This window comes from Lysinibacillus mangiferihumi (assembly GCF_003049665.1).
GTDB lineage: Bacteria > Bacillota > Bacilli > Bacillales_A > Planococcaceae > Lysinibacillus > Lysinibacillus mangiferihumi.
In genome coordinates this window covers 115,343-166,141 of sequence record NZ_PYWM01000009.1, presented here as the reverse complement: position 1 = coordinate 166,141, position 50,799 = coordinate 115,343, and the positions used below count along the sequence as shown (strand labels likewise).

Sequence of the window (50,799 nt, the reverse complement as noted above, 5' to 3'; positions counted from 1 at the left end):
TTTTTTCCCCTTTCAAGCAATCATAAGCACACCAATTTCATATATAACAAATTCAACATTAAGTATTTTTATACCGATAATTATCCAAATTTTCTGGATAACTGTATTTTTTCTAATAAATATTATCGCTTCTAGATTAATATCCAAAAATAGTTTGTTTTTTGGAGGATAACACTTATATGAAAATTTTTAATTTATACGGAGCGTATATATGGTTGTCATTAAAATCGCTTTGGGTATACAGAACTGATTTTATAGTTGGTTCAATTGGCTTTTTATTATCAAACAGTGCTCTATTTTTTTCTATTTTAATCATCTTTACCTTTATTAAAGAACTTGGAGGATGGTCTTTGAATGAAGTTATTCTATTGTATTCATTTGTAACACTAAGTAGAGCACTATGGAACACATTTATGTTTAATATTATGAGCCTTGGAGAAAAAATAAAAACAGGGAATCTTGATGTATTATTATTACGACCTGTTAATCCATTGTTCCAAATCTTTACCGAAAAATTTGATCCAGATACAATTGGAGAGATTTTTTTCTCATTAGTTATTTTTAATTATTCACTAATTGTTTTAGAGTTGGTTAATTTTTGTAATATTTTAAAAATTGCATTTCTATTAATTTCTAGTATATTAACTTTTGCGGCGATTCATTTAGTTGTACACTCGTTATGTTTTTGGTTTATTAATAATGATGGATTGAGTACAATAATATGGCAATTAGATGATTTAACAACTTATCCAATGAGCGTTTTTCCTAAATGGTTAAAAACTATAGTTATTATTGTGCCTTTTGCATTTGTAGGATATTATCCAATGGCATTTTTATTAGATAAAAGTAGTAATAATTTTATGTTGAATATTCTTTCTTTAATTGGAGGACCTATTTTCTTTTTCTTATCTTATCGTTTTTGGTTGTTGGGATTGTCGAAGTATCAAAGCACGGGGTCTTAATGTTCTTAACTTCGAGGATAAATTCTTAAGGGGACTTAAAAATGGAAAATTTATATGAAACATTTAATCATTTTATTGTAAGAGCGCCAGTATATAAGATTCAAGATTTTAAAGGATTTCATCTTAAAAATAAAAACGAGAATAATATTATGGGAATTATGGAAGAATTTAAGAAAGATAGTATCTTTATGGAATCATTGCTAGTTGCTAACTCAGCTCTATACTATATGTTAATTGACTTAGATAACTTAGATAAGAAACGTTTAGAAAAACTTTTTAAATCTACTAGTAGGTATTATTGTAGAATGTGTAGTAGATCTACTCCCTTTGGGCTTTTTGCTGGTATTACAACTGGGAAATACGTTGAAAATAAAAATAATGTTATAAAATTTAATGAACCTAAATCTCACACCAAGAGAGCACGAGTTGATATGGAGTGGCTAACCAAAATTGTAATATATATAGAAAATAATTTAGAAAGTATATTTAATCTTAAGGTATATAGAAATCCTTTATTATTTAATGAAGGTAACAAATTAACATTAATTAATTCAATAAGAAAGTATAAAGAAAATAATACAAATCCTTTGTTGATTAATGTCACAAAACCAATCAAGATTGTTTTAAACTACTTATATGAAAATAAATTGGTAGAAGGTAAAAGGTTGATAGAGGAATTAAAAATATACTATCCTGAAGAGTCTAATTATTCATTATCTCAATTTTTACACATTCTTTTAAAAGAAGAAATTTTATTAAGTACCTTAAGACCTCCTTTATTAGATGTTGATCCACTTGATTATGTAATAGAAAGCCTGTCCAATTTAACCGAATATTCAAATCTAAGAGGAGATTTGTTGGACATAAAAAAATGTATAGAAGTATATAATAATACGGATTTAGGAAAAGGGATTGAAGAATTTGAAAAAATTGTTAATAAAATGGAAAAATTATCTCGTTCATCTCATTATTTACAGGTGGATTTATACTTGAATTTTAAAAAGTTAGAATTAAGTAGCAAGTTAAAGAAAGATCTAACTATTGCTTCAAGATTATTATTGTCTTTATCACCTAATAATACAACACCGAGCTTGTGGAAAGACTTTATAGAAGAATTCGAGGATAATTATGGCACAGATGCAGAAGTTCCAATTATGCAACTTAATGATGTTTTTCACAAATTGGAGGCGAATAAAGGTTATTCCTCAATTAAAAAAAAATCTACTTTAGCTAGTTTTGGATACGATAGACACAGAAGAAACCTATTTATAAGTTATTTTATAGCAGCTTTAAAAAATAATTCAGAAGAAATTGTATTTGATGAAGAATTTATTCAAGAATTTGAATATTATATTCAAGAAAATGAATTGCCAGATACTTTCGAAATTCATGCTTCTTTAATGAATGGCTCTAAAAATGATTATAAGCTTGTTTTAGGCTCAATGGCAGGTTATGCAACAGCAGGACAAAATATTGGTAGATTTTTAGATGGAATAGACAGAAGCGTTGTTGAAGAATTGACAGAAACGTTTAAATTACAATCAGAAAATTCAGATACAATTTTTGCGGAAACAGTCTATTTTCCTTCAGACAGTAGATTGTCAAACATCTCAATTACTAAAAATTTAAGATCTCATGAGATTAATTTAGGTACTTCAACCGTAAATTACCAAAACACTATTGAATTAAATGATTTAGTAGTGGGTGTTTGCGATGATAAAATATATTTAAGATCTTTATCAATGAATAAAGAAATAATACCTACAAAAAATCATTTACTGAATATTGCAGAAAATATACCGAATATAACTAAGTTTTTATATCAAATTTATTACCAAAACACTAAAATTGCAGCTGGTTTTAATGTAATGGAAATCATTGAAAGCCCGTATATACCTAGAATTAGATATAAAAATATCATTCTTTCACCCGCAAGATGGAAAATTGAAAATAAATCAAATAATTTCTCTATTTCAATGTCATTCAATAATTGGATGAAGTCTTTAAAAATTTTAAGGATGGAGTATCATATTCCCAGATATATATATAAGTATGATATTGAAAATGACGGGAATCGTCAGCTGTTTGATTTAGATTGCTTGGATTTATTAAAAGAGCTATTTTTTGAATTTAAAAAATTTGGTTTTTTATTTTTTGAAGAGGCAATAGGGATTGCAGAGAACATGGAGCATAATGTCGATTTTATTTTTCCAATGAAAAAAACTTCCTTTAAAGAAAAGCACAATATAGATAAAAAAAGGATAAATTGTTTAAATAATAATAAAATCTTCTTCCCTGGTAGTGAGTGGCTTTATTTTAAATTTTATATAAACCCAACTCGATATGATGAAATATTAGGTATAAAACTTAGAGATTTATCTGAATATTTATCAAAGAAAAATTTGATAAACAAAAGCTTCTTTATAAGATATCAAGATCCGAAAGATCATATACGATATAGAGTGAAAATTACAAGTATGAGTAACTTAGGTATAATTATAAAGTATGTAAAGTTGTGGGCAGAAGTTTTAAGAGAAGAAGGTCTTTTAAATACGTTTCATATTGCTCCATATAAACCTGAAATTGCAAGATTTGGTGGTCCTAACATTTTTCAACATGTGGAAGATGTTTTTACTGTAGATAGTATAGCCTTAAGTAAACTTATTCAAATGAAGTACAATAATGAATTACAGTTTACTGAAGAAATATTAGGAGTTATTTTAATAATTTATACGCTTGAAGCATTCTCAATACCTACAGACGAACAAATTACTATATTAAAGTCAGTTAAAGTTAAGCAAAATCATAATAATAGATTTAGATTGCTAAGAGCTAAGATAGAAACATTAATTCAACCACTCAATTGGAGTAATCTTAATACTACAGAAAAAGGAAAGAAGGTACTTGAAACCCTTAATGAGCGAAATGAAGCAGTTTACCAATTAAGTGAAAAACTAAATCTTAGTGATAATGAGCAAAATTATACGAACATAGTTCATAGTATTATTCATTTAAGTATAAACAGATTATTTGGTATTGATAAAGAGTTTGAAAATACTATATTAGCTATTAGCTATCTTACTTTAAATAATTTTAAGTATAAGAACTCTAAATGATAATTAAAAATTAAATCGGCCAAGGTACGATGATGAGGACATCGAATTTATTCTATGATTGTTTACTGAAAAATTAGAAACGTAGTTGTCAACTGTTAAATAATCTGAATGAAAAATATGAACGTAAACCACTTGATCGAGTGAATGGTCTGAAAGCATTCTTGAATGATGGACGTATTGAAATCGATAATAATCTAGCTGAAAATGCCATTCGTCCAAACGTCATAGGGAGAAAAAATTGGCTTTTCTCTGTCAGTGAAGCAGGGGCAAAAGCTAACGCCATCTGCTTGAGCATCGCAAAACCTGCCAAAGCAAATGGTTTGGACTTCTATCAATACCTGATGAAGTTAATGACGGATCTGCAGAATCTGGATATCCACCGAAACTTAGAAATTTTTAAGCAGTACATGCCTTGTCAAAAAACATCCAACTACTATTAGTCTTTTTTGCCGAGATGACTACATATTTTTTATATCTTCTGCAATCTGTGCAGGTGAATACTTAATTCCAAATATTTAACCAAAATAGCAGCAACTCGTGCGTAATACTTCTTCTTAAATAATAGGCCCATTCAAATATCCAATGCTATAAAGTCTTCAATTGTAATTGGAACGACTTTGTGTTGAAAGTAAGACATTTATAAATTTCCTTCTTGATACATCGTTAAAATTTCTTTAGCCTGTTTCCGCATATGTTGGATTAATTCTTCTGGCTCAATAATTTTTGCATGTAATCCTAGTCTATAAAATAGAGGAGCGATAAAGTGAAGCTCACCTTCATCAATCACCGCATCGATAGTACCAGTCCCATGTTCGTTGATGGTCACGAAACCTTGGAAATTTGGCTCACTTAGACATTGGCGTACGCCTTCTTTAGACAGTTCAACTAGCAATCTAATAGGGGTTGTTACTTCATATGAATCAAACCATTCTTCTAAGTTTGTAAAATTGCTGTCGTCTTTTATGCTTGAAATAATGGCATGGATACGATCCACTCGAAACAATAAAACTTTATCTTTATGAAAGTCGTATGCAGGCATATACCATAGCCCATTATGAGCATATACACCGATAGGACGAATATGCTTTGTTGTTATCGCTTTTTTTGAGTGGTATTGAATATGGAGCTGACTTCCTTCAATTGACGCATCTAAAACATTTTTTAATAAAGGGGTATCGATTGTTCTCTTAGGATTCCAAAAGGCAATATAAGAGCGAAGTTTATCTACTTTTGCTTGGGCATCTTTTGGAAGTGAACGATATAATTTATGCGTGACGGAGCGGATTTCAGCATCAAAAGGTAAATCACGATAATAATTGAGCGCTTGAAATGCAAAGAAAATGGATACAACCTCTTCTTCTGTAAATAACATAGGTGGAAGTAGACGTGTTGTAATAACGGTATGTCCTCCATTCCTCCCTTGTTCTGCATATATGGGTAAACCCATATCGCTTAAATCCAATAAATCACGATGCACGGTTCGGACGGATATTTTAAATTCATCGGCTAGTTCTTGCGCTGTAAATTTTCTTTTCGCATTTACAAATAGTAGAATATCTAATAAACGTTTTGCTTTAGACATATTCTCACCTTTTCTTTTAATCATGCCATTACTTGTCATGTTTACTGTTTAGTATAGTTTGTGCTAATGATTTAATCAAAAGCAAAACGCTTATGAGAAAAGGAGACCACCTAATGAATAGAAAAATTGTTTTATTTATTGCGACTAGTGTAGATGGATTTATTGCGAAAGAGGATGATGACTTACAATGGTTATTAGAATCAGAAGGGGAAGGGGATAATGGGTACATGGATATGTATCAAACAATTGATACCATTATAATGGGGAAACGCACCTATGATTATGTGATGGAACAGTCTGATGCTTTTCCATATTCTGATAAAAAATGTTATGTTTTCTCGAAATCAGCAAAGAACAAAAATGACGATGTGGAATTTGTAAATGAAAATGTTGTATCGTTTACCCAACAGTTAAAGAAACAATCGGGAGCACATATTTGGATGGTTGGTGGAGCAGAGATTCTTGATGCTTTTATGAAAGAAAATCTAATTGACGAATACATTATTACCATTACCCCGCATATATTAGGTTCTGGCATAGCCCTATTTAAAAAGGATAATCCGCAAATCAATCTAGAATTAATAAAGACAACATGTTATGGACAGATGGTGCAAATGCATTATCAAGTAAAACAAGAAAGTTGATTTTATGGCTGTTGCATATGTTTTTTAAGTAAGTTTTAGCAATAAAGAGATATATCTAAAAGGCGGTCAAAAAAGCATTGTCCAACCAGTTGTCGGTATTATACCAACGACTGGTTGTTTAGTTTTGTTTGGATTTGGTAGGGGAAAACGTCGTTTATGAACAGGAGATAAGTGATTTGTATAGTTCACAACTTCATCAATAATTGAAATGAACAAAAAAAGCGTACGTTATTGTGGGCCATTTTTAACATTCTAAAAATAGAAAAGAGTCACTTCCCTAAAGAAAGTGACCCCAAAACAGGAGAGTTTTTGTAAAGACTTTTTAAGCTTTACACTATTATGAATATGCAGAGGAAGTTATCAAGCATTACCCATTTGTCAGTGAAATAGAATAAAATTTTTGACGAATGGCAGAGTTACAGTGAAAATGGGGATTCGATGAGTTAACAATTTTTATAATATTGATTAGGCGTTACTAGAATAGCATATTCCATTACCGATACATCAAGAGCTAGGAGACTTGTAACGAAGGGCTACCAGAAAACAGGGAACAACTTCTAAAGCACTACAGTAGAGATGAAATTAGAATTAGATTTGAGGATAAGAAAGTAACTTTAAGCTAATTTCCAGCAATATTAAGAAACCTTTTTATTTTCTTTAATGCCAGCAACAACAGAAAGCGCCCCTATTAGAAAGAAGATTAAACCTTGAGAAAAACCTAAGACTATAAATATTCCACCGATAAATAGATAGCTTGCCACAATAGGATTTTTATAATTAATCGTTTTCAAGATATCACCTCCTGCAAACAATAAATTACTTTTAAAAATAGTATATATTATTTATTGTTAAATTATTTTATATATCTTTGGTGTTCACGGAATATTCAAAAAATAGACACTTTTCACCTTGCAAAAGGCATTTTATAATGATTGTAAAAATAACATTTATTTTCAAAGAGGGTGGGTAGAATGTCTTTAAAATTAATAAAAGTAGAAAATATAAGTAAGGAATATAAAGAGAATGTTATTCTAGATGACATCAGCTTTAAAATAAATGCCGGCGAAATTTGTGCTGTTATTGGTAAAAATGGGGCTGGTAAGTCAACTTTGTTTAAAATAATGACCGGACAAATAACTGCAACTAAAGGGCAATTATTATATAGCTATTCAAAAAAAAGGATTCCTAGTATAGGTGCTTTGATTGAACGTCCTGCTTTTTTTAACAATTTGACTGCCTTTGAAAATCTAAAGTATTTTTTTCTTCAGAAAGGCGGAACAAATACGGAGGAAATTGTACAAATAATTAAGTTAGTAGGGCTTGCTAATAATAAAGTACTTTTTTCTGAATTTTCTTTAGGAATGAAACAGAGATTGGGTCTAGCGTTAGCTTTAATTTTTAAGCCAGATGTATTAATTTTAGATGAACCAGTTAATGGACTTGATCCTGAAGGAATTCACGATATTAGAAACATTCTTCTAAAAATAAATCGGGAATTGGGAACAACGATTTTAATTTCTAGTCATATTTTAACGGAGTTAGAGGAAATATCCACCAGTTATATTTTCTTAAATAATGGAAGATTACTCGAAAGAATAAGCAAAGAAGAACTTGAACAAAAAATGATAAATTATTTAAAGATTGTTGTTGATAACACGGAGAAAGCTACAAAAATATTAGAAGAACATTTTCCAGAATTAACTTATGTTATTGAAAATCAAAACCAAATTAAAATAACTGAAAATTTAGATAAAACAAGTGTAATAAATCAAACTTTTGTTAACCATGGTATATCGGTTTTAGGAATGGAAACACATAAATCTACTCTTGAGGATTATTTTTTCAAGTTAACTGGTAGAGGTGAAATATATGAATAATTATATAAAAAGTGATTTTTTTAGATTACATAAAAAGAAATTGAGCTATGTTATTACGTTATTTTTAGCAGTATTAATCGTTGCATTAGCTGTAGTATTAGAGTATTTTGCTCAAACAGAAGCGGATTTTCCATATGGTAACAATCGGTTTTATTACTCAAATGTTTTTGGGATGTCTGGTCTTTCGTTATTAATTATTTGCTTTTTGGCAACGTATTTATTGTGGAAAGATAGGCTAATTATACCGACTTCCATTTCTTTAGGGATTGATAGAAGAACCATTTTTATTGGAAAATTCATAGTTACTTTCATTCATTTTTTAATTGTTGTTTTAATCTTAGGGTCAGTTACCTATTTAGCTGGAGAATTTATACTTACTGATAAAAATGAGACTGTTACCTTAAATTTTCTCATTTCTTTGTCCAATATGTTACCACTGTTAATCAGTGCATTAGCACTTTGCTATTCTGCAACTTTTATCTTCAATAACGAGATAACAGCGATTGTTATTGTGTTTTTGTTTTATAGAGGACTAGCTCTATTGATTTTTGGATTATCCAATGTCAATGAGAATGTTTCATTTATAAGGGAGTATGTTCCAGCAAGTGCTATGGATCAGTTAATAATTGATTTTATGAATGGAACAGCTCAGATAAATATAATTAATTGGATTATAAATCTATTAATTGCTGTTGCTGTATTATTTGTGGGATTAAAAGTGGTTGAAAAAAAGGACTTTACATAATATTAAAATTTACAACTGAAAAAAGATGTTGGCATATTGATTAACAGGTAAGGTTATAAACTAAATGCTATAACGCAATTTTTGTAGAAAAATGTTGACACTTAGAATTAGCATACAATAGAATATATAATTTTATTTGGGAGTGACGTCAGATAACGCAAATAAAATTACATCAAGCAAAATAATAGAAAAGGGGTGAAAAAATGAAAGTAACTCGTAAATCATCACGTGAAGTAGTTAAACGTACGTAAGAAAATGTGGGGGGAGACAAAAGTATTTATTTATAATATTTTACTCTCCCCCTATATGAAGGAGTTTGAATTATGAGATTAAAAGATAACGTCATAATAAAGTTCCGAGAAGACCAGAAAGTAACAGTAATTAATAAAAGAACTACTGAATTTCTTATTGAAGATGTAAATAAATACTATTTTAATATCCTGTCCAATAGATATTTTGATAAAGCTATATCTGATGAGGTTAAATCTTTTTTAATGGAAAACAATTTAGTCTGCAATAATGAAGATTACAGTATTATAGACTCTTCATTGCAGAATAACTTATATTATATAGAGTCAATTGCGAATTCCCCTAATATTTCCAGTACAAAAATACAAAAAGAAATACAAAATAAAAAAATAGGTATAGTTGGGATAGGTGGTACTGGGACTGTTGTTTTAGAACATTTACAAAGAATTGGATTTCTATGTAATTGACTTTGATTTTGTAGAGGCTAGTAACTTAAATAGACAAGTCTTGTATAAAGATGAGGATATTGGAAAAAGAAAAACTGAAGCTATTATTAATAATGTATTAAAAAGGACAAAGATAAGGACTATAGATAGAGAAGTAAAAGAACCCGATGATTTATCTAACATAGATTTTGAAAATATGAACATAATTGTAAATTGTGCAGATAAACCAAGAGATATAGAGTATATTATTGCCAGATTTTGTGAGCACTATAATATTCCGTTTGTTTCTGCAAGTGTGGGAATTGAAACAGGGACATGGGGACCAATTTATGATGAAAGTAACAAATTTCCATATAATAATTTGAATTTATTTACACACGGTATAAATGGATCTATTTCACCTACAAATTCAATTATAGGAAGTTTTTTGGCATATGATGTATTTATTTATTTATTTAACTAAAATACAAGATGAGTATCCTTTATACAATAAAAAGATTATTGATTTTTTGAAACTTAGAATAGAGGTACTATGATGAGGATTGTACTTGATGATTATCCAAAAAATTCAATACCTTTTGATGTGGTCGATTATTCTTCTGCTTTAATATGTTCAATGTTATATGAACCGTTATTTATCAAGAAAAATGACTGTTTTTTTGAAAACTTGGTTAAAGACTTAAGTAAATGTAAGCAAATTGTTTTGGATTTTAAAGAATTTTATTGGTCCAACGGAGAGCAATGTACTCCTAAAGATTTTAAGGATACTTTATTTTACATAATTAAAAATCGTCTACCATTATCCCAATCTTTAGATTTTATAGAAGGAGTAAGAGATTATCTCGATGGAGAAAAGGATAACCTTGATGATATAGGTATAACAGTAAAAAATAATCGAATATACATTACTTCATTAATTAAAAGCGATTATTATAAACATCTTTTTTCAACAATATATTTTGTACCAGTTAAGTTCATCGATGGAGAGCCAACTAGTGATATTAGTTATGGTTACTTTCAAAAGGAGTCAACAGATTGTTTACTAAAATTTAGGTCCAATAAATATCATAGGAATTATAAAGAAGAAAAGGTATTATCGTTTATCATTGATGATAAACCACATAATAATATTAAATACTTTTTTTCTTCAAAGGTTGATATTACTTCCACAACTATTTTTAGGAGAAAAGATATTTTAAAATTTAAAGACCTTAGGAGCTATAGGAGCCTAAATTCGAATCTTATGCTTCGGATAGAGTTTAAAGAAGATTTAAAGGACCTAAAAGAAATTTTAGAAAATAGTATAAGAAATTTTTTTAAGAAAAATTTAGATGTGTTAGATGATATAGATATTGTAGATAACTTAGAAATGGGGATTTTAGAAGAAGATAAAATAGATAATTTCAAGTATAAGAAAGAAATAAAAATTTTATTTTCTGATTATTATCCTAATAATTTAATTTCGAAGGGGTTAATAAGTACATTAAATACCATGGGGATGACTACCAAAATAATATTTGGAGATATGGATTTTTATCTAAATGAATACTACGACAATAACTACGATATATGTATACATGTTGTATCGCCTGTCACACAGCATGAGATTGATTATTATATGGAGAAGATGAACCACATAGATAGTTGCTATATTGAGGAATATATAAATTTGTTAAACAAATGGTTCCACAACAATTTAAGTAATAACAGTCTTGATAAATTTTTAAAAAAACATGGGCTATTTATAGAAATTGGGAGATTAAAGCATCGTTATCTCATAAGTGACAGAGCTTCATCTGTGCTTTTTGATGATAATGGATTATTTTTTTGTGGTTGGTGATTTGAATGAAAGAAAATCATTTTTTGAGAGCGCTATATCCCTCTTTGGATAAGTGGGATATAGATTATAATCTAGTGAAAGAAAAGATTTTTAATTGCAAGTTCTCCACTAATAATATTGAATATTGTCTATTAAACCTGGAGTCTATATATACTGATTTAGATAAATTACATACCTACATTTTATTAAAGACTGAGTTAAATATTAAAGATAATGAAATTAAGAATAGATTACGAGAAATTGAATATTTATACACAGTTATATATTACAAAACGGAAGTATTAAACAATTTCATAAGGGGTAATTTGGAAACAATTATCTCGATTGTTTCAACTAATCCGAAGTTATATAGATTTAAAACATATTATAAGAAAATGTTTATAAAAAAGGATGGCGAAGATTTTCTGGAAAATGTATATTATCAACTCGATCTTGAAAAGAAGTATGAAAGTTTATTATATGAAAGTGATTTTTTATGTAAAATCAATTACAATCACGAGAATATAATTATTAAACATAATGAGCTATTAACAGCATTAAACAATAATGATAGGACGTTTAGAAAATCTGTTTATCAAAACGCAGTTCAGCATTTAGCGAGGAGAGCAGACGATTTTGCATTTATAATTAATATTTTCTATCAGATAAAAAACGCTAATTCTTTAAGATTAGGGTATCAATCATATTCTGAACAAGTATTAAATGAATGCATATTTGAAATCAAGAAGGAACAGTTTAAAGAACAAGTGTCTGGAGTAAAAAGCTTAACCAAAGAGATTTTAGATATTAAAAGGAGATTATTGGAATATCCTGAAATATCTTATCACGATATGTATTATACAATAAATACAGATAGTCATATTACCCTAGAAATGGCGGAATTAATAATTAAAGACGCACTAAATATTTTGGGGGAAGACTATATCCAAGTGGTGGAGAGGGCATTTAAAGAAAAATGGGTACATTTCGATTCCTCAATCAATAAAAAATTCGGGGCGCGCTCGTATTCATCTTTTTCATCTCATCCTTACATAATAATGCATTGGAATCATGATTTAGAAAGTTTATTTACTCTAGTTCATGAATTAGGGGGAGCTATAGCCCAATATTTTGCACAAAAAAGTGAGTCAATATTGTATTCAGAATTATCAATACTAAAGGTTGAATTTAGCTCGTTTATTAATGAAATTATATTAATAGATCATCTGTTGTATAGAAACAATTATGGTTTAAATAGGGACTCCCTTAAGTTAAAATTACTTGATTTATTAAAGGATAGTTATGTTATACCATTTGAATACGTTTCTATTTTAGATATTTTATCTTCAAAAGCAAGAGAAGGAATATTAAGTAAAAATAAAATTAATATTTATTACGATTCAACTATAAAATCTTTTCGTGAATACGAACATTTTACAAATTTTAATATGAATAAATATAACTGGATAAAAGGACACGAGGGACTAAACTTAGATTATAATTTGCAATATATTTGCGCATTTTTATTTGCGTTTAATGTTTTTCAACACAAACGAAATTTTAAGAAAATTAGCAATCTTTTTTGTCATGGAGAAAAAATAAGTGATGTAGAGTATTTTGGAGCGTTAATTAGTACTTTGGATTTCAATATTTTAAATCAATATACACTTAAAAAGATAAGAGATATGCTAATAAATTTATAAGAACAAATATATTTATAAAAATAAATACAATATCAATTGCAAGAAGTTATAGGATTTGAAAAATATTTGTATGTTTGACGGAAAATTTAATCAAAAGGAGAGTGTAGAGCTTGCTAATGCAGAATATCTAGAAAGATTCTTATTTTTAGCCCTTAAGGAGTAGACACAATGATCTTTAACAAATTAAATACAACATTAAAGGTTAGATTGGTTTCAAATCTCTTTCAGGAAATTATATTTACTGGAACAATGCCTTTTGTAGCATTGTATTTAACTGATATGATAAGTGTTAAATTTTCGGGAATATTTCTTACCGTAGCAGTGGTTATTTCAATGGCATTTTCCTTTATTGGGGGATATGTTAGTGATAGCAATCGAAAGAAAACGAACATAGTATTACTTCAAATATTAATGAGTATTTTCTTATTGTTAATGGGAGTTGGGTTGCTGGTTAGTTCTTTAATGTTATTTTGTATCAGCTACTTGCTATTTACCATAGCCTTTGGAATACAGTCCCCGATTATGGATGCTGCAATTATGGATGCAATAACTGAGTACGAGTCATATGTCTATAAACTAAGTTACTGGATTACTAATGTAGGAGTTGCAATTGGTTCGGTTATTGGCGGATTTTTTTATAGCTACAAGCCATTTTTATTATTTACAATAGGTTTTATTGTATACATTATAGTTGCACTAGCGTTTATAAAATGGTTTGTTGAAATCTCCGTTGAAAGACGTTCGAAAATACTCAGTAATGTTCTAAGGGATGGTATCAGCAGCTATATGGATGCCATAAAAGACCGAAGATATATGATTTTAACTATTGGATTCAGTCTAATAATGATTGGGGAACTTTCAATTTATTCATATATTGCTATTAAACTCAAGCAAAGTTTTGAAGAAGTGAATGTATTACAGATTAACATTGACGGAATTAAAATGTACTCTATTATACTGCTTCTAAATACGATAATAGTTGTTTTTTTCACATTTAATATAACTAAATTGGTTGAAAAACTATCAACAGGAAGAGTACTCGTCTTGGGGCTCACACTATACACAGTTGGTTATGTCGGCCTAAGTTATTTTAATACATTAATACCGCTTATAATTGCTATTATATTAGCTACAGTAGGAGAAATTATTTATTCACCTGTTTATAGTACCGAACGATATAAAATAATTCCCGAATCTAAACGTGGTTCATACTCAGCAATTGAGAATATTGGGTTCTATTTTGCTGAGATACTGGCACGTCTGGCAATTGTATTAAGTGTATATTTATCATCCTTTCAAATGTCATTGTTATTATTAATTATACTAACGGTAGGAAGTATAATGACTTCTCGATCTTTAACCTTAACAGAGAGTGTAAATAGAAATGACAAATAGCCTTGATTGTTGAAGTTTCAAAAGTAAAAACCCAATTTATTATTTAAAATTTGGTTATTTTATTCTTCCAAGTAAAGGATTCTTTTGTTAGCACTTGCTACAGCAAGTACTGGAAGACCTGTAACGAATGGCTACTACAAAAAGAGAACAGCTCCTAAAAGTGCTACTACAGGAGAGATGGCATTTAAATTAGGTAGTTATTTAAAAACTTTCTCAAGGTGAGCGAAAATATTGCCTATTGTAGTATTGAATTAGATGGAGGATAAGAAAGTAATTACTGTACTAAAAACTTATCCTCAACCAAATCTATTGCATAATTAAATTATGAACAGGAGATAAGTGATTTGTATAGTTCACCTATGATTCCTTGCATTTGATGGACGCCTAAATCAGTATTTGTCATAACAATCATTCCTTTTTCTATAAAAGGAAAAAATACAAGCATACATTGAAATCCAATACCCCAGCCAAGGGAGGAGATTTCTACTTCTTGTCCTGAGCCCTCAAGGAATACCCCTAAACCAGCCCATTCTTTAGCACCTTGTGGTTGAATTAGCTCTTCGACTAGGTTTGCAGAGATACCGATTTTACTAGAGCCCTTTAAAGCATTTATTAACTCTAGTAATAATTTAGCTAAATCAGCGGGGGATGTCCATAAGCCACAAGCAGCAGGGTAAGGATAAATTGGGTAGTTATCTGTCACCGATTTTCCATTTTTGTGGTGACCACTAGCGAAAGTTTGTTCTTTTGATGATGTAAATGTTGTAGAAAGTGTGCTATGTGTCATAGTTAACGGTTTAAATATATGTTCCTCTATAATCGAGTCAAATGATTGTGCCATTACATCTTCTATTAATAACTGTATAATACAAAAACCAGCATCCGAATAATGAAATGCATGCCAAGGTTCACCACTTACTTCTATAGGGCTTTGACAGTAAGGTGTTGTGCCATTTAACAAATTTACCATTGACGGTTTCGCATGAGCAGCGTTTAAAGTTGAAAAACTATTCGCTGGATCTATAATGCCAGATTGATGACAAAGTAAGTTTCGTAATGTTACTTTTTTTAGCTTCGTATATTGATTTTCCGGTACCTTCCACGATTTCAGTTTGTTATTGACATCCTCATCTAAATCTAAATAGCCTTGTTCCACTAATACCATTACTACCATGCTCGTTAAAAATTTGCTTATAGAACAGGCATTGAAAAGAGATTGGTCATTTACTTTTTGCCTAGTTCCTGCCATAAGATATCCATAATGTACTATTTGACTAATCTGCCCCTTTTCAATTACCAATAGACTTAACCCTTGAACACGATAGTGATTCATACGTTCCTCAATATTTACTCTGGTCATTAGACACCATCCATCAATTTTTATACTAATTATAACATGATGAACAAACATACGTTTCCTTTTAAGGGGGGTTAGCTATACCACAAGAAAAAGACATCGAGTATATAAGTTCTCGATGCCTTTCGTCCTATGGTTGGTGAGCGACCCTTTATGCATTTTTCTTCGTTTTGGTCGCTCTTTTTCTTGTTGTTGGTTTTTTTGTTTTATCTAAAGAAGCTTGGAGTGCTGACATTAAATCAGTAACGTTGTCAGGTAGAGGACGCTTATCACTGGCAGATACTGAATTTGTCGCTTTCTTTTCTTCGATAAGTTCCATTAAAGCATTGCGATAGTCATCTGTATATTTTTCTGGATTAAATACAGTTGTTAACTGGTCAACTAGCATCAGTGCAGCGTCTAATTCTTTTTGAACAATGGTTGGCTCGCTTGGGATGTTTGGAACATCTTGCACACTACGAACTTCGTCAGGAAAATGGATTGTTTCCATTACAAGGGCATTTTGATAAACACGAACAATCGCAAGCTGTTCCTTCGAACGAATAATAATTTTAGCAACGCCAATTTTACCTGACTCTTCTAATGTTTGTCGCAATAGGGCATATGCCTTACTGCCTGTAGTATCAGGCGATAAGAAATAAGTTCGTTCAAAATAGATAGGGTCAATTTCGCCTAATTTAACAAAATCGATAATTTCAACAGCCTTATCTTCGTTTTCTTTACGCAAGTTCTCTAGCTCTTCTTCATCTAGAACGACAAACTTATTTTTTGCATACTCATATGCCTTTACAATATTTTCTTCTGTTACTTCTTGATTACAACCCTCACATACTTTCTTATAGCTAATAGGTGTATGGCATTCTTTATGAAGTTGTCGTAATTTAATGTCTTTATTTTCTGTAGCAGCATGTAGTTTAACTGGTATGTTGACAAGACCAAATGAAATACTGCCTTTCCAAACTGTATGCATGTTGTCACCTCGTTTTTCTTACTATGTAATAATTTGATGTGTTTTATGTATGCTAAATAAAAATAGTGTCAACAGTACAAAATAAGAAAGTAGGTGTACAAGATTAAACCAATGTTACTAGTAGAAGCAAATGAACCGCCAAAAGGAGATGATTGGCTTTACGAAGGGAAATATGACGGATTCCGCTGTCTATTACAGTGGACTGATGAAGAGCCTATTTTGAAAAGTAGAAATGGCAATGTGTTAAATCATTTGTTTCCGGAAATTATTGATTATTGCAGAAGTCTTTATAATCAGATCAAAGTATTTTTACCGTTAGTATTTGACGGAGAAATAGTGTATTTAATCAACAACTATAAAAGTGAATTTGCAGTCGTGCAACAACGGGGAAGAATGCAAAAAAAAGAAGTGATTGCTGCACATGCCACATCCTTTCCTTGTCATTATATTGTTTTTGATTTACTTTCCTATCAAGGGGAAAGTCAAATGAATCGCTATTTAAAAACGCGAAAACAGCAACTAAACACTCTTTTTACATCGTTAAAGCTACCGACTGCTATTAAATATGAAGAAAACCATCGTTTACAAGCAATTGATGTTTTTGAAGATAGCCAAACTTTGTGGCATTTCATCAAAATTTATAATGGTGAAGGTATTATTGCCAAGAAAAAGACGAGTAAATGGCAGGAGGCTGTACGGTCAACACATTGGCTAAAAATTAAAAATTGGAAAATTGTCACAGTGATTGTGAACAAATTTGATAAAGGAAATGGATATTTTCACGGTTGTGTGCATCGACAGGGTGTGCTAACGGAAGTGGTTGTTTTTAGGCATGGGATGAAAAAGGACGAGTTAAATACCCTCATTACATTCTTTCAAGCAAATGGGCAACAAAACAACGAAACATGGCAATTAGAACCATCCATCTGTATTGATATCGCATGTATCGACTTTGATGGTAGTAAGTTAAGAGAACCTCGTTTTCATGCCTTTCGATTAGAAATGGAACACCAGTACTGTAATTGGCAGCTTATGCAACGCCAGCTTATGCCTATACCGGATAGTGTGTCAGTCACGCATCCCAACAAGCCAGTGTGGCCTGCTATCGCAATTACTAAAGAGGACTATTTGTACTATTTACAGGTTGTATCACCTTTTATACTGCCATTTTTACGAAATCGACCTATTACGTTAATTCGTTTTCCTCATGGGGTACTAGGAGAGAGTTTCTATCAAAAAAGCAGTCCGGAACATCTACCTGCATTTGTCGCAACAGAAAAAATGAGCGAACATCATAGTATCCTATGCAATAATCTTGAAACACTGCTGTGGTTAGGGAACCAACTTGCATTAGAATTTCACATCCCTTTTCAAACCATTGACAGTGAAAAGCCTACCGAGATTGTTTTTGACCTGGATCCTCCTTCGGTAGATGCATTTTCACTTGCTGTAAGTGGTGCACTACACTTAAAAGAAATATTTGATTATTTTAAACTACAGTCTTTTGTTAAAACTTCTGGGGGTAAAGGTTTGCAAGTTTATATTCCATTACCATTCAATACATTTTCTTATGAACAAGTTCGCCTTTTTACTGAGTTTGTCTGTCGTTTTTTATGTGAGCAAAAACCCGAATTATATACGATTGAACGTTTAAAGAAAAATCGCAAAGATAGATTGTATTTAGATTATGTGCAACATGCGGAAGGGAAAACGATTATATCGCCGTTTTCCACCAGAGGTAATGAAATGGGCTTAGTTGCAACACCTCTACATTGGAATGAAGTAAACGACAAACTATCACCGCAACAATTTACGATACCTGCTGTTATAGAGCGAATTAAACGAGTGGGTAATCCATTTATCCATTTTCAAGCGATAGGGGAAGAACAGGACTTTCAGGCAGTGCTCCAGCATTTAAATAACCAATAAAAGAATCTGCAACATTTCTCAAAGTTACCGTGAGAAATGAGCAGATTCTTTATCTATTTGCTATTAGATGGTTTGTTTTTTTGCAAATAATCGAGAATGCCCATTGCTGATACTGCTGTATCAAAAGGAATCGTTTGATAGACGGGATGGCTCTCTGCAATACCATTTCGCTGTAGATATTGATGTAATAGTGCTTGCAATCTCGTATCTAATAATTTAGCTTGCTGTGCTAAAGTACCGGATGAAGCTAGTGCCTTTTCTCCTTCAGCTAAAAACAAGGGCGTCCAGTAGCGAACTTGACGATAGGCTTCTGTTGGATTTTGATAGGCACCGTAATGACCGAAATACAATTCCTGAACGTTAAGTTTTTCGTATAATTGAATCGATTGCTCCATCGTATCTGGATCATACTGATTCGGGGAAGTTGAAGGGATAATTAAATCAATTGCTTCATCAGCCAACTCGGGATAACAGACACCTGTTGTATCACCTACAAACATTCCATTCGTCGCAGAGTAATGCATGGATACGTGATGCTTGGCATGACCTTCTGTATGGTAAAAAGTTAGTTGATGATTGCCCAATGATAAAATATCGCCATGCCTAGCTTCAATAATCCGTTCAGGCGCAACTGGTACGATTGGGTCAAAGAGGCGTTGGAATTCTTGACCATATACAGACTTTGCACTTGCAATTAGGCGGGTTGGATCAACCATATGCCCAGCACCACGGGGGTGTACGACTAATTTTGCTTTCGGGCAACTTTGAAGAAAAAGACCAGCCCCGCCTGCATGATCTAAATGAATATGTGTAACGATTACATAGTCAATATCATCTAGTGTAATTTGCAATTCATTTAAACTTTCTATTATATAGGGCACGGAAGGACTTGCAGATGTTTCAATCAACGCAATTTTCTCATCTATAAGTAAATAAGCGCTTGTGCGTTCCTTCCGATTCAAATCGTGCGTATCAATGCAAAAAAAGTTTGGTGCTATTTTTTGTACTCTCTCCATTAAAAAATCCCCCTTCTGATTAGAAAAAAGCTAAATTCTCTCTAAAATACCTTTTTTGTCTATAAAAAGTAATGTTTATACTATATAATAATAGAAAAACAAACTGAATGTCCATTCATTTTTTAGGAGGGAACTATAATGGAGGTCAATATTCGCTATGATACACGGAAAGTTCATCGTGTTAATTTAGCCATCATTTCAATTTTAGCTATTCTTATTTGTGGCCCAATGATACTTACAAAAGGAATTATGTTCTTATTTATTGGTCTGGCGGTAATTGCTTTCGCTTTATGTAATTATTTTTTACCTATCCAAACATATATTAAGGGATTTATATTTGGCATGATCCCCTCCAGTATCGTTTTTACATTGTTTTTACTAGATAGTTTTTCATTGAACAAGCATTATATTTTGCTTTGTACAATTGCCATTATTGCGTTGTACTTTAAAAAGGAACTGATTATCTTTTTTGGGATCATACTAAACGTAAGCTTCGTGATTTTATATATAGTGAAATCGGAATCACTCTTGGGACCTTTCAACGATATTATTGTATTCATTACATTATTAGCTATTACCAATGGCGTTATGATTGTTTTCTTTCTACTGGCTAAATGGGGAAATGAGCTAATTACACATGCAGCGGCGCAGCAAAATGAAGTAAAAGCTTCGCTCGCTCAACTACAGATGACCTTCAATCAAATTGAACAAAGTAGCTATAGACTAGATGAGCATATTACACGTTTTCAACAAACTATGCACAGTATTTCGGGGTCAAGTAAGCAAATATTACAAGCAACAGAAGATATCGCGGCTAGTATTCAACAGGAAGCCTCAAGTTTACAAATGATTCACGGAACAATGAAGGAATCCGTACAATTTGTTAATAAAACCTTTTCCATATCACAGGATACGGTAGCGAAATCTAGTAATCTCCAACAGGAAGTATTAGCAGGGTGGGGCAAAATGCAAGAGGCGATGGCTCAAATGAGTGTTATGAACAATGCAATCGGTTCAACTGCTGAGACCGTCCAAGCATTGCAACAAAGTTTGCACACAGTGGATAATTTGTTGAAAGGCATCCAACATATAGCAGAACAGACGAACTTACTTGCATTAAATGCCACGATTGAAGCTGCTAGAGCAGGCGAACAAGGAAAGGGATTTGCTGTTGTTGCTGATGAGGTACGGAAATTGGCAGAAGAAAGTGCGGCCATTACGGTTAGCATTACAAATGTAACTAAAACAATATTCGAAAAATCAACGGAAGCTCAACAACGTTCGAATGATGGAGAACAAGCACTACAATATGGTGAATTGCTGTTGCAGGATGTCAGCCACTTCTTTAACGTTTTAAAAGATACCTTTGCTATAACCAATACGGATTTAACAAGTGGTATGAATGAATTAAGTAGTGCCATTTTGCAATTTGAAAAAATTCAAGAACAAATTGAAAAATTGAATGAGATGACGGAGGAAAATGCTGCTTCTACTAGTGATATTTTACTTTCGGTTGAGGACGAGCATCAAATGCTTGAAATGATGACTAGTACAACCGATCAAATTCAAGAGCTTAGTATGGCGTTAAAGTCTCTGGTCACAAAGGATACTGTATCGAACTGAATGGATTGATTTTCCTTTATTATTTGGTGCTTCGAGGGTTCAATCCCTGTATTTTTATAGTAAACAACTAATTTTATTATTGTTGCAAACTAAATGTGCATATTTTTTTAAAAAATGTTTAAAATAAAACAGGCCGAAATATGTCATTTTCGTCACAAATTCGCTCATTCATGTAAAATAAATAAAAGACATCACTTGTCATAAGAAATACTTATTGAAAAAGATAATATTAATGTAATTTACTTATGAATATAAATACGTTATTATGGGTGGTGGAGAAAAGATGCTTTACATAGGCCTTTTCAAAAAGATATTTAGGGGGATCCGCAAATGGCACAAGGTAATTTACACAACAGCCGCGCATCATTCGAAGTTAATGGTAAAACTTACAATTACTATGACTTAGCTGCGATTGAAAAAGCTGGCGTTGCAAAAGTTTCAAACCTTCCTTACTCAATCAAAGTATTATTAGAATCAGTTTTACGTCAATATGATGCATACGTAATCAAAGAAGAGCACGTAAACGAATTAGCAAAATGGGGTAACGGTGCTGATCCAGAAGCTGAAGTACCATTCAAACCTTCTCGCGTAGTATTACAAGACTTTACTGGTGTACCAGTAGTAGTTGACCTTGCATCTCTTCGTTCAGCAATGAAAGAAATGGGCGGAGATCCAAACAAAATCAACCCTGCTATTCCAGTTGACCTTGTAATTGACCACTCAGTACAAGTTGACAAATACGGTAATGCATCTGCATTACAAGCTAACATGGACCTTGAATTCGAACGTAACGCTGAGCGTTATAACTTCTTAAAATGGGCTCAAACTGCTTACAATAACTTCCGTGCTGTACCTCCAGCAACAGGTATCGTTCACCAAGTAAACTTAGAGTATTTAGCTCCAGTTGTACACGTAAACGAAAATGCTGACGGTACATTCGAAACATTCCCAGACTCAGTAGTAGGTACTGACTCACATACAACAATGATCAACGGTATCGGCGTTCTTGGATGGGGTGTTGGTGGTATCGAAGCTGAAGCTGGTATGCTTGGCCAACCTTCATACTTCCCAATTCCAGAAGTTATCGGTGTTAAATTAGTTGGTGATCTTCCAAACGGAACGACTGCTACTGACTTAGCATTAAAAGTAACACAAGTTTTACGTCAACGTGGCGTAGTTGGTAAATTCGTTGAGTTCTTCGGACCTGGCGTATCTAAATTACCACTAGCTGACCGTGCAACAATCTCTAACATGGCTCCTGAATATGGTGCTACTTGTGGTTACTTCGCTATTGACGAAGAATCATTAAACTACATGCGTTTAACTGGTCGTGACGAAGAGCACATCGCGGTTGTTGAAGCTTACTTAAAAGCGAACCACATGTTCTTTGATCCAGCATTAGAGCCAGTTTATACTGACGTATTAGAAGTAAACTTAGCTGAAATCGAACCAAACCTTTCTGGTCCTAAACGTCCACAAGACTTAATTCCACTATCTCAAATGCGTTCTCGTTACAAAGAAGCAGTAGTGGCTCCACAAGGAACTCAAGGTTTCGGTTTAACTGAAGCTGAATTCGAAAAAACTTCTGTAGCTAAATTTGCTGAAGGTGATGTAGAAATTCCAACAGGTGCTGTAGCAATCGCTGCTATCACTTCTTGTACAAATACATCTAACCCATACGTTTTAATCGCTGCTGGTTTAGTTGCGAAAAAAGCTGTAGAAAAAGGTCTAACTGTACCAAAATGGGTGAAAACTTCTTTAGCACCAGGTTCTAAAGTTGTAACTGGTTACCTTGAAGATTCAGGTTTACAAACATACCTTGACCAAATCGGTTTCAACACTGTAGGTTACGGTTGTACAACATGTATCGGTAACTCAGGTCCATTACTTCCTGAAATCGAAGAAGCTATCAAAGCGAACGATTTATTCGTAACGTCTGTTCTTTCTGGTAACCGTAACTTCGAAGGCCGTGTACACCCACTTGTAAAAGCGAACTACTTAGCTTCACCACCACTTGTTGTAGCTTACGCACTTGCTGGTACTGTGGATATCGACCTACAAAAAGATTCATTCGGTAAAGACAAAGATGGAAACGAAGTATTCTTCGCTGATATCTGGCCTTCAACTGAAGAAGTTAACGCTGTATTAGGTACTGTAGTTAACCGTGAATTATTCCAAAAAGAATACGAAACTGTATTCACAGCAAACGAAAAATGGAATGCAATTGAAACATCAACTGAGTCTCTATACACATTTGATGACAAATCAACTTACATCCAAAACCCACCATTCTTCCAAGGTCTTGCAAAAGAGCCAGAAGCTATCAAAGGCTTAGACGGCTTACGCATTATGGCGAAGTTCGGTGACTCAATTACAACTGACCATATTTCTCCAGCTGGTGCAATCGGTAAAGATACACCTGCAGGTAAATATTTAATCGAAAACGGTGTTGCAATCCGTGACTTCAACTCATACGGTTCTCGTCGTGGTAACCACGAAGTTATGATGCGTGGTACATTTGCAAACATCCGTATCCGTAACCAAGTAGCTCCTGGTACAGAAGGTGGTTTCACTACTTACTGGCCAACAGGCGAAGTAGAGTACATCTATGACGCATGTATGAAATACCAAGAGCAAGGTACTGGCTTAGTAGTACTTGCTGGTAACGACTATGGTATGGGTTCTTCTCGTGACTGGGCTGCGAAAGGTACATTCCTACTTGGCGTGAAAACTGTTATCGCACAATCTTACGAGCGTATCCACCGTTCAAACTTAGTAATGATGGGTGTTCTTCCTTTACAATACTTAAACGGCGAATCTGCTGATTCTCTAGGTTTAACTGGTAAAGAAGAAATCTCTGTAAACATTACTGACGATGTGAAACCACGTGATATCTTAACAGTTACTGCTAAATCTGAAGACGGTACAGTTAAAACTTTCCAAGCTTTAGCTCGTTTCGACTCAGAAGTAGAAGTAGACTACTACCGTCACGGTGGTATCCTACAAATGGTTCTTCGCGCGAAAGCTGCTGAATAATTATTTTAGTAAAACCGATCTCTTAGGAGGTCGGTTTTTTTATTTACATACTAATTAGAATGTCAATTGGATAGATATACGGTTCAGCAGGCTCCTGTATGTTTTTCCATTGTTCGATTCGAATGATAGGGAGTTCAACGCCATTATAGTAACCAATATCAATTGTGCCTTCAGCCTCAATCCAGCTATCTTCTTGTAAGCTCGCAGCTTCGGGCATTTCCGTTAGAAACCCAATAATGCTTGCATCAGCAACACAATGCGTAATTAAAAATCGGGAAATGACGAATTGATTTTCTAGTAAATCAGTTTCTTTTAACACAAAACCACTTAATCGTATTTTTTTACCTTGATATTGTGATAAATTATTATTAATATCCTCGTAATATACAGAGAATATATAATTTGTCATCTCGACAATTGGATTTTGTGCCAGTTGTTGCTTTAAAAGGTCGTATTCTTTTTTTGACATTTCCTGTTTTTCTTCTAATAGTTTTGGATCAATAGGATGATCTTCCAACAAACCATCTTCGTTACGACTTGCCACTTCATCTTTTTTTGTGGCTTGAGATTGATTGGTCATCATTATCGTCGCGCCTTTTTTTTGCGCTATGGATGCATCTAAAAATTTTGTAGGCAATGTAAATCCAGTAAACAATGGAACAACTAAAATGAGATAAGATAATATTCTTTCCCAATTAAACGGTGGGTTAACTAAGCTATGAGCGCAACACCCGCATAACTCGTTATGATTGCGATGATTAGAAAAAGAGAAAATTCTTTTTAATTGGGCTACAAACAGTACTAAAAAAATAATCGCTACGGTTTTACTTAACATCTCATATTTTGGGTTAATTAATTTCGTTATTTCACCAGTTGCATGTAAATTGAAAATCATAACAGAGAAAGCACATAAAATAACGGCCTTTACAGCTTGTTGCAAGTGAAATTTCATTAGTTGCCTCCTTAAAGAAAAGGTGCGATTAGCCATATTATAAAAAAGATAACGAGAAACACGATCGTTAGTACTGATAGGACAAATTTCAATCGAAATACGCCCAACATCATAATCGTGTTTTTAAAATCAATCATAGGTCCAAAAATTAAGAAAGCAAGTATTGATGGCGTTGGAAAAATAGAGCTAAAAGATGCACCTATAAAGGCGTCTGCTTCGGAACATAACGAAAGGATATAGGCTAACAGCATCATGACTAACATAGAAGATGTAAAATGATCGCCTATGTCTACAAGCGTTTTAGTAGATACAAAGGTTTGCACAAAAGCTGCTAAAAAAGCCCCTATGATTAAATATTTGCCCATATCAAAAAACTCATCAATTGAATGATTGACCATGTTTGAACTTTTTTTAAAGAATGATAGTTTTGCTGTACCATGCTGGGCATGATTAGTTCGAATACCCTTTTTAAATTGTGTTCCAGTAAACAGCATACTAATAAGCAGTGCGACGATAATGGCTATGATAAAGCCTAATATCATGCGCAACCCTGCAATTTTTAGATCATTACCGAAAGCCATATATGTAGAAATAATGACAATAGGATTTATAAGAGGTCCCGTTAACATAAAACCCATTGCGGAATGGATAGGTACCCCCTTTGATACAAGTCTTCTTACAATGGGTACTATTCCGCACTCACAGGCGGGGAATAGTGCACCAATTACACAGCTCATGATAATTGCCAGAAATTTATTTTTTGGAATACACTTTTGAATATGTTGCTCCGTAATAAAAATTTGAATAAACCCAGCGATTAGAACCCCAATTAAAACAAATGGTAAAGCTTCTATTAAAATACTCAAAAATATAGTATTGAGATTTAATAGTGGCGTTGCGAAAGAAAAGAGCCATGCACTACTAGGAAAGAAAGTTGGGGTTAGAAACAAAATAATCATGAGCAACAGAAAAAATCGAGCATTTAATAATTGTTTGGAAAGTGGACGATTCACATTTGCCTCCTAATTCTTTGACTTAATCGGGTAGTAACGATTATTCGATAAATGATAATCGTTACGCTTTACAGTAAGTTATGTTTACATAGCTTTTAATATAACTCGTCATATAAAATAAATAGGACCTTCTTATATGGCTTCGCACAGTGAATGGACGAAAGCAATATAAGCTGACCCTATTTCATAAAAATGATTATTTAAATCCCATTAGTTCTTTTACTTTTAATGTATTTGGAGTAGATGTAAGCATTTCGAGTAAGTGAAAGGCGACATCGAACGCAGTGCCTGGATTTGAAGAGGTAATAATGTGTTCTGTGCGAACAATCCGTTCGTTGATAACTTCTGCTCCATAAGATTGTAACTGACCTAATCGTTTACTTGTTGGGTGATTGTAAGTAGTTGCCATCTTATTTTGTAAAATGCCACTATGTCCTAAAGCGAGCGATGCTACACAAATCGTCGCAATGGGCTTTTTATGTTCGTTAAAATGGCGGATAACTTGTTGAAATGCTTCACTAAAAGCATCATCATAAAAACCCGCTTCTTCAAAACCTCCAGGAATCGCGAGTGCATCAAAGTCCTCGAGTGCAATTTCATGCAATAATTTTTCGGGCGTAACTTGAAAATTCCATGTACATTGTAATTTGTTATGTAATCCAACTGTAACAACCTCTGTTGTGCCATCTCCCTACCATTTGTTCCAGCCTAGCACATCTGTAAAGACACTTGCTTCTACCGCTTCAAATCCGTTTGCTAAAAGTAGTAAGATTTTTTTCATATGCTTGATGCCTCCTTTAGTGCTTTAATTGTAATAAATGGAGTAACTGAATAACAGAAGTTATATAATGTAATTAAGTCTATTTTCCTTATAAGGAAAGGAATTAGTTAAAAAACAATTAATAAAAAAAGGTGGATTCTAATGGACAATATCGATACAGAAATTTTACGCCAATTACAATTAAACGCGAAAATCTCAATGAAGGAGCTAGCGACAATCGTTCATTTATCTTCACCAGCTGTCATCGAACGCGTTAAAAAACTAGAAGAACAGGGCAGTATCGAAGGCTATACAACGAAAGTAAATCTTAAGAAAATGGATCGCTCCATTCAAGCGATTGTTTTGTTTAAGTCCATTGACTGTAAAAGCCTGTCAGACTTTTGTAATGCCCATCCAGATGTTTTGGCATGTTACCGAGTAGCTGGTGAAATTAGTTATATTGTTAAACTCGCAACTTACTCTGTCGAAACATTAGAGCAGTTTATTGATGCTGCAATGCCTTATGGTACACCCTCTACAAATATCGTGTTATCTTCAACAGAAAAAACGATGGTTCTTCCTTTTTTTGATGAAAAACAATAATAATTCCCTAAAAAACAAACCTTTCGCTTCTGAGCACCGTTTATAGGGTACAGAAAGGGGCGCGAGACGTTGCAAGTAAAGGAACTAGAAGAAATAATGGAACAGCACACGGAACGACTTATTCGTCTTGCTTTTTATTATGTAAAGGACCTACAAGAAGCAGAGGATATTGTTCAGGATGTGTTTATTAAGTTCTATGACAATCAGCAAAAATATGAAGAACGTGGAGAATTAAAAGCTTATTTATCGAGGCTTGTCATGAACAAAAGTAAAGATTATTTACGTAGTTGGACTTATCGCAAAATTCAAGTGCAACAGAAAATTTTTGCCAAGCAGACAATCTCAAGAAGGGATATGCTCGTTCAGCAAGATGAACAAACGTTAATCGAAAATGCTATATTCTCACTACCATTAAAGCAACGAGAGGTACTAAGTTATTTTTACTTTGAAGACATGCCTGTTGCTGAAATTGCGAAGCTTCTAAGCATCCCTGACAGTACAGTGAAAACAAGGCTGCGCAGAGGACGTAAATTATTAAAGCCAAAGCTAGAGCATATTGAATGGGAGGTGTTGCTACATGAGTAAAATGGATGTACGAGTAATAAGAGATTTAACAGAAAGTAAAAAACGTGTGATGACAAATGTAGTAAAGCAAATTGAACATCGTGCCATCTCAAAGCCATCGAGACGCGGGCAGTATAGTATGTATACTGTAATCCTGACAATATGTATAGGGTTATTTATATACACACAAGTCAACAATGGGGACAAGTTATCAGCAAATGCTGTACCGATATTGGATGAAACAATATATGATATGATTCTTCATGATGCTGGACAGACAGATGAAAGCCAATTTACTAGTCTTAACTTTCAAACATTAATCGAGTTTGATGCCTATTATGCTTATGCAGTAAGTAAAGGTATAAAATTTAGCCAAACCGCAATTACTGAGCGGCAACTTTATGAACGGGAACAATTTATAAATGCTATTAAAAATGATATGAAAATGAAGAAAATGCTTGCAAAGCTAAAGCTATCTCCTAATGAATATTACGAAAAATATATTGGGGTTAATGCAGTCAAAATAGTCGCACATGCAGAATTAATGAAGGAATATTATCGGAAATTTGATAGTAGTTTTCAAATACATGCTCGCTCGGCTGTAAAAAAAGAAGCGATGGATTATTTCACTGCTAAATATGGCCAACAAATTGCTTATTTAGAAAACAAATACAACGTGTCTAAACCTAACATGTCTACACAATACAAATATGGGACAGTTGTTGCTATGGAGGAAGACCGATTTTTAGTTGTGACAGGGGCATTACAAGAGGAAATCGGGCAATTATCGAATGAAGAAATCATTAATAAACACACGAATGGAGTCTGGTTTCCACTTCAGGAAGTACAGGATAAAATTGCAATTGGACAAAGTGTAAATGTCACGTACAATTGGCAAGCACCATTAAATCAATATGATTTTGTTGCTAATTTGGAGGAGATTGAAATTTCAAAGTAGCACCCCTAAAAAAACAGCTTACAAGTATAAGCTGTTTTTCTTATGGACATAAATATTTCCATTTAACAGTAAATTCTATTGAGTAATACAAATTAACTGGAAATTATTTTTAAGATAATATTTTTTCAAACCGTGACAATCCTCAGTATACGGCACTTCATCACAGCATCGCATCATATCTAAATATTGACAAGTGAATGGCGATTTGTTACGATGAGTCACAATAAAAGCTTACAAATTCGTTGATGAGAAAGAGTAGTGTTACATTTTGTTCTACAGAGAGCTGACATGTTGGTGGAAGTCGGTGTGCAAATGTTTCATGAAGATCCTCTCTGAGAAGATTAGCTGAATAAAGTAAGCTAATTCGGGTGTCTACCGTTAAAAAGAACACGTATGATTGTACGTTGCTAAGTGCTATTGAGCGGTTTTCAATAGAATTAGGGTGGTATTCGCGGTTAACCCCGTCCCTTACTTGGGACGGGGTTTTTTGTATGCCTTTTATACACGACTGTATAGGAGGAATTTACATGCAAGGTGACAACATAATTATAAATTAAACAATGTTTAGTACTAAGATATTTTCTTTATTTAAGAAAGCTTATTGTTTTTTTTAATGCCCACAACAGTAGAAAGTGCCCCTATTAGAAAGAAGATTAAACCTTGAGAAAAACCTAAAAATATAAATATTCCACCGATAAATAGATAGCTTGCCACAATAGGATTTTTATAATTAAGTGTTTTCAAGATAGCGCACAGTTCACGGAAAATTCAAAAAATAGACACTTTTCATCTTGAAAAAACATTTTATACTGATAAAAAATAATATTCATTTTCAAAGAGGGTGAGTAGAATGTCTTTGAAATAATTTCCAGATAATTTTGTGCTGTTATTGGTAAAAATGGGGGAGGGAAATCAACTTTGTTTAAAATAATGACTGGATAAATAACAGCAACTAAAGGGCTATTATATAGCTATTCAGAAAAAAGGCTTCCTAATATAGGTGCTTTGATTGAACGTCCTGCTTTTTTTAGAGAAATGAGAACCAATATAGAGTAAATTGCAGAAATACTAAAGTTAGTAGAACTTACTAATATAATAAAATACTTTTCTGAATTTTCTTTAGAAATGAAACAAAGATATTGGGACTAGCATTAGCTTTAATCTTAAACCGGATTTATTAATTTTAGATGAACCTGTAATTGACTTAATCCTGAAGGTAATAGGGATATAGGTGAGACTTCTAAAAAATTGAGAAGGAGAGATTAAAATGAAAAAATGCCATAACGCTATTAAAGTAATGGTGGTGTTAATACTTTTTGTATTTGCATTATCTAGTTCAGCCTTGGAGACAAATGCTCAAACTAATGACTTTGCTAATTTAAGTCAAACTGCACAAATGATAACGATTGTAAAAAACCCTGTTAAAATTCAGGAAATTAAAGATATAACACTTGATGCTATAGCTAATAAAAGCGTCCTCAGTAATGTTCCAAATAATGACTTAAATTATGATGAAATTAAAATTGGTGAAGTTTTTGTTGATAATGATACTTATACAATTTCAACAATCCCCATTACATCCAGTAACTATAATCCTATAAGCAATTTAACCCTAATTATTCAAAATGGGGAAATTTTAACTTATAGTGAGACGTTAATAACAAAGAGTCGGATGAATACAGTTGCAATTTCTGTATTTACTGATGGAATGAAAATATATGAAAAAATAACAGATATAGAATATATAAGCAACAGTGAAGTACCGAAAGTCATAGATAAAGCTCAAAATCTTCCTTTAGGTAAAAATATTATACAAACACGAGGCATAGCAGAAGTGGCACTTTGCCTTTCTAGTGTACTTTTAATTGATTTGGTTGTTGCTAGAATCGTAGCAACAACTTGCATAGGCGCTTGTGCAGGTGGTGTAGTACCACTTTGTGTACCTTGTATTGCCGGAGTTTTTGCGATAGGTGGGGCTAATATTGGCGCAGTAATTGCATGTTTTAAAAAATAACTGATAGATTCAAGATTTAGAAAATAAGCTTTTTTCAAAACAACAAGAAGCGTAAAATAATATGCTTCTTGTTGTTTCGTCTTTGTCAAACAGAAATACTAAAATAATAATTAAAATAGAAAGGGAACCAATAGTACTAAAATTGAACCAATACTAAAAACTAATACTACTTTTATTATGTCTTTTTTCAAGATAACACCACCTTACCCTAAATGTAGTTAACTAAAAAAAGTAAATAAAGGTTATAAAAATAATATCATCTCTTTTCGGAAAATTCTAATTATAGAATATATTAATGAGACGCAAAATCAGAACTAATTCTAGCAATTCACCCAATGGTTCGTGAATTCTTTAAAGAAACGATGAAGGGGCTTATGGTGAATAAAAAGCGACCAATATTGTAAATTTTGATATTTTTATAAAAAGTTAAACACTTTAAGATTAAATTCATAAAGCACAAAACGTAGTTAAAGGATTATGGATGTTCCTGTATCGACAGAATTAATTGTTAAGAGATCTTATATTAATACTTCACATAAAAAAACATCATTGATTCATCCTTTATTATTAGAATATAAGACTGACAGGGTAAAAGCAGCAGGAGAGATTGGAATAATTAAAGATAGTCATAATAAAATAGCAGGTGCTTTAATTAATAATGAATCCGGTCATTTTAAACCTCATAAAAGTACTTTAAAACTAGTTCGAGATTACCTTACAAAACTAAATGTAAAACAAGATCAAATTTACGAGGTGGAAATAGGATGAATGAGGAAGTCCTTATTGAAAAATCTGTATCTGCGTTAAAAAAAGGGGATTTATTAATTTATCCTACAGAAACGGTTTACGGAATTGGAGTGGACTCTCAAAATATTGAAGGAGTAAAAAAACTGTATAAAATCAAAAATAGGTCTGTACATAAGCCTCTTGCTTTAAATGTCTCTAGTATAGATATGGTAAGTAAATTAGCTTATATTTCAGAAGATACTAGGCTTCTAATGGAATATTTTTGGCCAGGTCCAATAACATTTATTTTAAAATCAATAAGTGAGGAAAAGAACATAGGGTTTAGAATGCCTGATAATAGTTTAACTTTGAGAGTTATTGAGAATTTTGGTTCTCCTATATCCGGTACTTCTGCAAATATTTCAGGTTTATTAGCTTCTACCAATATCGAGAAAACAAAGAGTTATTTTTCGCAATCAGACATATTCTTTTTAGATGGAGGAAAACCAAGAATCGGTATCGAATCAACTATTTTAGATATGTCAGCTAGTGAAAACTATAAAATTATCAGGCATGGAATCATAGCTAAAGAAGAAATTGAATTTATCCTAAAGAAAACTGTAAGTGATGAACAATCAGAAATATATTATTCATTGGAAGGGAATATTAAATTTTTACTGACTACTACAAAACAATTAGAAGAATACCATTTCCACTATACAAATGAAGATTACATTTGGTTAGTTAGAGAATCAACAACTAAAAAATCAAAATTATCGAATCTTAAAAATGTGATTATCATAAGTGATGATTCCCAAGAAGCCTTAAAAAATTTATATGATATTATTAATTCTATACAAAGTAATAGAGTTAAGTTAATTGTCGCAGAAATGAGAGAACCAATAAGCTATGCTGATAAATTATTTAATGAAAAAATCAGCATGCTAGCCCATAGGACATATATAAATTTGGAGGACTAATGATTATTAAACAAGTTTATGATTATAATCTAAATCAATCAACATATGAACAATTACAACAATTACTTATAGAATCATTCGAAGTATACCCTGAAAATAGGATTTATTTTAAGCAAATTCCACATTTTAGATTTATTTTATGTAATGGTAATGACAAAGTATTAGCTCAAGTTGGACTTGATTATAGAGCAATATAGAAAAATTACTCTAAATTAAAGATTTTAAAACATTAAGACCACTCCATCTAGGGGGCCTTAATGAAATTTAGAGAAGTATAATAGGCGACTTGGAGCGACCGACATTGTAAATATAAAAGGTAAGCTTATTAAATCTTAATTCATTTAACGCAAAACGTTGTAAAATTAATGAAATCTAAATTATGTACGTGATTAACGTAATCCAGTCAGTAAATAAATAGCAGTTGCCCAAATAAAAATTGCTGAACATTTATTGAAGAAATTCATCAGCTTGCCGGAGCCATCAAGCTTTTTGAAAGAAGCACCGGCCAATGTTAGACCGAAAAACCACAACCACGAAATGAACACACATGCAGCTGTAAAGAGTACTTGTTCTGTGCCATTATATTTTAATGCGCTGGTGCCAATCACACCAATTGTATCTAAAATAGCATGTGGATTTAATAAGGATACGGACAGCGCGAATAAAACTTGTTTTTTAACGGGCAACGTTTCGCTCTTTTGACTAGTTGTCGTATCCGAGTGCCAAATGCTATAGCCCATATATAAAAGGAATACAATTCTGACACCCATTAAGACAAGCCGTAGCCATTCAAATTGCAAGACAATAACGGATAAACCAAAAACAGCAAGCAAAATTAATAAAGTATCACAAAGTGCTGCCGTAATAGCAGCTGGTAGGGCTAATATTAAACGTTGTTGCGTAGCTCCTTGTGAAAAGACAAAAACATTTTGTACACCTAAAGGTAAAATAAGTCCAAATGCTAAAATCATACCATGCAGAAATGCCTCCAATGACAATCCCTCCTTTCCATTCACATTCTACCTGTGCTATAACTAAAAGAAAACGACCAATTGGATGGCATTTTACCCACCCAATTTACGAGGTGAACATATGAACTGGCAACCAACTCGACAAGGAAATCGTACATTACAACAACAAATTGTAACATGGATTACAGAGCGCATTGAACGAGGGGATTGGGTTGCAGGAACGAAATTACCAACGCAAAGGCAACTCGCAATGCAATTAGGTGTTAACCGCAGTACAGTGCAGCAAGCACTAGAGGAATTAAAGGCAGCGGGCATACTTGAAACGACGATAGGCTCAGGTATTTATGTTGCAAATACTTCTTGGCACACATTAATTAAACAAAGACAACCAAATTGGCAAACCTACATAGAAACAAGTCTCCACAAACCAAATTATCATACGATTCAATTAATCAACGAATATGAGCAACGGGATAGTATCATTCGCTTAGGAACAGGGGAATTAGCGCCAAGCTTATTACCTACTAGAGAAATAGAAGCATCCTTAAAGGAAATCTCCTTACTACCGAAAGCGTTAGGTTATTCATCTCCGCAAGGTAACAAACAACTGCGGGAAGCGATTTGCCAATATGTACAAAAAAGAGGCATACAGGCACAACCTGAAAATGTCTGCATTGTTTCGGGGGCACTACAAGCATTACAGCTTGTTGCAGTTGGTTTGCTAGAGCAAGGTTCCATCGTATTTCAGGAACAAACGTCTTATTTAAATTCTGTTCATCCATTCCAATCTGTCGGGATGCAAATGATGGCGATTGACCGAGATGAAGGGCTTGCCCAAACATTAGCGCACAAGAAAAGAAAAAGGCAGGCTGTTTTTTATGCTGTGCCTACGTTAAATAATCCAACTGGTGGCGTTTGGACATCGCTAGAAAAAAAGCAACTCTACGAGGCTTGTAAACAATGCCGCATTCCCATTATTGAAGATGATGTCTATCATGAATTACTTTTCAATGAAGGATCCCCATCTATAAAATCACTGGATGATAGCGGACAAGTTTTATATATCGGCAGTGTTTCCAAAACACTTAGTCCTGGACTGCGCATCGGTTGGTTAATTGGACCAACAACAGTAATCGAACGCTTAGCGGATATTAAAATGCAAACAGATTATGGATCAAGTGCTATCTCGCAAGAAATTGTTTTGCATTGGCTCCAATCAGGAAAGTACGAACGCCATATAGTTGGTTTACGACAAGCGCTTCAGCAGCGGGCAAACTTTGTTGAACAGTTATTACATGAAAAAATAAAAGACATTGCGAGTTGGGAACAATCAAAAGGTGGATTTTATATATGGCTAAAATTTCACGCACCAATCGTAGATAAAGCATTTTTTATAAAGTTATTGCAGTACAATGTTCTGATTAACCCAGGCTATATTTATGATGCGCAAGATACACAGCATATTCGACTTTCATATGCGTATGCAACACCAGAAGAATTGCAATATGGAATAGAGATGCTGGTTCAAGTAGCTAAGTCGCATTCGAAAAACGGGGAGTAATTTACTAAAATTGATAGTTAAAGCAATAAAAAGCGTTTTACATTGATAAAATAACAATGCAAAACACTTTCAATTATATTCAACCACTTTGGATAGGCATCTGCTACTCTAGTAAATTATCAATTACCTGTTAGCCATAAATATCCTAAAATAGATAGAATACCAGATATTATAAAATATAAAGTTACAGGAATAGCTCTTTTTTGAGGAGTATCGTATTTACGACTCAAAAAATATTCAAAAGAAAAGATGTTTAACACCATTAGAATAAAGAGTATTACAGTAGGATAGATAGCTTGTGTAATATTATACATTGTTAGACAGGTAAATATATAGATAGTTGAAAAATTAACAGAAAGTTGGTATGTTCTAAAAAAAGTTTTTAGTTTGGGCATGCCAGTGTACCTAGATAGTAAGCAGTAGCCATACCGGTCCCAACTGCCCAACCTACTGGTCCTGAAATACCTAATAACACACCAGCTCCTGTAACAGCAGCAGTATGGGCAAGTCCTAAACCACCTACCCAATTACTACATGATCTTTTTACGATACGTGGTGCAGACTCGGTTCCATATTGAATAAGATTTCTAGATTTAACGAGTAATTCTGTCGTTTCACCATTTCCGTTTTCGTCAGCTAATTTAGTATTTATGTCTGCTATTGCAAAACTTATTTCATCAGCAGTAATGAAAGAATTAATGTTTTGTAATTTTATCTTCATCTCAGCGATATTAGAAAGTGTAAAAACACCAACACCATCTTTTCTTTCAAAAGATACATGATCTGCTATAATTTGAACTTCTTCAAGCTGTTGTTCAGAAAATATCGCATTGTCAGTAGCTTCAACTATATTTGTATTTTCCACTGCTTTAGCATTACTAGGGTTAAATGGCACAATAACTAAATTTGAAATTAAAGACATTGAAACAATTGTTACAATCGACTTTTTTTTCGAAGTCATACTATTCCTCTTTTCCCTTTCATTAGTATATTTTCATGTGAAATAGTGGTGTTGGCTTTTTGACGGTTTTTAGGTAGAATAGCTGGAGCGATAAGGAAAGTGACGAGAAAATTAATAGCTAGTTACGAGGTAAAAGAATAGATTCCATATAGATTCCTCCCTAAAAAAATAAATTATATATAATTTATTTTAAGAAAAATCAGAGTAATTTCAACTTCTTTTTTTTGAAAATTTCATATGAGGACAAACGCTACTACATACTAGCATTACTGGTATGTTCAGCGTTATAAGTAAGCGAGAAATTCTGTGAGTGTACCAAAAATATGCAATTATTTATTTTCAATAATTGAAATGGTACTTTTATAGGTCAAACAAAATGACGGGTTTATTCTAAAAAAGGTACTGGCGTGCATATAATGTTGATTTTTACGTTTGGAAATGTTAATTTGTAGTTGCTCGGGCATATCTTTATTTTTCTATCGATAGAGAGGAGTGGTTATTTTGATGAAACTAATCATTAAAATACTTATAACGTTGTTAGGTGCAGTGTTAATTTTTACAGACCTTAAAGAAAATAACACATGGTTATTTATCTTTTGGATTGCAGTCGCGTTATATATGACCTTCGAAGGGTTTTTTTACAAAAAGAAAAATCTTCAATAATGCATGAGGTGTAAATATGGAAGATAAAATTGTAGGGTCACTGTTTTTAGTTATTGCAGCTATTTTAATTTCAACTCAGTATATTGTTACGGCTATCAGTGTCTCAAATTTAACGTATGTAGGTCAGGAAACTTTCTATAATTCTTTTTTTGATTCTGGCTATGTATTATTTCTTTTCAGTATCGTTTTCTTTATCTTAGGTATTCTGTTATTGGTTAGAGGGTTTACTTTGCATAAAATCAATGAAAAATAGTTTACATAATAAAACCCCAATGGTAATCAAACCATTGGGGTTATTCTAATTTTAGTACTGGAATCTTTTACGAGTAGCTAGCAATATACCAATAGCCGGCACTGTACAAATCAGCATCGCCGCAAAGGCGAGACCAGGGGATATTTCGTATAAATAGCCGCCTAAAAATGTGAGAATGGCAGTGCTTAAACCCATTGCCAGTGCTGAATATAAGCCTTGTGCATTAGGAATTTGTTCCTTCGGTAAGTTCTTTGTTAAATAGCCGATAAAGGCAAAGTGTGCTAATGCAAATGATAAGGCATGTAATACTTGTGAGCCGATAAATACCCAAACGTTAGGAAAGAGGAAGATGAGTAACCAACGTAACGAAGATCCACTAGCTGCTAATAGTAATAGTGAAGAGGAGCGCCATTTCGTAAACAGTGTATCAGCTTTCATGAAATATAAAATTTCACAAACAACCGCAATGTTAATAATCATCCCCATATAGAATGGATCGACGTGTAAATCTTCTAAATAAATATAGCCATAACTATAGTAGGATGCATGGGCACCTTGTAATAAAATAACGATCAATAATACAATCGGAAACCCTTTAATGCTCCATAATGTTTTCATTGATAGTGATTTTGCACGTTGTTCTTTCGTAGGTACAATAAGTAATTCTTTTGGTGTTGCCATTTGTTGCATGAATAACATCCCGATAATCCCTAAAATCATGCTCCAAAAAATAATATCCTTCCCAAAAACGCCTGTTAACATACTAATTATAAGTACAGCGATAACAAAGCCAAATGATCCGTAAGAGCGACTTTTACCGTAATGGACATTGCCATATTGTACAAGCGTTGCCGCACTACTTTCCACGGCAGGCAATAGAGCAGGGTAAAAAATACTAAATAAAATGGTAACGAAAAGAAGAGCGATAAAACTTGTGCTTGGAATATAAAGTAAAGCTGTCAGCAATGCACCAATTGCTAATATCGTAATCAGTCGTTTATTGTGCACATATTTTGCAAGGATTGGAAAGAAAAATAGATTCGATGTTGCACGTGCTAAAAGACCGCAGCCCATTACAACACTCGCTTGAGATACAGTAAGGTGCTTTGTATCGACTAACCAACCTGTCCAATAAGGTAAGAAAATACCCCATGTAATAAAAAAAGCAAAGAAATTTTGAGAAAGCCATCGTTGATTGTTCATAAAATTTGGTACCTCCATTTAACTATGTTGAATAATAGCACGTTCCTCGCTACAATAATGTGAGATATCTCATATTTTGAACAGGAGTCCTTAAAAAATGCAAAAACTTACAGGTGAAGAACGTTCTTACTATATCGAAAACTTTCAAATTGAAGATTTTTTTTCGTTTAATATTCATCCTTATATAGAAATATGTAAATTTGACAAAGGGGAATGGATTTTTAAAGAAGGATCTTTTCCAGATACGCTGTACTATATGATGGAAGGCAAAGCAAAATTGTATATGACACATAAAAATGGAAAGGTATCACTGATTGAATATATTGAAGCGCCATGTTTTATGGGAGAAATTGAATTGCTGAATGAGGCGAGGTATACAAAGGGGATTCAAACGGTGACAGAGACAATCTGTTTATCCATTGCGACGCAGGGATGCAAAGACATGTTATTAGCAGATGCGCCATTTTTACGTCGATTATGTGTCTTTTTAGGGGAAAAAGCTTCCAAAATGACATCTAAGTATACGCAAAATCAGGCTTATCCACTGGAAAATCGGTTAGCTGCCTTTATCCAGCTATCATCTGACAAAGGCATTTATAAAGAAAAACATACAGAGATATGTGAATATTTGGGGGTCTCTTATCGGCATTTACTATATGTTCTTGCTCAATTTTGCGAAGCTAACATTTTACAAAAGAAAAAGAATGGCTATCATATTATGGATGAGCAACGTCTGATGCAATTAGCGCAAGAAATTCAATAATAATGATGGAGTTTGTGTCTTGCTCTGTTGTACTCACTTTTTTTAACGAGCCAGCGGGCTATTTGCTTTTCACTATGGTAGCAGTTACGGAATGTGTAACCATTTTTTATGATACTGTTAGGAAGGTCATTTATCGGTGCTAAAGGCATATTTACAAAATAAGCTACTTTTAGTGCCGTTTGGTGATTGATGAGGTTTTTTGCTGTAGATTTTTTGTTTGTTGCAATGGGAATTCTCAATTGTCTAACGAATACCGAGTTCGATTGCTGTTTGGCTTGTTTATCGTTTTTTAGAAAAACCTTCGTTGTACTAGGTGAGAAACCATAACCTTTCATTCATCATGCCCCCTTCGTCGTTATTTATATTGTACAAGACCTAGCGAGTAAAAAGTCTTGATTTACATGGCTTTTACGAAAACTTAAAAGTTCTACTTGTTTTTTAGTAATTTGTAACCGTATTCATGCCATATATGTATAGAAATCATAGAAAACTTGTATAATTTCTAGAGAAAAACACGTACTCAAACTATTGTGAATTTTTCTAACTCACAGTATTATTGTAAGTAGAATTAACGTGAAAGTTTTCACATTGTCACGTTAACGTGAGGAGGAATTTTAATGAGTGCAATTCGAGTAGGTATTGTCGGTTATGGAAATTTAGGGCGCGGTGTTGAATTCGCTATTTCACAAAATCCAGATATGGAATTAGTAGCGGTATTCACTCGTCGCGATCCTTCAACAGTGAGCGTTGCAAGTAACGCGAGCGTATATTTAGTAGATGATGCTGAAAAATTTCAAGATGACATTGATGTAATGATTTTATGTGGTGGCTCTGCAACAGATTTACCTGAGCAAGGTCCACACTTTGCGCAATGGTTTAATACAATTGATAGTTTTGATACTCATGCGAAAATTCCAGAGTTTTTCGATGCGGTTGACGCTGCTGCTCAAAAATCTGGTAAAGTATCTGTTATCTCTGTAGGTTGGGATCCAGGTCTATTTTCTTTAAATCGTGTTTTAGGCGAGGCAGTATTACCTGTAGGTACAACGTATACATTCTGGGGTGATGGCTTAAGTCAAGGTCACTCGGATGCAGTTCGTCGTATTGAAGGGGTTAAAAATGCTGTACAGTATACATTACCTATCAAAGATGCTGTAGAACGTGTTCGTAATGGTGAGAATCCAGAGCTTACTACACGTGAAAAGCATGCACGTGAATGCTGGGTAGTGCTTGAAGAAGGTGCAGATGCGGCAAAAGTAGAGCAAGAAATTGTAACAATGCCGAACTATTTCGATGAGTATAACACAACTGTAAACTTTATCTCTGAAGATGAGTTTAATGCCAACCATACAGGCATGCCACATGGTGGCTTCGTTATTCGCAGTGGTGAAAGCGGCGCTAATGATAAACAAATTTTAGAATTCTCGTTAAAACTTGAAAGTAATCCAAACTTCACGTCAAGTGTCCTTGTGGCTTATGCACGTGCAGCACACCGCTTAAGTCAAGCGGGTGAAAAAGGTGCAAAAACAGTATTCGATATTCCGTTCGGTCTGTTATCTCCGAAATCAGCTGAACAATTACGTAAGGAACTATTATAAAAATAAAGCCCCAATCCCGATTATCTCCTATGATAATCGGGATTATTTTATTTCTCTATCTTTTATTTTCTACATAAAATAATAGCTTGTCGCAATATTCATTGGAAATATGTAAAACTACATATAGTATATGGTAAACTGTCAATAATTTAACTATTCAAAAAGAATGGAATGTAGTCTATTCCACAACCCGTCTTACCGTTCTTATGGGGAGGTTAGTGTAAAAATGACAGCAGATATTATTATTCAATCGAAATGTATTCCACCAATTCCATCCAATCATTGTATTCGTCGGGCTGTATTGATGAAAAAACTAAAAAAAGGTCTTGAACACACCTGTACTTTTATTCATAGTGGTGCTGGTTACGGCAAGACCACAATTTTAGCACAGTTTTTACATGCGGAATCGAGCCCGTTTTCTTGGTATAGTGTTTCCGAAGAGGATGATAATATATTACCCTTTCTAAGACATTTACTTTATAGTATTCAACGGGTCATACCGCACTTCGGTGTACAATTTGACAATTGGAATCAGGTATCACGCTTTCCTAAAATTGAAGAATTGAATCGTTGGTATAAGTTATTTGTCAATCGTTTATGTGAGATTGAACACTCCTTTTTACTTGTAATTGACGACTATCATTTAGTCGACCATGAATTTCATATAAACTATGTTATGGAAAAAATTATTGAATTTTCGCCACCTCATATTCATTTTATAATCGCCTCTAGAACACTACCGAAATGGGATATCATTCGAAAATTAAAAATGCAGATGAAAGCTCATTTTATAACAGAAACGGATTTAGCATTTTCTGCTGAAGAAATTGCTGTGTTTTTTGAAGACTATGTAGCCACACACTTGTCACAAGATGAAATACTAATAGTATTGGACATTACAGAAGGCTGGGCAATCTCCATCACATTACTAGCTGAACAATGGAACTATGAAGCGCTAGACCACTGGTTAACAATCCATTCAAACGACTTGTTTACTTACTTATCGGAGGAAGTTTTCTTCAAGATGCCTAAATTTGAGCAAAAGACATTACTTCAATTAGCGATATTTCCTACTTTCTCCGAAGCGTTAATTGCGCAGTTTTATCAGAGTGAAACTGCTGAGACATTCAAACAGTTGTTGCAAAAACATTTATTTATTCAACCAATGGCTGAAAATGGCTTTTACCGTTTTCATGCTTTATTTCGTCGATTTTTAGAATTAAAATGGCAGCAAAATCCGCAACAATTTGTTCAATTGCATAAAAAAGCTGCCTTGTTTTACGTTCAAGAAAACGATGTGCATGCTATTTTACATCATGCATTTAAAACAAATGATTCGAACTTTAGTGGCACACTATTGCAAGATTATGCGGAAAATCTAGTAAAAGCTGGTCAGTTTGAGTGGCTATTAGAGAAAATTCATCGTTTTTCGACGGAGGAAAAAGTGAAGTTTTATCGTCTCTATTTTTTTGAAGGGGAGTGCCATCGATATCGAGCCTATTATGAAAAGGCTAAATATGCGTACGAAATGACTGAAAAGATGGCTAAAAGCAATCATGATGTGCTCTATATGACAAAGGCACAGGCTGGATTAGCGCACATTTATCTTGATACAATCCAACCTGCATTAGCAGAACCCTATTTAATGCGTGCCTTACAATTGGCTCCGGAAGCTGCGTTAAGTGAGGAAGCGCTTTTAGAATTGCAACGTCAGTATGCAGAGAATCTAGTGAATTTAGGAAAGGCAAAAAAGGCACAACAATTTATAGATGAAGTCAAGTTAAATGAAGCTGTGTTGCATAGGGCAAATGTAGATGTGCGGATTTTATTACGCACGGGTCAACTAGTGGAAGCAAAGAATCTTTTGATTGAAAGATTGGAAATGCCTCCGCAATTAGTAGCTACACATCGGGAAAGTGAGCTTTTAGCATCCTTTGTTTTCTCCCTATTAGGTCATGGTAAAGAAGCGTGGTATACCGCTCAGCATGGCATTCGAAGAGGCGTGCGTGAAAAGTCTATTTTTATTGAGGCAGTAGGCTACAATCGAAAAGCGCATGCCTTGCTATTATTAGATTTTCCGAATTATGCTGGGGCTTGTGATGCCTATGAAAAGGCGATTACGTTAATGAATACCATTAATATTTCGCGTGTAAAGGCGGAACCCTATATGGGACTTGCCATTGCCAAACATGCACAAGGGGATTATGTTGCTGCCAGAAAATATTTAGCTTTAGGTTTGCAGGAAACGGAGCAAGTACAAGATGCTTGGATGACAGCCCTTATTTTACTTGCTGAAGTGAAGGTGATGATTTCGTGTCAGGAGTGGCAAGAAGCCAAACAAATACTAGTGAAGGCACATAAGCTATTTCTTGATTGTGGCGATCAATATGGGGAGATGCATGTTTTTTTCTATCAATCTGTTATTGCCTTGCAAGAGAATAACGCACATCTATTTTGTCAATGTTTTCAGCGCTTTGCAAGTACTTGTATTGCTAATGGCTATGATTATTTTTTTCAAAGAAAATCCATTCTCGGCCCCACAAATTTAATGATTTTTTATGAGCTTTTGCAGTATAGTGAACACTGTGGGCTAAACAATACCACAATTCAAACATTACGAAATTATTTTCAAATGGAAGGCAATATCGTGTATCCTGCAGATGACATGCAAGTGAATTTATTTGGTAGTTTAAATTTAATCAGAAATCATAAGAAACTGGGAGATAAAGAATGGCAACGCGAAAAATCGAAGGAGCTCTTTGTTTATTTGTATTGTCATCGCCAACGGTATATGCCCAAAGAGGAAATTGCGCATGCGTTATGGCCAGAACGTTCTGTGGAGACAGTAGATCGCGATTTTAAAGTTGTTTTAAATACTTTGTTAAAAGTGCTAGAACCAAGGAGAAATGCCCGTCAGGATAGCTTTTTTATTCATCGCAAAAACAATATGTATCAGCTACAGCATATTCAGTTTTTGCATATTGATGTCGAACGATTTTATTATTATTATACGTTGGGGATGGAGGAGTTTGACCCTCATTTTTCGGATGAGTGGCTGCAACTGGCTGCGCATAGTTATACAGATGTTTTATATGCAGAAAAAAAGCAAATTGATTGGTTGACGCAAGACCGTGATAAGTTACAGACTTTATATATTGAAGTACTTGAACGATTAGCCCAAAATGCCACGCGCCAACATCAGTTTAAACAAGCCATTTTTTATGCAGAGAAAATAATTCAAGAAGATATACTTTGGGAAGAAGGGTATCGTCTTTTAATGTATAGTTATTACCAATTGAATAACCGCTCACTGGCATTGAAATGGTATGAAAGATGTGTACAACAATTACAAACAGAGCTCAAAACAACGCCGATGGAATCAACAATGGCTGTGTATGATTTAATAATGAGCTAGCACGCATAGGGAAAGCTGTAAATGTTATTTAAATAATTTCGTAATATCTGTCGAATTATTGGAGGAGCTCAAATGCCATTTTGTCAAGTAACGAATGCAACAATCTATTATGAAGAGATAGGTGTAGGACAACCTATTATTATGCTCCACGGATTTACTCCCGATCATCGACTGATGAAGGGATGTATGGAGCCGATTTTTACGCAACGGGAAGGCTGGAAACGCATTTATCTTGATTTACCAGGTATGGGTAAAACAAAAGATTATGAACACATCCATAATACAGATGATATGTTAGAAGCAGTAGTAGAATTTATCCAGACAGTTTTGCCGAGTCAATCTTTTGTTATAGCGGGTGAATCTTATGGTGGGTACTTAACAAGAGGTATCATGCAGAAACTTGAGGATCGTATTTTAGGTGTTGCCTTTGTTTGCCCTATGATTGTTCCCGAAAAGCAAGATCGCATTGTGCCAGCACATACGATTGTTGCAGCTAATCAACCTTTTTTAGCCACATTAACGAAACAACAAGTAGACGATTTCAGCACCCATCAAGTGGTCTTAGATGCATATAACTGGAATCGATATAAGAATGAAGTATTAGTTGGCTGTCAACTGGCGGATGAAAACTTTCTTGAAAAAATTCTGCAAAACTATGGGTTTTCCTTTGCTTTAAAGGACATTCTTTTCCAACAACCGAGTCTGTTTTTATTAGGCAAGCAAGATTCGGTCGTCGGCTATCAAGATGCCCTTGACTTGCTTAAATTTTTCCCAAGAGCAACATTCTCCATCTTAGATAGAGCAGGGCATAATCTACAAATAGAACAATCTCATCTTTTTCATGTGCTTGTTAGCGAATGGTTAGATCGAGTAGAAGAAACGAATAGCTCTTTTTTCTTGTAGCGCAAGTACTCGTATGAAAGAGGGAAATACAAAGAAATCACTTCAATGAGTTTGGCATGAGCCAAACTCATTTTTTATTTCTTCCAATCACGATTCTGAATTTGTAACTGATTTGTAACTGGACTTTTATATAGTAAATGCATGGCGAAGAAAGCGCTTTCTATAGTTCACAATGAAAGGGGTTTTGGGATGAAAAAGTATTGGTTATTGTTACTGTTAGCCGTTTTGACTTTGTTGATAGTAGCTTGTAATGGGGAAGGAGCAAAAGAAAGTTCCACTGATAGTTCTGCTTCAAAGGAAGCGGAAGGAGAACAAGGCGGCACGATTAAAATCGGAGTACTGGCGTCATTGACAGGTGCTTTAGAATCGTACGGAAAGCAAACACAGCGTGGGTTTGACTTAGGTATCGAATATGCAACAAACGGTAGCATGGAGGTAAACGGTAAAAAAATAGAAATTGTGTATGAAGATACAGAAACGAAACCGGAAGTAGCAGTACAAAAGGCTACCAAACTGCTAGAAGATGATAAAGTGGATTTTTTAGTTGGTTCATCTAGCTCTGGTGATACGCTCGCTGTCCTGCCATTAGCAGAGGAATACGAAAAAATTATGGTCGTAGAACCAGCAGTAGCTGATAGTATTACCGGTGCAGAATTTAATGACTATATATTCCGTACAGGGCGAAACTCCTCACAAGATGCATATGCTGCAGCGGCTGCTATCGCTAACAAGGGCGTTAAAATTGCAACATTTGCACCTGATTACTCATTCGGCTGGGATGGAGTAAAAGCATTTAAAACAGCGGCGGAAAAACTAGGTGCAGAAATTGTTTTAGAAGAATATGCCGATCCAGCAGCAACGGATTTTACGTCTAATTTGCAAAAAGTGATTGATGCCAAGCCGGATTATTTATTTGTTGTGTGGGCTGGGGCTAACTCGCCTTGGAATCAAATTGCCGATCTTAAAATTCAAGAGAAAGGCATTAAAATTTCTACAGGCGCACCAGATATTATTGCCCTAAAGTTTATGAATCCGCTAATAGGAATGGAAGGGTTCTCGGTGTACTATCATACGTTGCCACAAAATGATGTGAATCAATGGTTAGTTGAGGAGCACCAAAAACGCTTTGATGAAGTGCCAGATTTATTTACACCTGGTGGGATGTCTGCCGCGATTTCGATTGTAGAAGCGTTGAAAAAATCGCAAGGGGATGCGGACGGAAAGAAACTAATTGGCATTATGGAAGGAATGTCATTTGAAACGCCAAAAGGCACAATGACTTTCCGAAAAGAAGATCATCAAGCCTTACAGTCGATGTATTCGATTCGTTTAGAACAACAAGAGGGTGTTGACTATCCAGTGCCCGTGCTAATTCGTGAGCTTAGTCCTGAGGAAACGGCACCACCGATTTCGAATTAGACGATCCTTCCTTTACTTGGAGAGACAGAAAAACAATGTCATTCTGTCTCTCTTCATCTCTTCTTTGGAAGAGCAGGTGAAGAGCAATAGAAACATTGGAAAGGAGATTAATATGGAACCTATTTTGCGAACAGAAAATTTAACGATTCGATTTGGTGGTCATATTGCGGTCGATCATGTGAATTTTACAATGCCAGAAAAACATTTGAAATCCATTATAGGTCCGAATGGGGCAGGCAAAACGACATTTTTTAATCTAATTAGTGGAGAGTTAAAACCCACTGCTGGTGATGTGTATTTTAAAGGACAGTCGCTTGCGCAAGCATCTTCGGTTGAAAGAACACGTATGGGGCTAGGCCGTTCATTTCAAATTACAAATGTTTTTCCAAATTTAACAGTGTTAGAAAATGTGCGACTAGCCGTGCAATCTAAAGAAAAAATACGTTATCAAATGGTTCGCCATTTTAAAAGTTATCAAGCGATTACAGAAAAAGCGGAAGAGCTATTGACGCTTGTTTTACTCCATAACAAAAGAGATGCGTTGACAACGATGCTGTCGCATGGGGAAAAACGCAAATTAGAAATTGCGATGTTGCTTGCACTGGATACGGAAATTTTACTGCTAGATGAGCCTACTGCCGGTATGTCATTAGAAGAAGTACCAGCTATTTTAGAAGTAATTCGAACAATTAAAAATAAAGGGGATAAAACCATTTTGTTAATTGAACACAAGATGGATATGATTTTGGATTTGTCTGATTCCATTATGGTGTTATTTAATGGTCAGCTTCTTGCCGATGGAACGCCAGATGCCATTATGCAAAATGAAACCGTACAAAATGCTTATTTAGGAGGTCTGTATGATGAACACCTTACTGAAATTACATGATGTTCATACGCATATTGGGCAATACCATATTTTGCAGGGTGTGAATTTTGAGGCGATGGAAGGGCAGGTCAGTGTACTGCTAGGGAGAAATGGCGCGGGGAAAACAACCACGTTAAAAACGATTATGGGTTTGACACCCGCTTCACAAGGCGATGTTCAATTTCAAATGCAATCGATAAAAAAAAGCCCAACCCACAAAGTGGCGAAATTAGGTATTGGCTACGTACCCGAAAATCAAGGAATCTTTTCCGATTTAACGGTAGAAGAAAATATGAAAGTGGCGATGCGCAAAGAGGATACGGCTGCTATGGAGCGACAGCAGTATGTACTAGAGCTTTTTCCGGATTTAAAGAAATTTTGGAAAAAAGCTGGTGGTCATCTTTCTGGTGGTCAAAAGCAAATGCTATCAATGGCAAGAGCATTTATCAATGATAGTCAATTGATTTTGATTGACGAGCCTTCTAAAGGGCTTGCGCCAATTGTTGTGGAGAAAGTGATGGAAGCCATTGTTGAAATGAAGAAGCAAACGTCCATTGTCCTTGTGGAGCAAAACTTTATGATGGCCAGTCGAATTGGCGATACGTACACATTAATTGATGATGGTAAAACAGTACATTCAGGGAACATGAAAGAGCTTATCCAAAATGAAGAGTTGAAGCGTAAATATCTTGGCATCGGATAAAGGAGGTGTGGTTTGTTGGAACTAATCGTAAATTTGGTTATTAACGGGCTGGCTACAGGCATGTTAATCTTTTTGCTTGCAGCAGGGCTGACATTAATTTTTGGGCTAATGGATGTTTTGAATTTTGCACATGGCGGATTATTTGTCTGGGGTGCCTATGCAGGGATATTTACGTATATGTACACAGAAAGTTTCTTAATTGGCATTATTGGAGCGCTTGTTGCAGGTGCCATTTTAGGTTTATTAACGGAAAAGTTTATTATTACACCAGTATATGGTAATCATATTCAACAAATATTAATCACTTTAGGGTTAATGCTTGTATTACAAGAAATGATTAAGGTCGTGTTTGGCCCGAATGGTGTGTCCGTGAAAACACCCAGCTATTTAGCAGGGAGTTGGGAATTTGGCGATGTCATTATAATTAAATATCGATTATTTATTATTGTAGTAGGATTTGTGATTTTTGGGATTTTCCAATACATGCTGAAGCGAACAAAGATTGGGCTAATTGTACGAGCGGGTGTACAGGATAAAGAAATGGCGCAAGCACTTGGTATTCATATTAAGCAAGTATTCTTATATGTCTTTATGGTAGGCGCTACTTTAGCCGCATTGAGCGGTATGTTAATGGCACCATATTCAGGCGTTATTTATGCCGAGATGGGGATGGAATATGCAATATTAGGCTTTATCGTTGTTGTGATAGGTGGCATGGGAAGTTTTTCAGGCTCGCTGCTCGCTGCTATTTTAGTAGGGCTTGCTGGTAGTTTTATGGCTTATTATGTACCGGTGTTATCACTTGCTGTCAATATGATCCTCATGGCAATCGTATTAATCTTCCGACCACAAGGCTTATTTACAATCGGAAAGGAGCGATCGACATGATGAAAAAGCTGACGTGGAAGCATCTTAGTTTTGTTCTTATGCTAGCGATTCTCGTACTTCTGCCATTCGTCAATGATTCAAGGACATTGATTATCTTATTAACGCAAATTTTTATCTTTGGTATTTTAGCAATGAGCTATGATATTTTGCTTGGTTATACAGGGATAGTATCTTTTGGGCACGCCATGTTCTTTGGAATAGGTGCTTATACAACAGCGGTTATGCTGAAGCAAGTCGATACGACACTTTCTATCTTTTTATTGTCCATTGTTGTAGGGATGTTTTTAGCAGGCATTGTTAGTTTTGTTGTTGGATTACTAACTTTGCGTTTAAAAAGTCACTTTTTTGCGATGCTCACACTCGCTTTTTCTGGATTGTTTTTAGTTGTTGCTGAAAAATGGCGTTCCATTACATATGGCAATGACGGATTTACATTTAGAGCACCAGAAATGTTTAAAGATCGTATAACCTTTTATTTCTTTGTACTCGCATGTTTGGTAGTTGTTTTTATTGCGCTCTATCGCTTCGTACAGTCACCAACCGGACGTATTTTAATCGCGGTGCGCGAAAATGAGCAAAGAACAAAATCATTAGGATTTCAAACCTTACATTATAAAGTAATCGCATCAATTATAGCTGGGACGGTAGCTAGCTTAGCGGGTTCACTTTATGCGCTGTCATTACGATTTGTTAATACAAGTGTTATGACGATGGACATCACGCTAGATGCATTATTAATGACGATTATTGGAGGCGTAGGTACATTAGTTGGACCATTGCTTGGTGCTGCCGTGATTGAGTATGCACAACATACACTTTCAGGCATGGCGAGAGATTATCCAATATTTGAACGTTGGATTATTTTCTTTGGCATTCTCTATATTTTAGCCGTCATCTTTTTCCCAAAAGGGATTATAGGCTCCATCCGTTTTATAATTTCGAATTGGAGAAGGAAGCTTAAAGCAAAAAGGAAAACACCACCTGCCCTGTCACATGAAAAGGAGGGGTTTGAATGACTGTAGGTATTGTCAGTACAGGAATCTATATTCCACAAAGGAAAATGACCGCAACAGAAATTGCAGCACGTTCGATGATTCCTGAGCACATTATTCGACACAAATTGGGTATACACGAAAAACCAATTCCTGATGAACAGGATCATACGGTGCAAATGGGCATTTGTGCTGCACAAGAGGCTATACAAAAAGCAGGAATTGAACCTAAAACAATTGATGTCGTGATGTATATAGGGGAAGAGCATAAGGAATATCCACTTTGGACGGCTTCTATCAAAATGCAAGAAGAGCTTGGTGCCGTCAATGCGTGGGCATTCGATGTGCAATTACGCTGTGGGACGACGATCATGGCACTAAAGTTAGCGAAAAGCTTAATGGAATCTGATGACAGCATTCACACCGTGTTACTTGCAGGAGGATATCGAAATGTTGATTTTATCGATTATCGCAATCCGAGAACACGCTTTATGTATAATTTGGGCGCAGGTGGGGGTGCTATTGTTTTACAAAAAAATTACAGCCGCAACCATTTATTAGAAGCGGATATTATGACAGATGGTTCTTTTTCGGAGGAT

General features: G+C 34.1%; 44 protein-coding genes, 2 pseudogenes and 1 other annotated feature (1 of these 47 running past the window's edge). Of the genes and pseudogenes, 34 read left to right on the top strand and 12 right to left on the bottom strand.

Going from position 1 to position 50,799, the window contains the following annotated elements; genetic code table 11:
- Positions 1–179: 179 nt before the first annotated feature.
- From C9J37_RS11085 to C9J37_RS11075, 3 genes and pseudogenes are all read left to right on the top strand, one after another.
- Positions 180–962 (top strand): ABC transporter permease, encoded by a 783-nt coding sequence (locus C9J37_RS11085; protein WP_107895390.1) that lies wholly within the window; start codon positions 180–182, stop codon positions 960–962.
- 41 nt (positions 963–1,003) lie between these two features.
- Positions 1,004–4,078, top strand: coding sequence for a lantibiotic dehydratase (locus C9J37_RS11080; RefSeq protein ID WP_107895389.1), 3,075 nt, complete (start codon positions 1,004–1,006; stop codon positions 4,076–4,078).
- 131 nt (positions 4,079–4,209) lie between these two features.
- Positions 4,210–4,518, top strand: a pseudogene (locus tag C9J37_RS11075) (IS66 family transposase); the annotation flags it as partial.
- 197 nt (positions 4,519–4,715) lie between these two features.
- On the opposite strand, the gene C9J37_RS11070 reads toward C9J37_RS11075, so the two are convergent.
- Positions 4,716–5,660: a helix-turn-helix transcriptional regulator gene (locus tag C9J37_RS11070; RefSeq protein WP_107895388.1), complete on the bottom strand. Its 945-nt coding sequence runs from the start codon at positions 5,658–5,660 to the stop codon at positions 4,716–4,718.
- 113 nt (positions 5,661–5,773) lie between these two features.
- Between C9J37_RS11070 and C9J37_RS11065 the strand changes: the two genes are divergently transcribed.
- A complete protein-coding gene (locus C9J37_RS11065; protein ID WP_107895387.1) occupies positions 5,774–6,304 on the top strand; it encodes a dihydrofolate reductase family protein in 531 nt (176 codons plus the stop codon).
- A gap of 635 nt (positions 6,305–6,939) precedes the next feature.
- On the opposite strand, the gene C9J37_RS28260 is transcribed toward C9J37_RS11065, so the two are convergent.
- Positions 6,940–7,095, bottom strand: a complete 156-nt coding sequence (locus C9J37_RS28260; protein ID WP_167397300.1) for a hypothetical protein — start codon at positions 7,093–7,095, stop codon at positions 6,940–6,942.
- Positions 7,096–7,275: 180 nt separating this feature from the next.
- Here C9J37_RS28260 and C9J37_RS11060 point away from each other — a divergent pair, with 180 nt between their 5' ends.
- The 7 genes from C9J37_RS11060 (at position 7,276) to C9J37_RS11030 (ending at position 14,538) form a co-directional block, all read left to right on the top strand.
- Positions 7,276–8,181, top strand: coding sequence for an ATP-binding cassette domain-containing protein (locus C9J37_RS11060; RefSeq protein ID WP_107895386.1), 906 nt, complete (start codon positions 7,276–7,278; stop codon positions 8,179–8,181).
- Positions 8,174–8,926, top strand: a complete 753-nt coding sequence (locus C9J37_RS11055) for a hypothetical protein (RefSeq protein WP_107895385.1) — start codon at positions 8,174–8,176, stop codon at positions 8,924–8,926. The genes C9J37_RS11060 and C9J37_RS11055 overlap by 8 nt, the downstream gene beginning before the upstream one ends.
- A gap of 323 nt (positions 8,927–9,249) precedes the next feature.
- Positions 9,250–9,642, top strand: coding sequence for a hypothetical protein (locus tag C9J37_RS11050; protein ID WP_107895384.1), 393 nt, complete (start codon positions 9,250–9,252; stop codon positions 9,640–9,642).
- A 40-nt stretch (positions 9,643–9,682) separates the two neighbouring features.
- Positions 9,683–10,084, top strand: a complete 402-nt coding sequence (locus tag C9J37_RS11045; RefSeq protein WP_235617088.1) for a ThiF family adenylyltransferase — start codon at positions 9,683–9,685, stop codon at positions 10,082–10,084.
- Between the two features lie 72 nt (positions 10,085–10,156).
- Positions 10,157–11,461: a periplasmic substrate-binding domain-containing protein gene (locus C9J37_RS11040; RefSeq protein ID WP_107895382.1), complete on the top strand. Its 1,305-nt coding sequence runs from the start codon at positions 10,157–10,159 to the stop codon at positions 11,459–11,461.
- 5 nt (positions 11,462–11,466) lie between these two features.
- Entirely contained in the window at positions 11,467–13,143 is a 1,677-nt protein-coding gene (locus C9J37_RS11035) for a gluzincin family metallopeptidase (protein ID WP_107895381.1), read from the top strand.
- 168 nt (positions 13,144–13,311) lie between these two features.
- Positions 13,312–14,538 (top strand): MFS transporter, encoded by a 1,227-nt coding sequence (locus C9J37_RS11030; protein ID WP_107895380.1) that lies wholly within the window; start codon positions 13,312–13,314, stop codon positions 14,536–14,538.
- Between the two features lie 322 nt (positions 14,539–14,860).
- Here C9J37_RS11030 and C9J37_RS11025 read toward each other — a convergent pair whose 3' ends face one another.
- Together C9J37_RS11025 and ku are read right to left on the bottom strand one after the other, a co-directional pair.
- Positions 14,861–15,898 carry a serine hydrolase domain-containing protein gene (locus C9J37_RS11025; protein ID WP_107895379.1) on the bottom strand — a complete coding sequence of 346 codons (1,038 nt, stop codon included), beginning with the start codon at positions 15,896–15,898 and terminating at the stop codon, positions 14,861–14,863.
- A 148-nt stretch (positions 15,899–16,046) separates the two neighbouring features.
- Positions 16,047–16,865 carry a non-homologous end joining protein Ku gene (gene ku / locus C9J37_RS11020; RefSeq protein WP_069512696.1) on the bottom strand — a complete coding sequence of 273 codons (819 nt, stop codon included), beginning with the start codon at positions 16,863–16,865 and terminating at the stop codon, positions 16,047–16,049.
- A gap of 102 nt (positions 16,866–16,967) precedes the next feature.
- On the opposite strand from ku, the gene C9J37_RS11015 reads away from it, so the two are divergent.
- The gene (locus C9J37_RS11015) at positions 16,968–18,794 is read left to right on the top strand and encodes a DNA ligase D (RefSeq protein WP_107895396.1); all 1,827 of its coding nucleotides are present in this window, start codon (positions 16,968–16,970) and stop codon (positions 18,792–18,794) included.
- 53 nt (positions 18,795–18,847) lie between these two features.
- On the opposite strand, the gene C9J37_RS11010 is transcribed toward C9J37_RS11015, so the two are convergent.
- Positions 18,848–19,810, bottom strand: a complete 963-nt coding sequence (locus C9J37_RS11010) for an MBL fold metallo-hydrolase (protein WP_107895378.1) — start codon at positions 19,808–19,810, stop codon at positions 18,848–18,850.
- A gap of 138 nt (positions 19,811–19,948) precedes the next feature.
- Here C9J37_RS11010 and C9J37_RS11005 point away from each other — a divergent pair, with 138 nt between their 5' ends.
- Both C9J37_RS11005 and acnA read left to right on the top strand, forming a co-directional pair.
- Positions 19,949–21,433 carry a methyl-accepting chemotaxis protein gene (locus tag C9J37_RS11005; RefSeq protein WP_024361828.1) on the top strand — a complete coding sequence of 495 codons (1,485 nt, stop codon included), beginning with the start codon at positions 19,949–19,951 and terminating at the stop codon, positions 21,431–21,433.
- Between the two features lie 330 nt (positions 21,434–21,763).
- Positions 21,764–24,469, top strand: coding sequence for an aconitate hydratase AcnA (gene acnA, locus C9J37_RS11000; protein ID WP_069512693.1), 2,706 nt, complete (start codon positions 21,764–21,766; stop codon positions 24,467–24,469).
- A gap of 43 nt (positions 24,470–24,512) precedes the next feature.
- Here acnA and C9J37_RS10995 read toward each other — a convergent pair whose 3' ends face one another.
- The 3 genes and pseudogenes from C9J37_RS10995 to C9J37_RS10985 form a co-directional block, all read right to left on the bottom strand.
- Positions 24,513–25,421, bottom strand: a complete 909-nt coding sequence (locus C9J37_RS10995) for a TIGR03943 family putative permease subunit (RefSeq protein WP_107895377.1) — start codon at positions 25,419–25,421, stop codon at positions 24,513–24,515.
- A gap of 11 nt (positions 25,422–25,432) precedes the next feature.
- Positions 25,433–26,434: a permease gene (locus tag C9J37_RS10990; protein ID WP_235617087.1), complete on the bottom strand. Its 1,002-nt coding sequence runs from the start codon at positions 26,432–26,434 to the stop codon at positions 25,433–25,435.
- 196 nt (positions 26,435–26,630) lie between these two features.
- A pseudogene (locus C9J37_RS10985) lies at positions 26,631–27,215 on the bottom strand (DJ-1/PfpI family protein).
- 141 nt (positions 27,216–27,356) lie between these two features.
- Here C9J37_RS10985 and C9J37_RS10980 point away from each other — a divergent pair.
- From C9J37_RS10980 to C9J37_RS10945, 7 genes are all read left to right on the top strand, one after another.
- A complete protein-coding gene (locus tag C9J37_RS10980; protein ID WP_107895376.1) occupies positions 27,357–27,797 on the top strand; it encodes an Lrp/AsnC family transcriptional regulator in 441 nt (146 codons plus the stop codon).
- 69 nt (positions 27,798–27,866) lie between these two features.
- Positions 27,867–28,382, top strand: coding sequence for a sigma-70 family RNA polymerase sigma factor (locus C9J37_RS10975; protein WP_107895375.1), 516 nt, complete (start codon positions 27,867–27,869; stop codon positions 28,380–28,382).
- Entirely contained in the window at positions 28,375–29,319 is a 945-nt protein-coding gene (locus C9J37_RS10970) for a DUF3221 domain-containing protein (protein ID WP_107895374.1), read from the top strand. The genes C9J37_RS10975 and C9J37_RS10970 overlap by 8 nt, the downstream gene beginning before the upstream one ends.
- A gap of 233 nt (positions 29,320–29,552) precedes the next feature.
- Positions 29,553–29,791 (top strand) — a binding site (T-box leader).
- A gap of 795 nt (positions 29,792–30,586) precedes the next feature.
- Complete coding sequence (locus C9J37_RS10960) at positions 30,587–31,333, top strand: hypothetical protein (protein WP_107895372.1); 747 nt, start codon at positions 30,587–30,589, stop codon at positions 31,331–31,333.
- Positions 31,334–31,810: 477 nt separating this feature from the next.
- Positions 31,811–32,101 carry a hypothetical protein gene (locus C9J37_RS10955; RefSeq protein WP_107895371.1) on the top strand — a complete coding sequence of 97 codons (291 nt, stop codon included), beginning with the start codon at positions 31,811–31,813 and terminating at the stop codon, positions 32,099–32,101.
- Positions 32,098–33,039 carry an L-threonylcarbamoyladenylate synthase gene (locus C9J37_RS10950; RefSeq protein ID WP_107895370.1) on the top strand — a complete coding sequence of 314 codons (942 nt, stop codon included), beginning with the start codon at positions 32,098–32,100 and terminating at the stop codon, positions 33,037–33,039. Before C9J37_RS10955 ends, C9J37_RS10950 begins: the two co-directional genes overlap by 4 nt.
- Entirely contained in the window at positions 33,039–33,236 is a 198-nt protein-coding gene (locus C9J37_RS10945) for a hypothetical protein (RefSeq protein ID WP_107895369.1), read from the top strand. The genes C9J37_RS10950 and C9J37_RS10945 overlap by 1 nt, the downstream gene beginning before the upstream one ends.
- A 192-nt stretch (positions 33,237–33,428) precedes the next feature.
- On the opposite strand, the gene C9J37_RS10940 is transcribed toward C9J37_RS10945, so the two are convergent.
- Positions 33,429–34,031, bottom strand: coding sequence for a LysE/ArgO family amino acid transporter (locus C9J37_RS10940; RefSeq protein WP_107895368.1), 603 nt, complete (start codon positions 34,029–34,031; stop codon positions 33,429–33,431).
- A 100-nt stretch (positions 34,032–34,131) separates the two neighbouring features.
- Between C9J37_RS10940 and C9J37_RS10935 the strand changes: the two genes are divergently transcribed.
- A complete protein-coding gene (locus tag C9J37_RS10935) occupies positions 34,132–35,571 on the top strand; it encodes an aminotransferase-like domain-containing protein (protein WP_107895367.1) in 1,440 nt (479 codons plus the stop codon).
- Between the two features lie 382 nt (positions 35,572–35,953).
- Here the strand turns inward: C9J37_RS10935 and C9J37_RS10930 are convergent, their stop codons facing one another.
- A complete protein-coding gene (locus tag C9J37_RS10930; RefSeq protein WP_107895366.1) occupies positions 35,954–36,532 on the bottom strand; it encodes a hypothetical protein in 579 nt (192 codons plus the stop codon).
- 501 nt (positions 36,533–37,033) lie between these two features.
- Here C9J37_RS10930 and C9J37_RS28255 point away from each other — a divergent pair.
- Together C9J37_RS28255 and C9J37_RS10925 are read left to right on the top strand one after the other, a co-directional pair.
- The gene (locus C9J37_RS28255; RefSeq protein WP_167397298.1) at positions 37,034–37,195 is read left to right on the top strand and encodes a hypothetical protein; all 162 of its coding nucleotides are present in this window, start codon (positions 37,034–37,036) and stop codon (positions 37,193–37,195) included.
- 16 nt (positions 37,196–37,211) lie between these two features.
- Positions 37,212–37,448 (top strand): hypothetical protein, encoded by a 237-nt coding sequence (locus C9J37_RS10925; RefSeq protein WP_107895365.1) that lies wholly within the window; start codon positions 37,212–37,214, stop codon positions 37,446–37,448.
- Positions 37,449–37,499: 51 nt separating this feature from the next.
- On the opposite strand, the gene C9J37_RS10920 is transcribed toward C9J37_RS10925, so the two are convergent.
- Complete coding sequence (locus C9J37_RS10920; protein ID WP_107895364.1) at positions 37,500–38,651, bottom strand: MFS transporter; 1,152 nt, start codon at positions 38,649–38,651, stop codon at positions 37,500–37,502.
- A gap of 97 nt (positions 38,652–38,748) precedes the next feature.
- Between C9J37_RS10920 and yeiL the strand changes: the two genes are divergently transcribed.
- Positions 38,749–39,414: a transcriptional regulator YeiL gene (yeiL, locus tag C9J37_RS10915; RefSeq protein ID WP_107895363.1), complete on the top strand. Its 666-nt coding sequence runs from the start codon at positions 38,749–38,751 to the stop codon at positions 39,412–39,414.
- Here yeiL and C9J37_RS10910 read toward each other — a convergent pair.
- Entirely contained in the window at positions 39,408–39,749 is a 342-nt protein-coding gene (locus tag C9J37_RS10910) for a hypothetical protein (RefSeq protein ID WP_107895362.1), read from the bottom strand. The two genes, yeiL and C9J37_RS10910, sit on opposite strands and share 7 nt — an antisense overlap.
- Before the next feature lie 282 nt (positions 39,750–40,031).
- Between C9J37_RS10910 and C9J37_RS10905 the strand changes: the two genes are divergently transcribed.
- The 9 genes from C9J37_RS10905 to C9J37_RS10865 form a co-directional block, all read left to right on the top strand.
- A complete protein-coding gene (locus C9J37_RS10905) occupies positions 40,032–41,012 on the top strand; it encodes a diaminopimelate dehydrogenase (protein WP_107895361.1) in 981 nt (326 codons plus the stop codon).
- A 226-nt stretch (positions 41,013–41,238) separates the two neighbouring features.
- Positions 41,239–44,427 (top strand): AfsR/SARP family transcriptional regulator, encoded by a 3,189-nt coding sequence (locus C9J37_RS10900; RefSeq protein ID WP_107895360.1) that lies wholly within the window; start codon positions 41,239–41,241, stop codon positions 44,425–44,427.
- A gap of 72 nt (positions 44,428–44,499) precedes the next feature.
- Positions 44,500–45,330 (top strand): alpha/beta fold hydrolase, encoded by an 831-nt coding sequence (locus C9J37_RS10895; RefSeq protein WP_107895359.1) that lies wholly within the window; start codon positions 44,500–44,502, stop codon positions 45,328–45,330.
- Between the two features lie 189 nt (positions 45,331–45,519).
- Positions 45,520–46,749 (top strand): substrate-binding domain-containing protein, encoded by a 1,230-nt coding sequence (locus C9J37_RS10890; protein WP_107895358.1) that lies wholly within the window; start codon positions 45,520–45,522, stop codon positions 46,747–46,749.
- A gap of 112 nt (positions 46,750–46,861) precedes the next feature.
- Complete coding sequence (locus C9J37_RS10885; RefSeq protein ID WP_107895357.1) at positions 46,862–47,638, top strand: ABC transporter ATP-binding protein; 777 nt, start codon at positions 46,862–46,864, stop codon at positions 47,636–47,638.
- A complete protein-coding gene (locus C9J37_RS10880; protein ID WP_107895356.1) occupies positions 47,613–48,320 on the top strand; it encodes an ABC transporter ATP-binding protein in 708 nt (235 codons plus the stop codon). Before C9J37_RS10885 ends, C9J37_RS10880 begins: the two co-directional genes overlap by 26 nt.
- Positions 48,321–48,335: 15 nt before the next feature.
- Positions 48,336–49,208 (top strand): branched-chain amino acid ABC transporter permease, encoded by an 873-nt coding sequence (locus C9J37_RS10875; RefSeq protein ID WP_107895355.1) that lies wholly within the window; start codon positions 48,336–48,338, stop codon positions 49,206–49,208.
- Positions 49,205–50,224: a branched-chain amino acid ABC transporter permease gene (locus C9J37_RS10870; RefSeq protein ID WP_107895354.1), complete on the top strand. Its 1,020-nt coding sequence runs from the start codon at positions 49,205–49,207 to the stop codon at positions 50,222–50,224. The genes C9J37_RS10875 and C9J37_RS10870 overlap by 4 nt, the downstream gene beginning before the upstream one ends.
- Positions 50,221–50,799, top strand: partial view of a 3-oxoacyl-ACP synthase gene (locus tag C9J37_RS10865; protein WP_107895353.1) — the 5' portion only. It continues 426 nt past the right edge of the window; the window shows 579 of its 1,005 coding nt (coding positions 1–579); its start codon is at positions 50,221–50,223; its stop codon lies beyond the right edge, outside the window. Before C9J37_RS10870 ends, C9J37_RS10865 begins: the two co-directional genes overlap by 4 nt.

Coding starts and splice junctions, on each gene's coding strand:
- C9J37_RS11085 (WP_107895390.1), top strand. CDS start 180: ATGAAAATTTTTAATTTATACGGAGCGTATATATGGTTGTCATTAAAA.
- C9J37_RS11080 (WP_107895389.1), top strand. CDS start 1,004: ATGGAAAATTTATATGAAACATTTAATCATTTTATTGTAAGAGCGCCA.
- C9J37_RS11070 (WP_107895388.1), bottom strand. CDS start 5,660: ATGTCTAAAGCAAAACGTTTATTAGATATTCTACTATTTGTAAATGCG.
- C9J37_RS11065 (WP_107895387.1), top strand. CDS start 5,774: ATGAATAGAAAAATTGTTTTATTTATTGCGACTAGTGTAGATGGATTT.
- C9J37_RS11060 (WP_107895386.1), top strand. CDS start 7,276: ATGTCTTTAAAATTAATAAAAGTAGAAAATATAAGTAAGGAATATAAA.
- C9J37_RS11055 (WP_107895385.1), top strand. CDS start 8,174: ATGAATAATTATATAAAAAGTGATTTTTTTAGATTACATAAAAAGAAA.
- C9J37_RS11050 (WP_107895384.1), top strand. CDS start 9,250: ATGAGATTAAAAGATAACGTCATAATAAAGTTCCGAGAAGACCAGAAA.
- C9J37_RS11040 (WP_107895382.1), top strand. CDS start 10,157: ATGAGGATTGTACTTGATGATTATCCAAAAAATTCAATACCTTTTGAT.
- C9J37_RS11035 (WP_107895381.1), top strand. CDS start 11,467: ATGAAAGAAAATCATTTTTTGAGAGCGCTATATCCCTCTTTGGATAAG.
- C9J37_RS11030 (WP_107895380.1), top strand. CDS start 13,312: ATGATCTTTAACAAATTAAATACAACATTAAAGGTTAGATTGGTTTCA.
- C9J37_RS11025 (WP_107895379.1), bottom strand. CDS start 15,898: ATGACCAGAGTAAATATTGAGGAACGTATGAATCACTATCGTGTTCAA.
- ku (WP_069512696.1), bottom strand. CDS start 16,865: ATGCATACAGTTTGGAAAGGCAGTATTTCATTTGGTCTTGTCAACATA.
- C9J37_RS11010 (WP_107895378.1), bottom strand. CDS start 19,810: ATGGAGAGAGTACAAAAAATAGCACCAAACTTTTTTTGCATTGATACG.
- C9J37_RS11005 (WP_024361828.1), top strand. CDS start 19,949: ATGGAGGTCAATATTCGCTATGATACACGGAAAGTTCATCGTGTTAAT.
- acnA (WP_069512693.1), top strand. CDS start 21,764: ATGGCACAAGGTAATTTACACAACAGCCGCGCATCATTCGAAGTTAAT.
- C9J37_RS10995 (WP_107895377.1), bottom strand. CDS start 25,421: ATGAAATTTCACTTGCAACAAGCTGTAAAGGCCGTTATTTTATGTGCT.
- C9J37_RS10980 (WP_107895376.1), top strand. CDS start 27,357: ATGGACAATATCGATACAGAAATTTTACGCCAATTACAATTAAACGCG.
- C9J37_RS10970 (WP_107895374.1), top strand. CDS start 28,375: ATGAGTAAAATGGATGTACGAGTAATAAGAGATTTAACAGAAAGTAAA.
- C9J37_RS10960 (WP_107895372.1), top strand. CDS start 30,587: ATGAAAAAATGCCATAACGCTATTAAAGTAATGGTGGTGTTAATACTT.
- C9J37_RS10955 (WP_107895371.1), top strand. CDS start 31,811: ATGGATGTTCCTGTATCGACAGAATTAATTGTTAAGAGATCTTATATT.
- C9J37_RS10950 (WP_107895370.1), top strand. CDS start 32,098: ATGAATGAGGAAGTCCTTATTGAAAAATCTGTATCTGCGTTAAAAAAA.
- C9J37_RS10945 (WP_107895369.1), top strand. CDS start 33,039: ATGATTATTAAACAAGTTTATGATTATAATCTAAATCAATCAACATAT.
- C9J37_RS10935 (WP_107895367.1), top strand. CDS start 34,132: ATGAACTGGCAACCAACTCGACAAGGAAATCGTACATTACAACAACAA.
- C9J37_RS10930 (WP_107895366.1), bottom strand. CDS start 36,532: ATGACTTCGAAAAAAAAGTCGATTGTAACAATTGTTTCAATGTCTTTA.
- C9J37_RS10925 (WP_107895365.1), top strand. CDS start 37,212: ATGGAAGATAAAATTGTAGGGTCACTGTTTTTAGTTATTGCAGCTATT.
- C9J37_RS10920 (WP_107895364.1), bottom strand. CDS start 38,651: ATGAACAATCAACGATGGCTTTCTCAAAATTTCTTTGCTTTTTTTATT.
- yeiL (WP_107895363.1), top strand. CDS start 38,749: ATGCAAAAACTTACAGGTGAAGAACGTTCTTACTATATCGAAAACTTT.
- C9J37_RS10910 (WP_107895362.1), bottom strand. CDS start 39,749: ATGAAAGGTTATGGTTTCTCACCTAGTACAACGAAGGTTTTTCTAAAA.
- C9J37_RS10905 (WP_107895361.1), top strand. CDS start 40,032: ATGAGTGCAATTCGAGTAGGTATTGTCGGTTATGGAAATTTAGGGCGC.
- C9J37_RS10900 (WP_107895360.1), top strand. CDS start 41,239: ATGACAGCAGATATTATTATTCAATCGAAATGTATTCCACCAATTCCA.
- C9J37_RS10895 (WP_107895359.1), top strand. CDS start 44,500: ATGCCATTTTGTCAAGTAACGAATGCAACAATCTATTATGAAGAGATA.
- C9J37_RS10890 (WP_107895358.1), top strand. CDS start 45,520: ATGAAAAAGTATTGGTTATTGTTACTGTTAGCCGTTTTGACTTTGTTG.
- C9J37_RS10885 (WP_107895357.1), top strand. CDS start 46,862: ATGGAACCTATTTTGCGAACAGAAAATTTAACGATTCGATTTGGTGGT.
- C9J37_RS10880 (WP_107895356.1), top strand. CDS start 47,613: ATGAACACCTTACTGAAATTACATGATGTTCATACGCATATTGGGCAA.
- C9J37_RS10870 (WP_107895354.1), top strand. CDS start 49,205: ATGATGAAAAAGCTGACGTGGAAGCATCTTAGTTTTGTTCTTATGCTA.